The following is a 57,671-nucleotide window of genomic DNA, read 5'->3' as shown; positions in this document are numbered from 1 at the left end:
CGGACGCAGGGCCGCGATCAGGTTGAGCTCGCCGACGCGTCCGTCCGGAAGGAGGGCCGCCGGGTCGAGCCGCCGAGCGACCGCCCCGATCGCCTCCCGGGCGACGGGCTCGAGCGAGATGTCGTCGAGGCCGTCGCGCACGAGCCCCGCCCCTCGGGCCAGCTCGGCCAGAAGGTCGGCGGGAACGGGCCGGCTCTCGCCGTCGGCGCAGAGGTACGCCGCACGCCGAGCGACGACGCGCAGATTCCGCGTCGTGAGATCCAGCGCCCCGCGCACTCGCTCATGGCGGTCGAGTTCGGTCCGCTGGCGGCGCAGGAACGGCGAGATGCGGGCGACCTCGCGACCGGATTCGAGCGACCCGCTCCACGCGTCGACGTAGGTCTGCAGCGAACGGGCACGCTCGAGACCGCGCTCCGCCCGAGCCCGGTCGCCCTTGCGCAGGGCCCGAACGATCGTGTCCATGGCCGCGTCCATCGCGTCGAACAGCTCGTCGGCGTCGCGCAGCTCGGTGCGACGCAGAGTGCGCGGGATGAGCGCGGTCACGATCAGCGCCGCGACACCCCCGACCGCGCCGTCGACCAGGCGGAGGAACGGGACGCCCGAGACCAGGACGAGGGCGATGAGCGACTGCACCACCGCGGCGAGCGCGAACCCCGGCTGCGGCGAGAGGAAGCGCGCGACCACGAGCGTGACCGTCATCGCGAGAGCGATCTGCCACCATCCCGCGCCCGCCACGATCAGCACGACCTCGGCGATCAGGATGCCGACCAGCATGCCCATGACCGTCTCGGCCACCCGCCACGGACGTGCGTCGCGAACGAGGCCCAGGCTCGACACCGTCACGGTCGCCGCCAGCAGCGGCACCGGATGCCCGAGGACGACGTGGGCGAACGCGAAGGCGGCCGTGGCGGCGACGACGATCTGGGCGATCGCGGGGAGCGACTCGCGGACGCGGACGAAGCGACGACCCAGCGTCGTGCGCCAGCGCGAACGGGCGACGACGACCCCGACGGTCGTCGAGGAGTCGTCGGTGCTCATTCCGCGGCGCGGCGGCGCCCGAGGCGCGGCAAGCGGGGAACCGAGGCGGTGGCCCCGGCGTCGGCCGGCACGACCGTCTCGGCTGCGGCGGCGAGCGGGCCGTCAGCGGTGTCGACGACGAGGGGCTCGCCCTCGGGGGCGGTGCGCTTGACGAGGGCGAGGGCGATGGGGCCCTCCTCGTGGTGCACGGCGACCGAGGTGATGGCGCCGATCACGGTGTCGCCCGCGCGGACGACGTCTCCGCGAGAGGGGAGGACGTTGTCGCTGCCGTCGAGCTGCAACGCCACGACGCGACGCGGCGGGTGACCGAGGTTGTGCACCTTGGCGACCGTCTCCTGGCCGCGGTAGCAGCCCTTCGACAGGTGCACCGCCGTGCGGAGCCAGTCCATCTCGTGCGGGAGGAGCCGCTCGTCGGCGTCGACGGACACCCGAGGACGCCACGCGGCCACGCGCAGCGCCTCGACGGCGTCGAGACCGGCCAGAGCCGTCTGCCCCGCCGCGGCGGACGCGATCACGCGCTCGTACTCCGCGGCATCCACGATCGCTTCGGCCCAGTCGCGGTCGGCACCCGGGTGCGGGTCGACACGGGCGTACGCCCAGCCGCCGGGAGAGACGTCGGGCCACGGATCGACCCAGACCGGTGCGACGGTCGTGAGGGCGCTGACGGCCTCGCGCGTGCCACCGAGGACGAACAGCTCGTCCGAACGATCCGTCACCACGACGCGCAGGCGGAACCGCATGCGCGTGAGCCAGGTCGCGAGGGCCTCGGCGTCGGAGGCGTCGACGAGGAGCCACGTGATCTCGCCGTCGTCGACCACCGAGGCGGCGTGCTCGACACGCCCCTGCGGGTCGAGGATGAGGAACTCGGTCGAGACCCCGGGCGCCAGGTGCGTGAGCGCCTGCGACGACAGGGAATCGAGCCAGCTACGGCGATCCTCGCCCGAGACCGTGATGACACGGCGGTCACCGAGCGGGGCGAGGGCGGATCCGGATGCCAAGCGGCGCTGCTCCGCGACGGGAGCACCGACGTGGCGGAGGCCCCGGTCGTCGACGACCGCACCGGGGACGTCCGAGAACGAGGTCATGCTCACTCCGCCCGAGCCAGTCGAGCCGAGGCGTGCGAGCCGAGCTCGCGACCGAGGGCGGCGATGTCCCAGGCCCACAGCAGGTGGTTGTCGACGAGACCATAGAGGCGGGTGGCCGCGGTGTAGGACTTCGCTCCGGCCGTGCGGACGACCGCATCCGTCGCCAGATCGATGCGCGGGCCCTTCACCTGCCCGACGTAAAGCTCCAGGATGCCGTCTGCGTGCGCCAGGCTCACCTCGATGTCGAAGCCGCCGTCGGCGTTGCGGAGCGCTTCGACGTCGTCGGCCGTCCGGGTCACCGGGGCCGCGGTCGCCGGGAGCAGTCCCGGACCGGCATCGGCGTCGCCGACCGGCCGTGCGAGGCGCCAGTAGCCGATCTCGGAGACGAGCGGTCGTCGCTCTTCTCCCTCGAGGAGCCACGCGTCGGCGGAGTAGTTCAGGAACGCACCGCCATCGTGGCTGAAGCTCACCCGGTGGGCGAACTCACCCGAGAAGGATCGGCCGTCGACCTCGTAGTCGATGACGCCGGTACCCTCCCAGACGCCGACCAACCACGAGAGCGGAACGAGGTCGGCCGGAAGATCGGTCGGGATCTCGATCACGACGCGCTCAGCGCTGGCCGCGGTAGAGGTTCCAGATGACCGTCCCGGACACGAAGGCGATCGCCAGCGAGGCGAGGCCGAGAAGTCCCACGAAGAACGCTTCGAGCGCGAAAAGGTCCATAGCTCGATCCTAGCCCGACACCAGCGCGGCGAGACCGAACCCCGCAGTGATGATGCCGAGCACCACCATGGCGCCGACGCTGCTCAGCGCCATGCGCTGGATGAAGGCCTGCGATCGGCCGTACCAGAGCTGCACGGCGAAGGCCACGATGATGCAGCCGCCCAGGGCCACGGTGATCCACTGCGCGCGCCAGGGCTCGGGTGCGAACAAACCGATGAGCACACCCGCGACCGCGGCGAGCACCCACACGGCGACGACGCCGCCGAAGGTGCGGCGCGGCGCGAGGTCGGGCGTGGACATGCCCCCATCATCACCCACGACGCCCCCGACGCGCACGCGCAGCGCCGGTGTCGAGGGGCTGCGCCCGTCACCCTAAGATGATCGGGTGCGCGGCACGCCGCACGGGAGGTCCTCTTGGCACAGCTTCTGGTACTCAGCTCCGCCCCGGGCGGCGGCGCGGCCCTGCCTGCGCTCGAACTGCTGAGCCACCGCGTCCGACAGATCCCCGCCGAGGCCGCGCAGCTGGTGAACGCCCCCAGCGCCGACGTCATCTTCGTCGACGCGCGCTTCGACCTGGTCGGCGCGAAGTCGCTCAGCAAGATCCTGACGACCACCGGCGTCGAGGCGCCGCTCGTGCTGATCGTCACCGAGGGCGGACTCACCGCGGTCTCCACCGACTGGGGCATCGACGACGTCGTTCTGGTCGGCGCGGGTCCCGCCGAGATCGACGCGCGCATCCGACTCGCGATGGGCCGTCGCGCCGCCGATCAGGTCTCCACGCGCATTCAGACCTCGGGCATCACGATCGACGAGTCGTCCTACTCGGCGAAGGTGCACGGCAAGCCCCTCGACCTCACCTACAAGGAGTTCCAGCTCCTGCACTTCTTCGCCACGCACCCCTCGCGCGTCTTCACGCGCGAGCAGCTGCTGAGCGAGGTCTGGGGCTACGACTACTTCGGCGGCACGCGCACGGTCGACGTGCACGTGCGACGCCTGCGCGCGAAGCTCGGCGATCTCGAGCAGCTCATCGGCACGGTGCGCAACGTCGGCTACCGGTTCAACGTCTACGAAGACGACGCCCCCGCCGCGGCATCCCCCTCCGCATAAAGCCACACGCACCGCGTGTTCACTCACGTGTCACCGACCCCTGCAATGATGTGGGGATGATGGAACACGACTCGCTGGATGCCGGTCTCGGCGACGCCGACGACGACGACTTCGACGAGGCCGTAGAGGCCGAAGACGACCAGCTTCCCGACCACCGCTACCTCGACCGCGAGATCAGCTGGCTGTCGTTCAATCAGCGCGTGCTCGAACTCGCCGAAGACCCCACGGTCCCCGTGCTCGAGCGCGCGAACTTCCTCGCGATCTTCGCCAGCAACCTCGACGAGTTCTTCATGGTGCGCGTCGCCGGCCTCAAGCGCCGTATCGTCACGGGCCTGGCCGTCCCGACCAACGTCGGTCGCGCCCCGCTCGACGTGCTCGCCGACATCTCGGCCGAGGCGCACCGCCTGCAGCTCCGCCACGCCGCCGCCTGGACCGAGAAGGTGCGCCCCGCTCTCGCCGACGCCGGTATCGAGGTCGTCACGTGGGACTCGCTCGACGAGCCCACCGCCGAGCGGCTCACCGAGTACTTCCAGCGCAACGTCTTCCCGGTGCTCATGCCGCTGGCCGTCGACCCCGCGCACCCGTTCCCGTACATCTCGGGCCTGTCGCTGAACCTCGCGATCCGCATCCGCAACGCCCGCACGGGCCGTCAGGAGTTCGCGCGCCTCAAGGTGCCCCCCATGCTCCCCCGCTTCGTCGAGATCGGCGGAGACGGGCCCGGCGTGCGCTACCTGCCGCTCGAGGAGCTCATCTCGAACCACCTCGGCGACCTGTTCCCCGGGATGGAGGTCCTCGATCACCACGCGTTCCGCCTGACGCGAAACGAGGACATGACGATCGAAGAGGACGAGACCGAGAACCTCATCCAGGCGCTCGAGGCCGAGCTCCTGCGTCGCCGCTTCGGCCCGCCCATCCGCCTCGAGATCACCGAGGACATGGACGACGTGACCCGCTCGCTGCTGCTGAGCGAGCTCGACATCACCGAGCAGGAGGTCTACCGGCTGCCCGGCGCCCTCGATCTGCGCGGCCTGTTCGACCTCTCGCGCATCGACCGGCCCGATCTGCGCTACCCGCCGCATGTGCCCAAGACGGCTCTGGCCTTCCAGCCGCCCGAGCAGAACGGCCGCGCCGACCTGTTCGGCGCGATCCGCAAGGGCGACGTGCTCGTGCACCACCCCTACGAGTCGTTCGCGACGAGCGTGCAGGCCTTCCTCGAGCAGGCCGCCCGCGACCCGCACGTGCTCGCGATCAAGCAGACGCTGTACCGGACCTCGGGCGACAGCCCCATCGTGCAGGCGCTCATCGACGCGGCCGAGGCCGGCAAGCAGGTGCTCGCGCTCGTCGAGGTGAAGGCCCGCTTCGACGAGGCCAACAACATCGTCTGGGCGCGCAAGCTCGAGAAGGCGGGCGTCCACGTCGTCTACGGTCTCGTCGGCCTCAAGACCCACTGCAAGCTCGCTCTCGTCATCCGCGAAGAAGAGGGGCGCCTGCGCCACTACAGCCACGTCGGCACGGGCAACTACAACCCCAAGACAAGCCGTATCTACGAGGACTTCGGCCTGTTCACCGTCGACGACCAGGTCGGTCGCGACCTCACCCGTCTGTTCAACGAGCTGAGCGGGTACGCGATCGAGAAGAAGTTCAAGCGTCTGCTCGTCGCACCCCTGCACCTGCGCCGAGGGCTCCTGCGCCACATCGACAAGGAGCGCCGCAACGCTCTCGAGGGCAAGCCCTCGGGGGTGCGGATCAAGGTCAACTCGATGGTCGACGAAGAGATCATCGATGCCCTGTACCGCGCGAGCCAGGCGGGCGTGCCCGTCGAGGTGTGGGTGCGCGGCATCTGCTCGATCAAGCCCGGCGTCCCCGGGATGAGCGAGAACATCACGGTGCGCTCCATCCTCGGCCGCTACCTCGAGCACTCCCGCATCTTCACGTTCGAGAACGACGGCGACCCGCAGGTGTTCATCGGCAGCGCCGACATGATGCACCGCAACCTCGACCGCCGCGTCGAGGCCCTGGTCCGCGTGGTCGACCCCGTGCAGGTGCAGGAGCTGACGACCCTGTTCACCCTCGCGATGGACGACGGGACGAGCTCATGGCACCTGGGGTCCGAGGGCGAGTGGACGCGGCACAGCGTCGACGATGCCGGGGCGCCCCTCATCGACCTGCAGGAGCACACGATGGCTCTCGTCCAGCGCAAGCGTCGGGCCCGGACGGCGCGGTGACGAAGACCGAGATCGAGACCGCTGTCTACGCGGCCGGCGGTGTGGTGTGGCGGCAGGTCGAGGGGAAGCTCCGCATCCTGCTCATCCACCGCACGAAGTACCGGGATCTGACCCTCCCGAAGGGCAAGGTCGACCCCGGCGAGACGCTCGCCGAGACCGCGGTGCGCGAGATCCGTGAGGAGACCGGCATCCGCGTCTCGCTGGGGGTGCCCGTCGGGGTCTCTCGATACCGGATGCCGAGTTCACGCACCAAGATCGTGCACTACTGGGCGGCCGAGGCGACCGATGCCGCCGTGCGCAGCTCGACGTTCGTGCCGAACAAAGAGGTCGCGGCGATCGAGTGGGTGAGCCTGAAGAAGGCCCGCAAGAACCTCAGCTACCCCGTCGACATCGAGATCCTCGACGAGTTCACGCGGATCGTCGAAGAGGGGGCTCTGCCCACCTTCCCGATCGTCGTGCTGCGCCACGGCAAGGCGCGGGCCCGCGAGGGGTGGGAGGGCTCCGACAGCGCCCGCCCCCTGACCCCGCGCGGGCGCCGCCAGGCCGAGGCGATCGTCGGTCCCCTCCTCGCCTTCGGTGTGCGTCGGGTCTACTCGAGCCCCGCCGAGCGCTGTGTCCGCACCGCCACTCCCCTCGCCCAGGCGCTCGGCCAGCGCGTCCACCTGACCGAGGCCGTCAGCCAGGACGCGTGGGAAGAGGGCCGCGCCGACGCCCGGTCGCTCATCGGCGAACGGGTGCGCGCGCGCAAGCCGGTCGTCGTGTCGAGCCACCGACCCGTCCTGCCCGACATCCTGCACGAGCTCGCGCTCGCGACCGGAACCATGGGCGGCTCGTACCTCGGGAGCGCTTCGGCGCTGGAGCCCGCGGCGTTCTCGGTCGTGCACATCCCCGTCGAGCACCCCGGCGCCGGCATCGTGGCCATCGAGACGCACGAACCGAAGGTGTGACGCTCCCCACCGGCATCCGACTCGCCTGGCGCGAGGTCCCTGCTGGTGCCAGGCGTCGCGACGTGTCGCGGGCGCTCCTGGCCGAGCTCCTGCCGGGCGCGCGGTTCCGTTCGCGATGCCCCGCGTGCGGCGGAGACCATGGCCGCATCCACGTGGAGGGGGCGGATGCCGCGGTCTCGGTGTCGTACGTCGAGGGGTGGGCCGTCGCGGTGGCAGCGCAGGGTCTCGAGCGCGTCGGTCTGGATGCGGTGCCCACCGATGCGGGGGGTCTGGAGCGGGTGCTTCCACGACCCGCGCCCCCAGGACCGGACGATCTCGAGTCGCCTGCTCCGGAAGCGTGGGCGGATGCCGGCGGGTCGAGCGCCGCGCCCGCCCGGACGTGGGCGCGCGTCGAGGCCGTCCTGAAAGCCGACGGACGCGGGCTGACCGTCGATGCTCGACGGGTCGACGTCCAGGGGAACGGGGGCACGTGGGTGGCTCGAATCCTCTCGTCCGCCCCGCGCGGACGGCCCCGCGCGAACGAGGGTGACCCGGCAGAGGGCCTCCCGCGCGAATGGCGCGGGTGGGACCTCGATGGTCCGGCGAACGTCGTGCTCGCCGTGGCGGTGGAGAGCGCCTCGGGCCTCTGAGCCTGACGACGACGCGAGCCGGCCGTCAGGGTCGCACGGGCAATGCCACGTCGTCGATCCACCGCGACAGCACCGCCGCGGCATCGGGTCCCCCGGCGCGCTCGACCGCGGCGCGGAAATCATCCGTGGTGACGAGGGCATGGCGGTGGTCCGCCGTCCACGACCGCAGGAGATCGAAGAACGCCTCGTCGCCGAGCGTGCGCCGCAGCGCGTGCAGCGTGAGGGCCCCGCGCTTGTAGACCCGGTCGTCGAACATGTCATCGGGCCCGGGATCGACCAGCAGGAGGTCGCGCGGCTTCGCGGCGAGTCGCGCGTAGTAGTCCGCGACGCACGACTCGACGGAGGCCCCTCCCGAGGTCTCCGACCACAGCCACTCGGCGTAACAGGCGAAGCCCTCGTTGAGCCAGATGTCGCTCCACCGGGCGATGCCCACGCTGTTGCCGAACCACTGGTGGGCCAGCTCGTGCGCCACCAGACGCTGCGCGGCGGGAACGAGGTGGTTCATCCCGAACACGGCGAGCCCCTGCGCCTCGAGGGGGATCTCGAGCTCGTCGGCGGTCACCACGAGGGTGCACGCTTCTTGGGGGTACGGCCCGAAGAAGCGGTCGAAGGCCCGCAGCATGTCGGGCACCGTCGCGAAGGCGCGATCGACCGCGGCGGTCAGGGCGGGAGGGGCGGTGACCGTGACGGCGGGCACCGGGGCGTCACCGGTGCCCTCGAGCTGACGCGTGCGGTACCGACCGACGTGCACGGCCGCCAGGTACGTCGCCGTGGGGACGTCGGAGACGAACGTCGTCGTCGTCCGACCACCCCGCCGCGTGCTCGACCCCGCGACGCCGGTGGCGGCGGCGGCGTAGCCGTCGTCGACCGTGATCTCGAGGCGCATGCGCGCCCTGTTGTCGGGGCGGTCGTTGCACGGGAACCACGTCGGGGCGCCGATGGGCTGCCCCGCGACGAGAGCGCCGTCGGTCAGCTCCTCCCAGCCCACGGTTCCCCACCGCGACCGGCGGGGAGCGGGCGCACCCGCGTAGGTCACCTCGACCTCGAAGCGGTCCCCGGCGGCGAGAGCGTGCGGGGGCGTCACACGCAGAGTCCGCGGCCCCGCCGAGAATCGCGCGACCGCCCCGTCGACGCGCACGCGCGACGTTCGGAGGCCGACGAGATCGAGAGCGAACGACGACACGGCCTCGCGCGCGACCGCGACGATCGTGGCGACGCCGTCGAGGCGGTTCGTGCGGACGCGATAGCCGATCGCGAGGTCGTACGACTCGACGTCGTACGAGAGGTCGCCGCTCTGCGGGGCGTAGGGGTCGGCCACGCTCACGTCGTCGACTGGTACGCGCGCACCTTCACCGCGCGCCACGGACCGATGGGGTTGCCGCTCCACCGCGAACCGACCGGGACGGTCTCACCGCGCATGACGAGCGAGGCGGGCCCCACGGTCGCGTGCGCGCCGAGGGTGGAGGCGGGGAGGACGACGCTGTGCGGACCGAGGGTCGACCCCGGCTCCAGCTCGACGGTATCCATACTCATGATTCGATCATGGAACAGGTGCGTCTGAACGACGCATCCGCGGTTGACGGTTGACGCGTCGCCCAACGTGACCAGGTCGGGTTCGGGCAGCCAGTAGCTGTCGCACCACACGCCGCGACCGATCTTCGCGCCGAGGCTGCGCAGCCAGACGGCGAGCGCCGGGGTTCCCGCCGCCGCGCGCGCGAACCACGGGGCCGCAACCATCTCGGTGAAGGTGTCCGACACTTCGGTGCGCCAGACGAAGCTCGACCACAGCGGCTGCTCGCCCGCGCGGATCACGCCGACGATGGCCCACTTCGCCGCGGTCGAGACCCCCGCGGCGACAGCCCCCGCCGCGAGCAGCACGACGCCCGACAACAGCAGCGTCCACACCGGACCGAGCGCGTCCCAGAGCGCGGCGAGAGCGAAGATCACGCCGAGGCCGATCGCGCAGGTGACGACGACCGGCACGAAGCGGCACAGCTCCCACAGCGTCCGCGCGAGACGCAGGCTCGCGGTCGGTCGATAGGTGCGCGACTCGTCACCTTCGGCCGAGAGCCGGCGAAGGCGCACCGCGGGCGAGCCCAACCAGGACGATCCCGCCTTGGCCTTCATCGGCGCCGCGGACAGCACGGCGACCAGCCCGTCCCGCGGAACGCGGTGGCCGGGCGCGGCCATTCCGGAGTTGCCGAGGAAGGCGCGCTTGCCGATCCGTACGGGCCCGATGCGCATCCACCCCGCGCGCAGTTCGTACGACGCGACCATCGTGTCGTCGGCGAGGAACGCCCCGTCTTCGATGCGCGTCATCGACGGGATCAGAAGAACCGTCGAGGCCTCGACGCCGTGTCCGACGCGCGCACCCAGCAGGCGCAGCCACACGGGCGTGAACAGCGAGGAGTAGAGGGGGAAGAGCACCGTGCGGGCGGCATCCAGGAGTCTTTCGATCGTCCACGCCTGCCACGCCACGCGGCTGCGCACCGGGTGGGTGCCCTCGGTGAGGCCGATCGACATCACGCGCACGAGAAGCACCACGGATGCCGCGAACACCAGGCCCGCGACGGCGACACCCGGGACGAGCCAGGCGTAGGCGCCCGCGGCCGCGTGGCCGAGATCGCCCGCCCCGCGGATCCCCTGCGCCACGACGAGACCACCCACGGTGAAGGAGGCGAGCGGGAGAAGAGCGAGCACAACCGCCGATGCCGCGTAGGCCCACAGCCAGCGGGTGGGCGCCGGCGGCCGCTGCGTCGGCCACCCCTTCGCCGTCCCGCCCACGCGGACGGCGGGCGATCCCGCCCACGACTGGTCCGCCTTGACGCGTCCGAAGACGGCCGAGCCCGGCGCGATCTCGGCACGGCGACCGATGCGGGTGCCGGGTGCGAGCGTCGAGCGAGCGCCGACCGTGGCCTCGGCGCCGATGCGCACCTCGCCGATGCGAACGAGGTCACCGTCGATCCAGTACCCGGTCAGGTCGACCTCGGGCTCGATCGAGGCCCCGTCGCCGACGACGAGCATCCCCGTGACGGGAGGCAACGCGTGCAGGTCGACGTTCCGACCGATCCGCGCGCCCAGCGCCCGGGCGTAGTACGACACCCAGGGGGCTCCGGCCAGACCCACGGCATCCACCTGATCGGCGATCTGCTCGGCGAGCCAGAGCCGGATGTGCACCCACCCGCCCCGCGGATAGTCGCCGGGGCGCACGCCCGAGAGAAGAAGTCGAGCGGATGCCACGGCGATCGCCATGCGCCCGAACGGCGTCGCGAAGACGAGGAGACCGACGACGAGAGCCGGCCAGGGCACCGACGGCAGCACGTCGAATCCGGGGACGAGCCGAAGGAGCGCCGAGGCCGTGAGCAGGTACAGCAGCCACCGCACACCTGAGAGGATGAACAGCGGAGCGCCGAGGAGGGTCTGCGCCCACTGGGTGGTGCGCGGCGTCGGTTCGGCGCGGTGGAAGGCGGCGGGCGTCTCGTCGGAGAGCTGCGGCCCGAGCGCCTTGGCCATGGCCCCGAGGCGCGGAACGTCGTAGATGTCGGCGACTGAGAACTCCGGCACCCGTGCCCGGATGCGCGAGACGAGCTGCGCGGCGGCGAGCGACCCCCCACCGAGATCGAAGAAGTCGGCCTTGCGCTCGGTGACGGGGATGCCCAGAACGGCCTGCCACTGCTCGGCCAACCAGGCCTCGTCGACCGAGAAGTCCGTCGCGGCGGGGGCTTCCAGTCCGGGCAGGGGCCACGGGAGGGCCGCGCGGTCGACCTTGCCCGAGGTGCGGACCGGCAGGGAGTCCACCACGCCGAGGAGGGGGATGGTCGCGGCCGGGAGGCGTTCCGCGAGAGCCGCACGGGCAGCCCCGCGATCGAGCTCGGCTCCGACCTCCATCACGAGATAGCCGACGAGGACCGGCACCCCCGCTTCGGTGGTCCGCACCGCCACGGTCGCCGCGCTCACGTCCGGAAGATCCTGCAGCGCCGATTCGACCTCACCGAGCTCGATCCGGCGGCCGCCCACCTTGACCTGATCGTCCGCGCGCCCCTGGAACACCAGCCCCTCGCGCTCGAAGCGCACGAGGTCCCCCGAGCGATACGCCCGCTCCCACCCGAGGGTCGGCATCGGTGCGTACTTCTCGGCGTCCTTCGCGGGATCGAGATACCGGGCGAGGCCGACACCGCCGATGATCAGCTCGCCCACCGCGCCCTCGGGGACGGGGAGTCCCTCGGCATCCACCACCGCGAGGGCCCACCCGTCGAGGGGCAGGCCGATGCGCACGGGCAGAGAGCCGTCGAGCGGAGCCGCGCACGCCACGACGGTGGCCTCGGTCGGACCGTAGGTGTTCCACACCTCGCGCCCCTCGGCCACGAGGCGAGCGGCGAGCTCGGGCGGACACGCCTCTCCGCCGAAGATCAGCAGGCGCACGTTCTCGATCGAGTCGGCCGGCCACATCGCGGCGAGGGTCGGAACGGTCGAGACGACCGTGATCCCCTGCCGCAGCAACCACGGGGCCAGGTCCTCCCCCGAGCGCACGAGAGAACGAGGAGCCGGCACGAGGCACGCCCCGTGTCCCCAGGCGAGCCACATCTCCTCGCACGAGGCGTCGAACGCGACCGACAGTCCGGCCAGCACGCGGTCGCCGGGGCCGAGCGGCTCGCCCTGCAGGAAGATCCGCCCCTCCGCCTCGACGAACGCCGCCGCCGAACGGTGAGACACCGCCACGCCCTTCGGGACGCCCGTGGATCCCGAGGTGAATATGATCCACGCATCGTCGTCGATCGCGGGCGGGGCGATGATGGGGACGGCGCTCGTGCTGGGGTGCGGCGCCGCTCCGTCGTAGAGACGGACGAGATCACCCTCGGCCGCGACGAATTCCCCCTCCCCCGCGACGATGCCGCGCACCCCGGCTTCGCCGAACACCAGGCGCGCGCGCTCGTCGGGGTCATCGGCATCCACCGGCACGTAAGCGGCGCCCGCCGCCATGACCGCGAGGATCGAGACGTACAGCTCCTTCGACCCGGACGGCATGCGCACGCCCACCCGGTCGCCCCGGCGCACCCCCGCCTCGTGCAGGGCCGCCGCCGTCCGCCTCACCCGCGCGAGCAGTTCGCGGTAGCTGAGGGCTCCGGATCCGTCGTCGATCGCGGAGGCCTCCGGATGCCGAGACGCGACGTCTGTGAGGATGTCGATGAGGGTGCGCGCGGGAGCCGCGGCCCCCGTCCGGTCGAGCGGGGCCTGAGCTTGGGAAGCGGAGGTCGTCACGGGGATGAACAGTACAACCCCCGGGAAAACACCCCGGAACGGCCGCCCCGGTTCACCTTCCGTTCACCCGTGCAACGCAGTCTGTTAGCAGTCGCTGTTTACCGTTCACGACGAACCCTGCACCGGGTTCCTGTTCCCGACATGCGAAGGATTCACACCGTGAAGCTCTCCCGACTCGCCCAGCTGGGCACCGTGGCCGCCGTGGCCTCCCTGACCCTCGCCGGCTGCGCCGGCCCCTCGGGCTCCGGCGACGCCGCGGGCTCGACCCCCTCGTCGACCTCGTCCGACGTCGCGTTCACCGTCGACCCGAACCTCTCGGGCACGATCACCGCGGGTGGCTCGAGCGCCCAGGCCAACGCGCAGGCCGCGTGGACCAGCGCGTACAACGCCCAGGCCAAGGGCGTCACGATCAACTACGACAAGTCGCAGGGCTCCGGCGGTGGCGTCACCAACTTCCTCAGCGGCGCGTACGACTTCGCCGGCTCCGACTCGCCGCTGAACGCGGACCAGACGGCCCAGTCCAAGGCCCTCTGCACCGAGGGTGGCGTCAACATCCCTGTCTACCTCGACGGCGTGGCCATCATCTTCAACATCCCCGGCGTCACGAGCCTGAAGCTCTCGGGCGAGACGATCGCGAAGATCTTCGCTCTGCAGATCACCGACTGGTCCGACCCGGCCATCACCAAGGACAACGGCACGGCCCTCGCCGCCGGCGCCATCACCACCGTCGCGCGTTCCGACGGCTCGGGCACCACGCAGAACTTCACCAACTACCTCGCCGCGACGCAGTCGTCGGTCTGGACCTCGCCCGCGGGCAAGGACTGGCCCATCGAGGGCAACGTGTCGAAGCAGAAGGGTGGCTCGGGCGTCGTCGAGGCCGTCAAGGCCGGCACCGGAACCATCGGCTACGCCGACCACTCCGCCATCGGCAGCCTGAACGCCGCGTCGATCATCCAGGACGGCACCGCCATCGCGTACAGCCCCGAGGCCGTCACCGCGACCTTCGCGGCCGCCGCGGTCGACGCCAGCAACGGTGTCGCCGGTGACCTGTCGAAGAAGTTCGACTACTCGAAGCTCACCGCTGAGACGTACCCGATCCCGCTCGTGTCGTACGCCGTCACCTGCACCACGTTCAAGGACGCCAAGCAGTCCGAGCTCGTCAAGTCGTACCTCGGCTTCGTGACCAGCACGCTCGGCCAGCAGGTCGCGGCCAAGAACGCCGGCTCCGCGCCGCTGCCCGACTCGGTGCTCTCGGCTGCTGCCGAGACGCTCGCGTCGATCAAGTAAACATCTCTTCGGACTCGGCCCGGCCCGCACCTCGTGTGCGGACCGGGCCGGGCTGATCGGAGCGGTCGACCAGCTCGAACGCTCCGCTGAGCCAGCATCCTCAGAGAACACCCGACCGAGGAGAACCATGACCCGTGCCGAGCGTGAGGTCCCCCGTGACTGACACCGTCGCTGACACAGAGACCGCCCCGTCCTCCCCTCCCCCGCCTCGGACGTCGATCGTCGGCAAGCGCCGCGTCGGCGATTCGGTCTTCCTGGGGCTGTCGACCACGGCCGCCGTGTCGATCATGATCATCCTCGCCGGGGTGGCGATCTTCCTGATCATCCGCGGCATCCCCGCGATCACCGGCAACTGGACCGAGGGCGACCTCGCGGGCTACCAGAACGGCAGCTGGACCAACTTCTGGGAGTACGTCGGTCCGCTGCTGTTCGGCAGCATCTGGGCCGCGCTCATCGCCATGGTCATCGGCACGCCGGTCGCCATCGGCATCGCGCTGTTCATCTCGCACTACGCCCCGCGTCGGATCGCCGGCTTCCTCGGCTACATCGTCGACCTGCTGGCCGCGGTCCCCTCGATCGTCTTCGGCCTGTGGGGCATCATCGTCATGCGCCCGCTACTCGTGCCGGTCGGTGAGTTCCTCAACCAGTACCTCGGCTGGATCCCGCTCTTCCAGGGCCCGGTCTCGACCACGGGTTCGACGATGTTCACCGGTGGTGTCGTCCTCGCCGTGATGATCCTCCCGATCGTCACCTCGATCACGCGCGAGATCTTCCTGCAGACCCCGCGCCTGCACGAAGAGGCCGCCCTCGCGCTGGGCGCCACGCGCTGGGAGATGATCCGCCTCGCGGTCTTCCCCTACGCCCGCAGCGGCATGGTCTCGGCCACGCTCCTCGGTCTCGGCCGCGCGCTCGGAGAGACGATGGCCATCGCGCTGATCGTCTCGCCCAGCCTGATCTATTCGGTGCTGCTGCTCACCGACGGATACAACTCGCAGACCATCGCGGCCAACATCGCGCTGAACTTCCCGATCGCCACCGACCTCCAGCGCTCGGCGCTGATCGGTACCGGCCTCATGCTGTTCGTCGTCTCTCTCGCGGTGAACATGCTCGCCCGCTACATCATCGGGGCGACGGGCCCCGGTGCGAAGGGTCGCAAGAAGGGCAAGCGCTCATGACCGTCACGGCCCCCTCGTCCTCGTCTCCCCTGGCCCTCACCAGCGGCCAGCTGCCCCGCTTCATCGAGCCCGCGCTCCTGGTCGGCGTGGCCGTCGTGGTCGCGATCATCCAGCTCCTGCTGGGCGGCTTCGCCCTCGCGACGTGGCTGATCCTCTCGGCGGTGCTGTACCTGATCGCCATCGGGGTCGGGTCCTCGATCGTCGAGAATCGCCGCAAGGCGGTGGACCGCGTCGTCCGCGGCCTGGTGACCGTCGCGTTCCTCCTCGCGGTCGCACCCCTCATCTCGACCCTGTGGACCGTGGTCTCCAAGGGCCTCGCGGTGGTCAACTGGAACTTCGTCACGCAGGTGGGCGGCACCGCCTTCAACCCCGACACCCTCGAGGTCGTCGCGACGGCGGGTGCCTGGCAGGCCATCACGGGCACGCTCATCATCACGGGTATCGCCGCCCTCATCTCGGTGCCGATCGGCGTCCTCGCCGCGGTCTACCTGGTCGAGTACGCGCAGCCGAACAACCCGCTGCGTCGCGCGATCACCTTCCTCGTCGACGTGATGACCGGCATCCCCTCGATCGTCGCCGGTCTGTTCGCGTTCTCGCTGTTCAGCCTGGTCGTCGGTCCGAAGGCGTTCAGCGGGTTCTCGGCATCCATCGCCCTCTGCGTGCTGATGATCCCGATCGTCATCCGCTCCACCGAAGAGATGCTGCGCCTCGTCCCGGCCGACTTGCGCGAGGCGTCCCTCGCGCTGGGCGTGCCGCGGTCGGCGACGATCATCAAGGTCGTGCTGCGTACCGCCGCATCGGGCATCATCACCGGTGTCGTGCTGGCCGTGGCCCGCGTCGTCGGTGAGACCGCGCCGATCTTCATCGCGGCGAGCTTCACCGACAACTTCAACGCCAACCCGTTCGAAGGCCCGATGCAGACCCTCCCCGTGATGGCCTACACCGCGTACAGCTTCCCCGGTCAGGACATCGATGCGTCTCAGGCGAACGCCTGGGGTGCGGCCTTCCTGCTCGTCGTCCTCGTCGTCATCTTCAACCTGATCGCCCGTATCGTGGCGGCGGTGTTCGCGCCCAAGGCGCGCTGAGCCCAGAAAGGCACTCACTCGTGTCCAAGAGCATCGAGGTCCAAGACCTCAACGTCTACTACAGCGACTTCCTCGCGGTCGAGGGCGTCTCGATCGACATCGAGCCCCGCTCGGTCACCGCCTTCATCGGCCCTTCGGGCTGCGGCAAGTCCACGTTCCTGCGCACGCTGAACCGCATGCACGAGGTCATCCCCGGCGGTCGCGTCGAGGGCCGCGTGCTCATCGACGGCGACGACCTCTACGGTCCGGGCGTCGACCCCGTGCTCGTGCGTCGCCACGTCGGCATGGTCTTCCAGCGCCCCAACCCGTTCCCGACGATGTCGATCCGCGAGAACGTGCTGGCCGGCGCGAAGCTCAACGACAAGCGGATGCCGAAGAGCGACGCCGACGCCCTGGTCGAGAAGTCGCTGCGGGGCGCCAACCTCTGGAACGAGGTCAAGGACCGTCTCGACAAGCCCGGCGGCGGCCTCTCGGGCGGCCAGCAGCAGCGTCTGTGCATCGCGCGCGCCATCGCCGTCTCGCCCGACGTGCTGTTGATGGACGAGCCGTGCTCGGCCCTCGACCCGATCTCGACCTTCGCGATCGAAGAGCTGATCGGCGAGCTGAAGAGCGAGTACACGATCGTCATCGTGACGCACAACATGCAGCAGGCCTCGCGTGTGAGCGACAAGACGGCGTTCTTCAACATCGCCGGCACCGGCAAGCCCGGAAAGCTCATCGAGTACAACGACACCGCGTCGATCTTCACCGCACCCAGCGTCCAGGCGACCGAAGACTACGTCTCGGGCCGTTTCGGATAAGCAGTCCCGTGCGAAGGCCCCGCTCCGGCGGGGCCTTCGTCGTTCCCCGGCCGCTCAGTCGCGGGGGCTGAGCAGGTAGGCGTTCAGTTCATCGGTGAAGGCGCGGTCCACCGGCACCTCGATCCCGTCGACGGATCGGATCGGGGCGGCGAGCCGCACGCTCGACAGCAGCCAGGCGGCATCCGCGGTGGCGAGGTCTTTCGCCGGCACCGTCTCGTACGCCGTGGTGAAGCCGCGACCCTCGAGGTACGCGAACAGACTGAGCTGCGTCGTCCCGTGCAGGATGCCGGCCTGCGGCTCGGGCGTCACGAAGCGGTCGCCGACACGCAGGACGACGGATGCCGTGGGCGCCTCGAGCAGGTAGCCGTCGCTCGTGACGAACACGGCGTCGTCGGCCCCGCGACGTTTCGCCTCGCGGATGGCGGCCATGTTGACGGCGTACGAGAGCGTCTTGGCCCCGAGCAGGAGCCAGGGAGCGCGCGCGGGGACGTCGAGGGCGTAGCCGCGATCGAGGGTGGCGACAGCGACCCCTGTCGTTCGTCCGCTCGTGTTGTCGGGGGCGTCGGCGAGCGTGATCCACGCCGTCGGCGCGGGGCCGTGCTCGACGCCGCGGCTGAGCAGCAGCTTCATGACGTTCTCACCCGCCCCCGCCTCGCGCGCCACGCGCTCGATCGCGACGCGCCACTGGGCGAGGTTCGGCGCGGGGAGGTCGCAGAGCGCCGCGGAATGCGCGAGGCGCGCGAGGTGCGGCCCGACCTCTTGCGGATGGCCGTCGACGACGCCGAGGCTCTCGAACACGCCGTCTCCGCGCTGAGCACTGAGCTCACCCACCCCGAGGGCGGGACCGTGTGGGTCGATCTCGTGCAGCGTGTCACGGTAGTCGGCGCCTTCGTCATCGGGTGCCGCAGGGTCGATCACGAGAGCGAAGCGCCAAGCCATGAGCCGAGCCTACGCCGCACCGCCGACACGCCCGGGTCTTGTCAACCGGGCTGTTCGAGGGAATGTCCGCGGGCGGGGCTTGTTACACTTTCCTAGCCGGGCCGCAGTAACCCCGGGCTCCATCTTCTGCCGCTATGAGCGGCCATGCGCCGAGAGGCGTTCTGCGGTCCGGCACTTATCTTTTCCGCTCAGGTCAGCGCGTCACGGCGCCAGAGAGCGGCCGACGCCGACAGATCCTCCGCGTACGTGGCGAGCCGCAGAGCGCGCGTGGTGAGGGCAGATGCCCGCTCCGACTCGGTGTTCTCGTAGTCGTCGGCGAGGTGCGTGGACCCTGCCGCCTGCACACGGCAGAACGCCGCGGCGCGATCGAGGGCCACGGCGAAGTCCCCTTCGAAGAGCCCGCGCAGGATGGTGTCGATCAGCTGCACCAGCTCTTCGGGGCCCGCCGGCGCGGGAGCCCCGGCCACCACGGCATCAACCGTCGCCATCTCCACTCGACCGCGCTCGTAGAACAGGGCGGCTGTGGGGGCGTCGTCGTGGATCATCAGCTGCAGAAGATAGAGGCGCCACAGCGCGCCGGGAAGGGAGCGAGCGGGCGAGCGCGACCACAGCTCGGCGATGTCGTCGATGCCGTGATCGTCGGTGAACGCCACGAGCCGCTCGACCACGTCGATGCTCGGGTCGGCGCGGACGCGCGACAAGAGCGCCTGCGCCGTGCTGTGCGCGACCCGCGACACCTCGGCCGGGTCCTCCGCCGAGAACAGACGGTCGAACAGCTCTGCGGGACGCCGAACCGGCTTGTGGAATTCGCGGGGGGAATCGCTCATGCATCCAGGCTAGAGCGTCCCCCTCGCGGAGCGGGCCGCACGAGAGGTACCCGCTGGCGACGGCACCGGAACGGGCAGTCTGGAGGTGATCAGGCCGTGGCGACGGCGAGCACGGGGGCCGAGCTCGGCGTGCCGTCGGGAGAACCACCCGCGGGTTCGACCGTCACGGCGATGACGTCACCGCTGTGCATCTCACCCGAGAGCTGAGCAGTGGCGTTGCCATCGGCATCCGGCTCGAAGATCCCGGCCGGGATCGCGATCTGGTTCTCACCGCGAACGAACCACAGCTCGTAGGTCTTGCCGTCGGGCAGCGCCGGCATGCCGTCGGCGACGAGCACGCTCTTTCCGCTCGAGGGCGACCAGTGCGCCGTCGCGACCGTTCCGTCGGGCATGGTGGCCGAGGCCGACTGCGCGTCGGGTGCATCTTCGATCTGCTGGAGGGCGACGACCGCGGCAGGCGGAGCGAACAACTGGCTGACGGTGACGGCGCCGAAGCCGAGCACGAGGACGGCAGCGAACGATGCGGCCAGTGCGAACCAGCGACGGGCACCCCATCCGGATCCCGGAGACGCGCCGACCGTGACGGCCTCGCGCTCGGGCTCGGTGACAGCGGGGCCGGCCGCGGCGAAGTCCTCGACGTCGTTGACGGATTCGACGGCGGAAGCGGATGCCGCTGACTCCTGCGGGAGGTCGGAGATGCGCGCGAACAGCGAAGCCCGCACGGACGGCGGAGGCTCGACGGGCTCGACGGAGTCGCCGATCGCGGCCACCGCGTCGACGGCATGGCGCACGTGGTGGTCCCAGTTCGGGTTACCCGCGAGAGCCTCCTGGTACGCGCGCTCATCAGCCTCGGAGAGCGCGTTGAGCGCGTGTCCGACGGCGAGGTCGGCGAAATCCCTCTCGTTCACTTGTCCACCCCCATCTCCATTCTCAAGCGCGACAATCCGTCGCGCATTCGTGTCTTGACCGTACCGAGCGGCGCCCCGACGAGGGTCGCGATCTCACTTTGGCTGTACCCGCCGAAATAAGCGAGCGTGAGCGCTTCTTTCTGCGCCTCGGGGAGCGTCGCCAGTGCATCGACGACGCGCCGCCCTTCCATTTTCAGTTCGACCTTCTCGGACACGGCGTCGTATGCGACGTCCATATCCCGGAAGCCCGCGCGCACATCTCGATCGACGCTCGACTGCGAGGACCGCACGCGGTCCACCGCTCGACGGTGCGCGATCGTGAGAACCCACGATCTTCCCTGACCTCTGTTCGGAGTGAAGCGCCCAGCGGATTGCCAGATCTCGAGGAAGACCTCCTGAAGCACTTCCTCGCTCTGCGAGCGGTCCACGAGCACACGGAGGATCAGACCGAAGGCGCGGGCCGACAGGGAGTCGTACAACTCGGCGAAAGCGGCGCGGTCGCCGGCGGCGACGCGCTGCAAGAGGACACCCACGTGGTCGGCGTTCTCCGTCCCGTCGTCGGGAAGGTCGAAACCGTCGATCACCATGACCCCATCATTGCCTACGCCCCGCGCAACCTCGCGCGCGTATATGCGCGTGGCGAGACAGCTCGGGGCAAACCGTTATCTCGAGCCTCCGCGGCCTTCCGGGCGTCACCGGGTTCGATCAAAAAACATTCTGAAGAATATTTATTCCCGCTTGACCAGGGATTTAAAGCCCTCCGAATGCCGGCGACCGGTCGAATCCGCAACATTTCGCAATCCGATCCCGAGGGGGTCCCGAAGACCCTGTGTAAGCCGCTCCACGGCGAACCGCCCCTCGCACCGGGGTGTCCCTGACGGGTCGCAGACGCGATCCGGATGATTTCGGAGGAATGTCATGCTCACCAACAAGAAGCCCGTTGTCGCTGGTCTCGCCCTCGTTCTGGGCTCGGCCTTCGCTCTCACCGCATGTTCGGGTGGCACCACCTCGGGTGGCTCGACCACCGACGAGAGCGCAATGCCCTCGATGTCGGCCTCGCCGTCGATGTCGTCCAGCGCGATGGACCCGGCCGCCAACCTCGTCGGCCCCGGTTGCGCCGACTACGCCGCCGCCGTTCCCTCGGGCTCCGGCTCGGTCGCCGGCATGGCTGCTGACCCGGTGGCCACCGCCGCGTCGAACAACCCGCTGCTGAAGACGCTCACCGCGTCCGTCAGCGGCCAGCTGAACCCCGACGTCAACCTGGTCGACACGCTGAACGGTTCGGAGTTCACGGTCTTCGCCCCGGTCGACGACGCGTTCGCCAAGATCCCGGCCGCCACCATCGACGGCCTCAAGACCGACTCGGCCACCCTGACCAAGATCCTCACGTACCACGTGGTCCCCGGCCAGATCGCCCCCGACGCGATCGACGGCACGCACACCACGGTCGAGGGCCAGGACGTCACCGTCTCGGGCTCGGGCGACTCCATCAAGGTGAACGACGCCAACGTGATCTGCGGTGGCGTCCAGACCGCCAACGCCACGGTGTACCTCATCGACTCGGTGCTGATGCCCCCGGCCATGTAATTCACGGACGCGCGAGTCTTCGCGTTTCCGAGCGGTCGATGATCGACCGATCCTGACGGCGAGCGCCGGACCCCAGGCGAGGGGGTCCGGCGCTCGCTTTCGTTCGTCAGGAACCGACCGTGCGGATGATCTCGTCCTGCACGAGCCGGGCGGCGACAGGGCCGGCGTTCATGAACCACGGGTCGAAGTCCACGGTCGTCGCCTTCTGCCCGGCGACGGCGGAGAGGGTCTGCCAGAGCGGTGCCTGCTCGATGAACGAGACGCCCTCCCCCGTCCCGCCGTAGAACACGCGATCCGCGTCGGCGAGGTCGATCTGCTCGGCGCTGATCTCCTGCGACGTCTCGTCGAACCGCTGCGACTCCGGGCGTCCGAGACCGAGATCTTCCGCGATGCCTCCCGCGAAAGACGGCAGTCCCATGATGCGCGTGCGGTCGCCCGTCGACTGCAGGAACGATACGGCCGGCTCCCCCGCCGGGTGGGTCTGCGAGAAAGCGGCGCTCTGCGCCTGAAGATCGTCGAGGATGCCGCGGGCATCGCCCTCGTCACCCAGGGCGTCGGCGATGAGGAGGAAGTCGCTCTTCCAATTCACCCCGTTGCCCTTCGTCACCACGGTGGGCGCGATGGCCGCGAGGGCGTCGTAGAGCTGGGCACCCCGGGTCGAGTTGATCAGGATCAGATCGGGCGCGGCTTGAGCGATCGCCTCGAGGTCGGGCTCGGTCCGCTGACCGATGTCCGACATGGCGTCCAGCGCCGGCACCCGGTCGGGGAACGCGTCGAGCAGATACCGGGGCACCAGTCCGCTGTTCTCGGCGCGGGTCGCCGCCACCGGCACCTGCCCCAGAGACAGGAGCGCGTCGAGCTGCCCCGTGGAGACGACCGCGATGCGCTTCGGCTCGGACGGAATCTCGGTCGTGCCGGCGAAGTGCGTCACCTCGCGGGGGAAGACGCCGTCGGCTTGCGCGGAGCCCATGCCGGGCTCGAGGTCGCGCGAGACGGTCCACTCCCCGGTCGAGCCGGCCTCGGCATCCACCGCCGAAGGGCCCGCGGCGGGGCCGGCGCATCCGGCGAGGGCGAGCACGGCTGCAGCGAGGCCGACGCCGACGAGTCGTCGAGGACGGAATCGGGCACGAGAGGACGGGAAACGAAAGTCGATCACCGGGTTAGGTTATCCTTACCTATGTGATCGTCGTCCAGCCGCCCACCGTCCCGGGCGTGGCGGAACGGGATTCGAGTCGACGGTCGTCGCGACGACGCGCGGTCATGTTCTTCCTGGTCGTGAGCGGCATCCTCGTCGGACTCGTCCTCGCGAGTCTCGCCGTGGGATCTCGCGCCCTCAGCCCCCTCGATGTCGTGTCGGCCCTCTTCTCGGATCGACAGGATGCCGCCGGCGTCATCGTCCATCAGCTCCGCCTACCGCGCACCCTCACCGCGATCTTCGCCGGGGCCTGTCTCGGCGTGGCCGGCGTACTGATGCGGGCGGCGACCCGGAACCCGCTCGCCGACCCGGGCCTGCTCGGGGTGAACGCGGGCGCCGCCCTCGGCGTCGTCGTCGCCATCGGGTTCTTCGGGGTCGCGACGGCGAGCGGATACGTCTGGTTCGCCTTCGCGGGCGCGGCGGGGGCGTCGCTGCTGGTGCACACCGCCGTCCGCGGCGAGCGGCGCGACGACACCATCGGTCTCGTCCTGGCCGGGGTGGCGCTCAGCGCGTGTCTCGGCGCCGTCGTCCGCATCATCACGCTGGCCGATGACGACACCTTCGAATCGTTCCGCTTCTGGGCGGTCGGTTCGTTCGAGCGCCGCGACCCGGACGTCGCGCTCCAGCTCCTGCCCTTCGCCGTCGTGGGCCTCCTGCTCGCCGTCGTCGTGGCGCGGGGCCTCGATCAGCTGCAGCTCGGCGCCGACCTGGCGCGGGCGCTCGGGGTCTCTCCCCCGCTGGTCATGATCGGCTCGGGCGTCGCCATCACCCTGCTCTGCGCCGCCGCAACCGCGGCAGCGGGACCCCTGGCCTTCATCGGGCTGCTCGTGGCTCACGCCGTTCGCGGCGCGGTGGGCGGGTCCGTCCGGACGTCGCTCCCCCTGGCCGCCGCGGCCGGGGCAGCGCTGACGCTCGCGAGCGACGTCCTCGGTCGAGTCATCGCCCCTCCGGGCGAGGTGGAGGCGGGGATCGTCGCCGCTTTCCTCGGGGCCCCGCTGCTGCTGTGGCTCATCCTCCGGAAGAAGCGGATGCCGTGACCACGGCAACCCTCCTCCGCACTCCCGCGCGCTCGCGACGGCGCCGCCGATACGCGCTGGTCCTGGTCGGCACGCTCGTCGTCGCGGCGATCGCCGCGGTGGTCGGGCTCACGACGGGTTCCTTCCAGGCGTCCCTCGGGCAGGTGGCATCCGCGCTGACCGGAGAGGGTGACGGCCGGACGAGCGTCGTGGTCGTGGGCCTGCGCGTCCCGCGCATTCTGGCCGCTCTCGCCATCGGCGCCGCCCTCGGCATGGCCGGGGCCGTGTTCCAGACGCTCGCCCGCAACCCGCTCGCGAGCCCCGACATCGTCGGATTCAGCGCCGGGTCGGCCACCGGCGCCCTCGTCGGGCTCACTCTTCTCGCGCCGGCCGCCTCTCCCGCCGCCGGGGCATGGATCGGCGGTCTGCTGACCGTCGTGGTCGTCATGGCCATCGCCCGCAGCGTGGGCGTCTCGCGAGAGCGGACGATCCTCGCCGGGATCGCGCTCTCGACCCTGCTGTCGGCGGTCAACGATTACCTCTTGACCAGGGCCCCGCTCGAGATCGCCCGCAACGCGACGCAGTGGCTTCACGGGAGCCTGGCGGCGACATCTCTCGACGATGTGGCGCTGCTGCTCGCGTCGATCGGCATCCTGTCACTCGTATTGATCGTCGTGTACCGCGACTTCCGCGCTCTCGAGCTCGGCGACGACACCGCTGTCGCCCTCGGGGTGCGCACCGGGCGAGTACGCCTCGTGCTGATCGTCGTCGCCGCGATTCTCACCGGGACCGCGACCGCGGTCGCCGGTCCCATCGGTTTCATCGCCCTCGCCGCACCGCAACTCGCCCGACGCACCATGGGCACCAGCGGGATCCCCCTGGTCGGCTCCGCGGTCACGGGCGCAGCCGTGCTCCTCGTCGCCGACGTCACAGCCCAGCGCGCCCTGGCACCGTTGCAGATTCCGGTCGGCCTGCTCACCGCCGTCGTCGGGGGCGCCTACCTGTTCTGGATCGTGTCGCGACGACGCCGATGAGCACGAGCGCCCCCGTGAGGCCGGTAGGCTGGACGGCGAGGGCCTCTAGCTCAGTCGGTAGAGCATCGGACTTTTAATCCGCGGGTCGTGGGTTCGAGCCCCACGGGGCCCACCCATCCCGCCACGCTCCGTGCGCGTCCGTCGCCGTGGGGCCCCGCCGCGACGGACGGAACCCCACGGGTCTGATTCAGACCTGACGCGGACGACGCCGCAGACCCACCAGGACCGTACCGGCCGCGATCAGCGCGAAGGCACTGACGCCGAGACCCCAGGGCAGCTCTGCGCCCGTCCGCGCGAGGGATCCGGCCGGGACCACCTCGATGCCGATCCGGCTGAGGGTCGACGCGTCCGCACGCGCGATGACCAGCGTGTGAGCTCCCGTCGCGAAGTCGGCGGGGACCGTCACACGGAACGTCACTGCACCGCGGGAGTCCGCGGCGGGGATGCCCGTGATCGTCAGCGGCTGGCTGTTCAGCACCGCGCTGATCTGCTCGCCGGCCGAGAGCCCGGTGACCGAGACGGTGAACGACCCGCCCTGCTCGACGCGCGACGCGCTCGTTTTCGCCGTCGGCCCCGCAGAGGCGCTCTGCGACGCCGAGGGCTGGCCGGAGGCCGAAGGCTGGCCCGACGACGAGCCGCTCGGCGAGGGCGAAGCCGACGGGTCGGGCGACGCGGTCGGGTCCGACGAGGTCGGGTCGGGAGACGGCTCCGGCGACGGGGTGACCTCGGTCGCCAGCGTCCCCTTCGTGAAGAGCGTGCCAACCTCCGTGGCATCCAGCGCCCGGCTATAGACCCGCACCTCATCGAGGTCGCCGCCATAGAAACTGTCCTGCCCGTATTGCGACTTGGCCAGCAGACCGCCGATGCCACCGGTCGCCTCGAGGTCGGAGGCGTCGAAGATCGTGGCGATCTCAGCGACCTTGGCCCCGTTGACGTACGTGGTGAGCGTGTTCTTGCCCGTGAGCACGAGGGTGACCTGCGCCCAGGTGTCCTTGGGCAGAGCGGCCGCGCCGGACTTGTTCTCGGTGAAGCCCGACTTGATCGCGGCGGCGACGCCTCCGCAGTCGGCACTGGTGAACAGGTAGTTCGACGTGCTCGAACCGAGCGACAGGGGCCACTCGCAGGGAGCGGCACCGTCCCACTTCATCCACGTCGACACGGTGAGATCCCGCGTGCCGTCGGGCACCACGTCTCCCGCGATCGTCGCGAACGCCGCGTTCGAGCCGGCCCGACCGCCCGGGAACGACAGAGCGGAGTCGCCGTCCGCCGTCCGCGCGCCGGTCGCGATGGTCGCGCCCGTCCCGCGGATCGTGGCGTCGTGCCCGTGCCCGGAGACATCGGTCACGCGGGAGCCGTCGGTCGTGGCATCCAGTCCGTCGAAGCTGTAGCGCAGCAGCAGATCGGCCTCGGCCCTCACCACGGTCAGGGCCAGCGTCGCGGTGCCGCCGTCGGAGGTCTTCGCCGTGATGGTCGAGGTACCCGCCGACACTGCCATCACCCGGCCGGAGCCGTCGACCGTCGCCACCGCGGGGGCGCTCGAGGTCCAGGTGACCTTCTGGTCGGCGTTCGCGGGCGCCACCGATGCGGTGAGCGAGGTGGTCGCCCCGACGACGAGAGCACGCGAGTCGTAGCCGATGGACACCGAGGTGGATGCCACCGAGCCGCCCACCGCGGTGACGGTGGCGATCGCGGGGGCGAGGGAGCCGTCGTTCAGTGCGCCGCGGATCTGCACGCTGTCGCCCGGGGCCTTCAGGGCCGAGAGGTCCTGCTGCTCCCAGGTGACGCCGACCTGGATCGCTCCGGCCGACCGGTTCGCCGTGACCGCCTCGGGGAGGGAGACCGAGGAGGTGCCCGGGGCCACCTCGAACGACAGGGGCGCGACGGAGGTCACGAGCTGCTCGGGGTTGTACTTCGCGAGCAGGCGATCGCGCTCCTCACGGGTGATGCCGAAGGCGACACCGTGGCGCGGGGAGGGCGGCAGCGAGTACTTCGCCGGGACCTTCCAGTCGACCTTGCCCTCTTCGAGCGACTCTGTGTAGAGCGGGATGTACCCGCCGCCGCCGTACCAGTCGACGAGCACGTAGTTGCGATCGCCGTTGATGTCGCCGGGGTTGGAACGGAAAGCCGAAGGACCCTCGGTCTCGGGCAGGCCCGCGTTCGCCGAGAGGCAGGTGTCGAACTTGGTCCACTCCCCCGAGGTCGACGGAGCGCGCAGGTCGGTGCCCTTCTCAGCCACGATGTCGGGGCGGCAGGCGGTCTGCTCGGTGCCCTTCGTGAACCGGTAGTAGGTGCCGTCGCGCTCCATGATCGTCGTGTCGATCAGGCCCGCGTTCGTCTTGCGCAGCCCCTCGATGTCGCCTGACTTGATGTACGGGACGGCCGGGGTGAAGTTCACGAAGTCACGCGTCGTGGCCATGAGGATCTGCGGGCCGTTGCCATCTTCCTGGGTGTGCGCGTCATCGAGGAACAGACGCGACGACCAGTACACGACATAGGCGTCGATCGTCGGGTCGTAGTGGGCTTCGGGCGCCCACGTCATGCCGGCGCTCGGCGGCGAGACCTCGATGTGGCGCTGCTCGCCCCAGTTCACGAGGTCGGTCGACTCCCAGATCTCGAGGAAGCGGCTGCCGTTGTCGGTCGGGAAGCCCTTGCGCGCGGCCGACAGATCGGTGGCGATGAGGAAGAAGCGGTCACCCTCCTTCGATCGCAGCACGAACGGGTCGCGAAGACCCATGTCGCCCTTCGTCGACTCGAGGACGGGGTTGGCGTTGTTCAGCGTGCGCCAGTTGAGCGCGTCGTTGCCCTCCGAGACGGCGAAACGGATCTTCTCGCCGTCGATGGAGTTGTCGCGGAAGTAGACGAACATGTACGCCTCGTCGTCGTCGCGCGTGTGCTCGGGGGCACGGAGCACCGTGACCGGCAGCTGCACGGTCTTGGTGGCCGCCCCCAGACGCAGAGTGGCCGTGAGGGTCACCGCCGTGTCGGCGGAGCCGCGCGTGACGCTGCCCTTCGTGACCACGTTCGGCGAGACGCCCGCGTCAGTGTCGCTGATGACCGCCGGGTTCGACGAGCTCCACGAGATCGCGACGTCGGCGGCCTGCGCCGACGCGAAGGTCTGCTTCAGGTCGGCGCCGGTGCCGGGGAGGGTGATCGAGCCGCGCACGTCGCTGGAGAGCCCGGCCTGTCCGGGCAACGCCTCGGCGACCTGACGCACGGCCTCGTCCTGCTCCGTGGCGGACAGCGCGCGCACGGTCACCGGGATGGGCGACGCCACGCGGGTCTGTCCTCCGAGGGTGAAGGTCGGTGTGAGCTGGACGGTCGTGTCGCCGGCACTGGCCGAGGGGCGGGTGACGGTGCCGTCCGCCGCCACGACGGCCGCGTTGCTCGTCGCCCACAAGACGGACGAGCCGGCTGCGGTGCTTGTCGGCAGCTGCAGGTTGCGGTCGACGCCGGAGGTGTCGCCGAGCGAGACCGAATCGGATGCCAGAACGGCGCGGTAGCCGTCGGCACCGACCGAGCGGATGTCGTCGGCGCTCAAGGCGCTGTTCCAGATGCGCACATCGTCGATCGCTCCGACGTAGAACGGGTCGTCCCAGAAGGAACGGCCGAGGTATCCGCCCACACCGTTCTGGCCGAGGGCGGCGTCGATGGTCTGCGTGATGCCGGACGAGTCGGCGTTCGCGCCGTCGAGCTGCCCGTTGACGTAGTAGCTGATCCGCTGCCCGGGCTGGAAGACGAGCGTGACGTTGGCCCACTGCCCCACGGGCAGGGCCGATCCCCCGTTGCCGACGCGACGCTCTCCGGATCCGTCCGACACTGCCCCATAGGTGCCGTTGCAGCTGGTCGAGGCGAGGAGGTTCTTCACCGTCGAGCGGCCGAGACCGAAGGCGAGCTGGCACTGGCCGTTGCCCGCACCCTCCCACTTGGTCCACAGGCTGACGGTCACGGCTGTGTCGGTCGACGACACGATGTCGTTCGGCAGCGACACGTATGAGGCGACCGCGTCGGCGTCGTTGCGGCCACCGGAGAGGCGGATGGCCTTGTCGTTCGCCGACCCGGTGACGCCGGGGACGAGCGTGATGCCGCCGTTACCGACGACACCGTCGGTGCGCGGCGAACGCACTCCCGTGTCCGGGATCGCCGCACCGGCATCGAGGGTGCCGCTCAGGGTGTCGAAGGTGTAATGCAAGCCGGGTTCGGGCACGCCCGCGGCTGAGGCCGCGGGGATGGTGACGAACGTCGAAGCGGCGACCGCGGCGACAGCGGTAGCGGCGAGAAGACGGGGGACGCGCATGGGGCAGGACGCTCCGTTTCGGTACGGGGACGGGCGGGTGTTGCGGCGCTCGTTCACCGAAAACGAAAGATCAGCGACCATGCTGTCTTCCGGGTCGGCGCCATGTTAGCGCTCACACTCAAGGGGACGGTATAGGCGCTCACTTTCGCAGTCAAGCAACGATCAGGTCACGACGTGAAGGTTCACATTTGTGTTGCGCTCGCTCCCGCGCATTGTCTAGTGTCGGTCGCGACCGAGGCCGGAATCCGCATTTCCGGCTCGGACCGCCACGACGACGTGCGGTCCCGGTCGCCTCGACGGCGGCCCGAACGTGACACCTCGCCGTCCGCCCGAAAGGCTCACCCGCATGCGTTCACGCCGTCCCGCCGCTTTCGCCCTCGCCGCTGCCCTCGTGGGAGGAGGGCTCGTGACCGGTATCGCTCCCGCCCAGGCCGCGGCCCCCACCGCCGCTCTGCTCTACGACTTCGACGGCCTCGCCACCGGGCCCGTGAGCGCGGGTGCGCAGATCCCGGATGCCGTGGGCACCCACGCCGGAACCGTGCGCGGTGCCGGCGCGAGCGTCGTGTCGGGCCCTCGCGGCGGATCCGATCACGCCCTGTCGCTGCCGGGAGGCACGTCGAGCTCGGGAGCGGCGTTCGTTGAGATCGCGCCGGGACTCACCGACACCGCCACCGGCGACGTGACCATCTCGGCCTGGATCAAGTGGTCCGGGGGCCAGGAGTGCTCCTGGGCGTACAGCCTCGGCAGCTCGAACGAGCGGTACCTGTTCGCCACTCCGCGCTGCGGCGGGAACCTGATCGGCGCCGTCAAGTCCGGCTCCGAACAGCGAGCGACGGGAAAGGGGCCCGCCTCATCGACTCGGTGGAGCCACGTCTCCGTGGCGCTGCAGTCGGGTCAGCGCGTCACCACCTACGTCGACGGGGAAGCCGTGGCATCCACCGCGACGACCGCGACCGGGGCCGCCACCGTCGGAACCTCCGTCTTCTCCGGCCTCATCGGTAAGTCGCTCTACCCCGGAGACCCGTTCTTCGCCGGGGCCATCGACGACGTCCGCGTGGACCGCGCCGCGCTCAGCACCGATCAGATCCGAGCGATCGCGGCCCCCTCGGCCGACGCGATCGCACGCGGCGACGTCGCCGCCATCGACCTCGGCGACACTTCCGCCGTCTCCGGCGACCTCGCGCTCACGCGCACCGGCTCGAGCGGCTCCGCGATCTCGTGGACCTCGAGCAACCCGGCCGTCGTCTCGGCCGACGGCCGGGTCACGCGACCCGCCCCCGGCTCGGCCGACGCCACCGTTACCCTGACTCCCACGGCGACCTTCGCGGGCGCGACGGCGACCGGGACGCCTCTGCGCGTGACCGTGCGGGCGGATTCCGCCGAAGACCTCTCGGCCCGACTGAGCGCCTCGCTCGTCGTCCCGCCGGTCGTGGCATCCGGTACCGCTCTGCCGTCTCCCGCGGGGGCGAACCTGCGGTGGAGCGGGGACGCCGTCCACAACGGCGCGCTGGTGAACCCGGGGGCGGGCGACCGCACCGCGACGATCACCGCCTCAGCCACCTGGGGGGCGACCACCTTCTCGAAGACCTTCACGGTGACGGTGCTCGATCCCGTCACGGCACAGAGCCTCGTCGCCTACACCCGGACGCCCACGAGCGACCGCGACGCGAACCAGGACACCGTCGCGCGCAGCATCCACTTCGCCGTCGGCTCGACGCCGGACCAGGCGCAGCCGCTGCAGAACAACTACGGCGTCGTGTTCGCCTCCGGAGAGCACCTCGGCGTCGACAACGTCGACCAGCGCGGCATCGCCGCCCCCTCGCCGTTCTTCTTCTCCGACGGCCGCCTCGGATTCATCACCACGCGCGTGCTCATGTCGGGCACCCCGGATGACACGGCCCGTTCGGGGGCGACCGTCTTCCGCGCCGCGGACGACGAAGGCGCGCAGTTCGAAGAGCTGGGCACCATCGACCTCGGCACGACCGCCGGTGTCACCGCGCCCCACGTCGTATGGGACTCCGGGCAGAAGCGCTACCTCGTCTCGTGGGCCGATGACAACGGCGCGGCGCACCACACCAGCGTCAGCGACCTCGCCCGGACCGAGCTGGTCGCCGATACCTTCAACCCCGAGAACGACGGCCGCCGCTCCCGCATCGTGGTCGACGGCAACCGCGGCGACGTCGTCGACGGCCCGATCAGCACGGTCGACTCCCCCTCGCTGGCCGCGTTCGGCGGACGCGTCGCCAACGCCGAGCCCGGCGGCTCCCTCCCGGTGACCGGGGCGCTCGCCGCAGCGCTCTCGCAGCGGTACAACCGCGTCGTCAACACCACCGCCACCGTGGCACCCGTGACGGTCGAGGCCGGCAAGACCGACGCGATCGGCGACGCGCGCGTCGACCTGTCGTACTCCGACGGATCGACGGCGACGCTCCCGGTCGACTGGAAGGCTGAAGACCTCGCCGCTGTCGGTGAGGCGAAGAGCGGCGCCTTCACGGTGACGGGCACGGTCCGCCAGAAGGACTACAGCGTCCCGTTCGCCGCGAACCGGGCCGACCCCACGATCTACCGCTACGAGCGCAACGGCAAGACGCAGTACCTGTTCATCGCCACCGACGACACGAACAACAACAACATCGCCTCCGCTCACCTTCCGATCCGTGTCGCCGACACGTTCGACGGACTGTCCGACGCGGCGGGCGGCGCCCAGCGCGAGGTCGACCTGCTCAACCGCTTCACGAAGCGCGACACGACGACCGACGGACGCACGATCGCCGGATGCTACTGGGCTCCCGAGATCCACGAGATCGGCGGCAAGTTGTCGATCCTGTTCTCGCCGTGCTTCAACTCGGGCAACTCCCAGTCCAACGACGGCGCGGACTGGCGAACGGTGCAGTCGCACATCATGCAGCTGCGCGACGGCGGCGACCCCGCCAACCCCGCCGACTGGTCGAAGCCCGCTGCCGTGCTGGAGGCCGACGGCGCCCCCCTGGGTCGCGCCGGCTACAGCAACATCAGCCTCGACATGACCTACTTCGAGGCGAACGGCCAGGCGTACTACACCTGGTCGCAGCGCTACACCTCGCCCGGCTTCGGCGACCCGCTCACCTGGATCGCCAAGGTCGACCCCCAGGACCCCACCCGCATCGTGGGCGAGGCCACGCCGGTCATCTCGCCCGCGCTGTCGTGGGAGCTCCGCCTGGCGGAGGGCTCGTTCGCGATGGAACGCGACGGCAAGATCTACCTGATCTACTCGAGCGACGGTGTCAGCCCCCGCTACGTCGTCGGAGGCGTCTGGGCCGATCTCGACAGCGACCTGATGGACATCGACAGCTGGCACAAGTACAACACCCCGCTGATGAAGAGCGTCCCCATGCCCGCCGACGTCACGGACTACCTGACCTACCCGCAGGGTCCCGGCCACGGAGCCGTGACGACCGACGAAGACGGCAACGAGCTGTACGTCTACCACACGTGGGGTGACGGGGTGAGCGGCAACGGTCGCGACACCCGCATCGGCCGCATCCACTGGGCAGCCGGCGATCGTCCCGTGCTCGACATGAGCCGCGACGAGCAGGTGCTGCCGGCCCTGCGCACGGTCACCATGACCGTCACGGTGACCCCCGCAGGCGGAACGACGCCGACGCCGGAGCCGACCTCGCCCACCGCGCAGCCGACCCCGGGTCCGACCCCCGGCGCGACATCCTCACCCCAGACGACCGCGACCGCCACGGCGAGCGCGAACCGCATCGCACAGGGCGGGTCCTTCACCGTCAGCGTCACCGGACTCTCCGCTGGAGAACAGGTCTCGGCGGTTCTGCGCAGCACCCCGCTCACCATCACCGGCATCCCGGCCGCCGACGCTTCGGGAACGGTGACCTTCCGGGTCGCGGTCCCCGCCGACTTCGCCGTCGGAGCACACACCCTCACCATCAGCCGGGCCGACGGCTCCCCCCTCGCTCCTCTCGCCATCGAGGTGGTCGCGGCCGGCTCCCTGGCCGCGACGGGAGGTGCGGTGTCGTTCACCGCGGCGCTGCTCGCCACCGGCGCGCTCCTCGCCGGAGCCGCCGTCCTCATCGGCCGCCGACGCCGCACCCACGTCTGAACACCTGGACACGGAACCTCTCATGACACGCACACGCACCCTCGTCGCCCTGGGCGTCGTCAGCGTCCTAGCCGCCACGGCGGCCGGGACCCCGGCTGTCGCCGCGCCCGTCCGGGAGGCCGCCGTGTCCGCGGCGGCTCCCCAGCCGGTGGCCTCCTTCGACTTCGACGCACCCCCGGTCGACGGCACATTCGTGTCGGGGAACGCCCGGGCCGCGGTCCGTGGGACGGCCGATCTCGTCGCCGGACGCGAGGGGCACGGCACCGCGGCGCGACTGTCGTCGGCATTCTGGCTCGACGTGCGCAACGCCGACGGCGGTGCCGTACTCGCGGGCGATCACGAGGTCACGATCTCGTACGACAGCATGCCCGCCGCATCGGACAACGTGGGGTGGACGGTCTTCGCGGCCGCGGACGCGGCGACCCCGACGTTCGGGAACGAGCGCTATCTCGGCATCCTCGACCGCACCGGCGGGCTCACGGTCGAGCGGTATCGCAACAGCGGCGGGCGGGACACCACCGGCAATCTCACCCACGACGGCCGCGCGGGATGGAAGCACGTCGACCTCGTCCTGTCCGGCGAGACCGCGCGACTCTACGTCGACCAGAAGCTCCTCGACGCCGCGCTCAGCGGACCCGCGCTCGACGAGATCCTCGGCACGAACGGCGGAGTGCTCCAGGTGGGCAAGGCCAACTGGGGCGGCGGCGAATACTTCTCGGGGCTGATCGACGACCTCACCATCTACGACAGTGCCCTCACGCCCGACCAACTCGGGGTCGTCGGCGCCGTGGCCGACGACCGCGCGGCTCTCGGCGTCCCCTCCGTCGTCCTCGGCGATCTGCCCGCCGAGGTGCGCGGACAGGCGGTTTCGTGGTCGGCCACCGGCCCGGGAGCGGCCCGCGTCCGGCCCGACGGTTCGGTCGACACCGACGGCCTCGGCGCCGACGGGGTCGCGGTGAGCCTGCGCGCGCAGGTCGCCGGCGCCGCCGAGTCGTTCACCTGGGATGTCACACTGCGGGCTCCCGGCGGCGAGATCGCCACCTACGTCAAGACGGTCACGACCGTCGGCGGCGTGAAGGACGATCCGCTCGCCTACGCGGACGACCGTCGCGCCGATTCGCTCTACGTCGCCTCGCGCGCCGCGGGCGACGAGCGGTGGCAGCCGCTCAATCGCGGCCAGGCCATCCTGTCGGTCCTCTGGGACGACACCCAGGCGGCGAAGCCGTGGGCGCAGATGGGTTCGCCGAGCCTCTTCCGCGATGCGGACGGGCATCTCGGCGTCGTCGCGTCGCAGAACGACTCCACGAGCCGCATCTACGTCTGGCGTTCGACCGACGACCGCACATTCACCGATCAGCAGGTGATCGACCTGGGGTCCGGGATCGTGTCGACGCCTCGCATCGTCGCCCTCCCCGGAGGCGGGTATCAGGTGCTGTGGACCGACCTCTCCTCCGGCGAGGGCCGCGCGGCGGCGCTTTCGGGTCTCGACTCCTCGGCGACCGTCTCGACCCCGACACGCGCCGACGCACGCACGCCCCGCCTCGCCGGTCAGGGGCTGCCCTCCTGGGCGAGCGAGGTGTCCGAGACCGCGGTGACGCCCGACCAGTTCGGCTCCTTCGTCGACGCGTACGTCGACCTGCAGAACACCGGGGTGGATGCCGTCTCTGCCCGCGTCGAGAGCGGCGCCGACGCCGCGGCGGTGCGCGCAGCGCTCCCCCGCACCGCGACGCTGCGCTACAACGACGGCAGCACCAAGAGCCTCCCCGTGCAGTGGAATGCCCAGCAGGCGGCCGACGCGGCCGCGAAGGGCCCGGGCACGTACGAGATCCAGGGTGTCGTGCAGCAGCACGCGCAACGCATGGTCTCGGACGCGCGCGCCGACCCGCACGTGTTCTACAACGACGACGACGGCTACTACTACTTGACCGGGTCGCACTACGGCGAGGCGAGCGACGGTCGTATCGACGAGTCGAGCAGCTACCGCAAGATCGGCCTGAAGCGCGCGACGACCCTCGACGGTCTCACCACGGCCCCCGAGCAGATCGTGATCGACCCCGACAACGGCACCGTCGGACGCGAGGGGCAGTACCCGAACACCTTCTTCGGGTGGGGCGGGTTCATCTGGGCGCAGGAGTTCCACAAGATCAACGGCCGCTGGTGGATCGTGGCCGGAATGAACCGCGGCTTCGCGCAGACCGGCGGCTGGTGCGATAACACCGTCCTCATCCCGTATACCGGGGACGCGGCATCCATCGCCGCCGGCGGCTTCTTCGACGAGAAGAACTGGGGCGAGCCGGTGGTGCTCGAGGGCGCCGCCTTCGACGTGTCGTACTTCGAGCGCGTGGAGAACGGCCGCACCCAGGGCTACTGGATCATGCCCAACGGCGGTCGAATCCTCGTGGGCAAGGCCCGCGGTGGCGAGGGTGTCGTTCCCCTGCTGGACGGGTCGCTGTCGACCATCTACGGCACGAGCCAGGTGTGGGAGCACGGCAAGCAGGCACCGACGCCGTCCGACACGAACGAGGGTCGGGATCAGGCCGTCGTCGAGGCACCGTACATGATCTCCCACGGCGGACGCATCTACGTCACCTACTCTGGGGGGACGGTCGACAAGTACTACGACCTGGGCCTGCTGACGGCCGATGCGAACGCGACGCTGACCGATCCCGCGAGCTGGAAGCAAACGGCGTTCCCGGTGCTCGATACGAACGACACCTTGCAGGGCCGGCTCGGCGCGGACGAGAAGTCCGCCGTCACGCGGACCGCGGGAACCGGCCACAACTCCTTCATCGAGGACGCCGAGGGCAACCTCCTGCTGGCGTACCACGCACGGCCGTACCCCGACCCGCACACGGCGACCGACCCGAACGGGGCCGGCGGCCTCCTCGACCCCGACCGCAACACGTGGTTCCAGTCGGTGAACGTGCGCGCGGACGGGCGACTCGACCTGACGCTGACGAAGGAACAGGAGGTCGCACCCGCCTCTCGCACCATCACCGCCCGGATCACTATCGCCGGGGCAGGCACCTCCACCCCGGGACCCACGACGACTCCCGACCCGAAGCCGACGGGAACCGCGCCGGCGAGCCCGTCGCCGAGCGCCGAGCCGACGTCCGACGCCCCGCCTCCCTCCACCCCGGATGCCGCATCGAAGCGCGCCGCCTCACTCTCCGCCACGCAGGTCGAGCGGGGCGGAGAGGTTCGGGTGAACGTCACGGGACTTCTCGCCGGGGAGACGGTGAGGACCGAGCTCCACAGCGAGCCGGTGCGCATCACGGGAATCCCCGAGGCGGATGCGGAGGGGCGCGCGGCCTTCGATGTGCGCATCCCGTCGACGTTGCCCACCGGTCGGCACGAGATCGTGCTGTGGGCCGCCGACGGCACCGAGTTCGCACGCCTGCCGATCACCGTCTCGGCCCAGGGCACTCTCGCGGCGACCGGAACTCAGGCACCCTTGGGAGCTGCTCTTCTGGGGGCGATGTTCATGGTCGCCGGCGCCGCGATGTGGGTGCGGCGCCGTCCGCTCCGCGGCGAGCGCCACTGAGGCGAAGCGACGGGCGCCGTGCGAGCCGAATCGGCTGCACGGCGCCCGTCGCTCTGCCTCACATGCCGTCGGCGATCATCGCCCAGATGATCTGGACGTGCCGGTCGGCGTTGAGGTCGGACATCTCGTTGTCGTAGTTCAGGCCGTAGGGCCAGATGTGCGAACCGCCGCAGTTCAGCACGGCACCGGCGCCGTCGAACTCGGCGAGCTTGGCGTTGGCGTTCGCTCCGGTCCACCGCCCGTTCTGGCACATCGCGTACCAGGCGTTGGCCGTGCCGTTGCCCACGGTGTGCGAGATCTCGTGAAGCGCGGTGCGCTCCTGCATGAAGCCGCGGTTGTCGCCGAATCGGATGGTCCCGTCGATGCTCGCCTCGGCGGTGGGCACCCCGGGGACGTAGTAGACGTTGAGGTGCCGGTCGAAGTCGCTGAACTCGTTGTAGCGCGAGACCGCGGCATCCATGGCGGCTCGGATGCGGTCGTACGCGTCGGCCTGGTCGGCCGTCGGGTTCGCCTCGGTGTAGAGGGTGTAGGTCATCCGACCCGCGGCCTCCGCCGGGGTCGACGTCACCGTCAGCGGGGCGACGACCGCGGCCAGAGCGACCGCGGCGACCACGACGCGCTGCAGGAGGGCACGAGGACGGGGGGATACGTGCTGCATGGTCATTCTCCTTTGAATGGTCCGCGGCATCGGCGCCGCGTCCTGAGACAGTAAACGCATCTTGCAGGCGTGTGAAAGGAGCTGGAGAGCCTTCTCATCCGTTTCTCATCTAGGGGCTCCCGCCTGCAGTCGAATAGTCGGTCGATCAGGTAACTCTTTTGAAACGGGCCTTGTCCTACGAAAACTGTGAGCGTTAACATTTAATTCAGGCGACGAAGACGTCGCTGCGCAATGACGCTCCTCTCGGAGGTCCGGCCCCCTTTCGTGAAAGGCCTTGAGGCCTTCCGCCGCACGCCCGGCTTCCTCGTTCTGCGACGCCGCAGGAAGGAACAGCATGTCCCGTATCCGAAAGTCGGTCGCGCTCGGTGCCGTGGCCCTCATGGTCGCCAGCGGGGCGGTGGCGCTTACGGTGCCCGCCGCCGCAGCGGCGGCCACCGGGCTCGACGGCTCCAAAGTCCTCGACCTCACGTTCGACGATTCGATCGCCGACAGCGGTCCGAACAACAACCGGACTTCCATGATCCAAGGAACGGCGGAGTACACCGCGGGGATCGATGGGCGGGCGCTGAAGCTCTCCGGAGACGATGCGCTCGGTTTGGGGACGTCCCCGTCCTTGCAGCCCGAGAACCTCACCGCATCGTTCTGGTTCAAGCCCGACGGCAGCATGGGCAACGGAGAGCAGGTGTTCACCTGGAACAAGCGAGAGTGGTTCTCCGATGGGTGGTACCTGACCTCCGAAGGTCCCAACACCCCGCTCGCACTCTCGGTGGGTCCGGGGAACAATCAGCCCTACAAGGTCGCGGTCACCGGCGCCCGCGACATGTTCTTCCCGAGTGACGCGTGGACCCACGTCACCGTTACCTACGACAAGGCCACCAAAGCCGTGTCGTTCTACCGCAACGGCGAGAAGCAGACCTCGACCGTCATCAACCCGGTGGGCCCGAACGCCTCGGGCGTGCTCGGCACCACCGATGTCGAGAAGACGATCGGCTTCAACGGAGTCGTCCACAACGGCGCGTACACCCGCGGCGCCCTCGACGACTTCACGCTCTACGACGCCGTCGCCACCACGACGGACGTCGTCGCCGTGCAGAAGCAGAACGACCCGACCTTCGACCCCTCGACCGTCGCGCAGAAGGGTCTCGACTCCGTATCGGTCCCCACCAACGCCACCACCGACTTCGGCGTGCCGACCTCGACGGCGAACGGGTCCGAACTTTCCTGGACCTCCTCGAACACCGGCACCATCTCCGTTCACGGCGGTCAGGCCACGGTCGCGCGCCCGCAGGGTGCCGACGCGACCGTCACCCTGACGGCCAGCGCAACCTACGGCGGTAGCGCCACGAAGACCAAGACGTTCACGGTCACCGTGCCGGCGGACGGCTCGGTCGCGTCGCTGTACGTCGGCGACACCGACCTCAACGAGGTGCTCGTCGGAGACCCCTACCTGCAGAACAGCCACACCAAGATGGTCGACTGGCTGCTCACCCTCGACCCGAAGCGCTTCCTCTACTCCTTCGACCAGCTCTCAGGCATCCCGACGACCGCCCAGCCCTACGGCGGATGGGAGCGCACCACGGGTGCGCGCTTCCAGGGTCACTTCTTCGGACACTTCCTCTCCGCGCTGTCGCAGGCGTACGCCACGGAGACGGATGCCACGCGCAAGGCGCAGCTTCTGGAGAAGCTGACGACGGCCGTCGACGGTCTGAAGGCCGCTCAGGACGCCTACGCGCAGAAGGACCCCGACAACGCCGGTTACGTCTCCCCCTTCCCGGTGTCGTACCTGCCCGGCGGTCGCGACGGCCTCATCGTGCCGTTCTACAACCTGCACAAGGTGCTGGCCGGACTCCTCAAAGCGCACCAGTACGCGCCCGAAGCGGTCGGCGACAAGGCGCTCACCGTTGCCAAGGGCTTCGGAACGTGGCTGAACACGTGGGGCTCGCGCCAGGCCAACCCCGGTGAACTGCTCAACACCGAGTACGGAGGCATGAACGAGGCGCTGTACGACCTGTACAGCATCACGATGGACGAGAACCACAAGAAGGCCGCCCAGTACTTCGACGAGACGGCTCTTCTCCGCCAACTCGCCGCGGGTCAAGACGTTCTCGCCGGCAAGCACGCGAACACCACGATCCCGAAGCTGATCGGCGCGCTCAAGCGGTACACGGTCCTCACCGACAACCCCACGCTGTACGCCCGCCTCAGCGACGCCGAGAAGGCCGACCTCGGGATGTACCGTCAGGCCGCAGACAACTTCTGGGCCACGGTGGTCAAGGACCACTCGTACGTGGGCGGCGGCAACAGCTACTCCGAGCACTTCCAGGAGCCCGGTACGCTGTACGACTTCGCCACGAACGGCAACACCAGCGGGTACGGCGAGAACTCGACCGTCGAGGGCTGCAACGAGTACAACATGCTCAAGCTCACGCGGGCGCTGTTCCGGGTGAACCCCGACGTGAAGTATGCGGACTACTACGAGAACACCTACATCAACACGATCCTGGCCTCGCAGAACCCCGACACCGGCATGATGACGTACTTCCAGCCGCAGACCGCCGGCTACGCCAAGGTCTTCGGCAAGAAGGAGGACGAGTTCTGGTGCGACCACGGCACCGCGACCGAGAGCTTCACGAAGCTCGGTGACTCGATCTACTTCCACAAGGGCACCTCGGTGTGGGTGAACATGTTCCGCTCGTCGGAGCTCAGCTCGCCCGAGCAGAACCTGAAGCTCACGCAGACGGCGGACATCCCCAACACCGACGTGGCGGAGTTCTCGGTCGCCGCGCTCGATGGCACCGCCCTGGTCGACGGGACGACGCTGCGCCTGCGCGTGCCGAGCTGGTCGCCGAACGCGACGCTGACGGTGAACGGCAAGGCCTTCGACGGGAAGAGCGAGAACGGGTACCTCGTGGTTCCGGTGTCGGCCGGCGACACGCTCGCTTACACCCTCCCCGCCTCCGTCACGGTCGACTCCGACGCCGGGAACCCGAACTGGGTCGCGTTCCGGTACGGTCCGGTCGTGTTGTCGACGGCGCTCAGCTCGACGAATGTCGACGCCTCGTACGAGGCCGGCATCCTGGTGCAGATGAGCGTGGCCGACAAGTCGGTCAGCAACAACGTGCTGGTGTCCCACGTCGATGACTTCAAGAAGAACATCACCGCCAACCTGGTGCGTCTGGACAACGGTCTCGACAACAACAAGCGGTCGGTGATGCGGTTCGGTCTGAAGAACGTCGACAGTGCCTCGGCGGCCCTGACTTTCGAGCCGTACTACAGCATGTACAACGTCCGTTACGGCCTGTACATGAACCTCATCGAGCCCGACTCCGACGCTGCCCAGGCGATGATCCGTAAGGACAAGGAGCAGCTCCGCATCGACGAGACCACGACCGACTCCCTGGTCTCGTTCGACAACAACAACAGCGAGGCGGGGAAGAGCTACAAGACCAACCTTTCGCAGGTCGGCGTGTGGCGGGGCATGAGCTACCGCGACGCGCAGATGAACCCTGCGGCGTTCTTCCAGTACGACCTGGAAGTCGAATCGTCGGCACCGAAGAACTACCTCGGTGTGCGCTATTACGGCGGCGACAACGGGAGGACCTTCGACGTCTACGTCAACGACCAGAAGCTCAAGAGCGAAAGGATCACCAACGCCTCCGGCGCCGACCAGTGGTACGTGCAGTACGACGAGATCCCCGCATCGTTCCTGGCCGACACTGAAGCGAAGGACCGCTACAAGAAGGACGCCAACGGGCAGTACGTCCTGGATACGGCGGGCAAGAAGATCCCCGTCGTCACGGTGCGCTTCCAGAGCAACGGTACGAGCTACGTCGGTGGGGTCTACGGCGTCTTCACGGCCACGCAGACGTCCTTCGGTACGACCTCGGCGCTGAGCAAGCTCTCCTTCCAGGGCGGGACGCTCTCGCCCGCGTTCGACGGGGCGACCACCTCGTACACCCTGAGCGTTCCGAAGGGCCGCACGGAGGTCTCTTTCGACGCCGACCCGGCCGTTCCCAGCGGACTGATCCTCGCGAACGGCATCCTGATCGACGACACGCAGGAGCGCACGGTGACAATCGGCGACGGGAGCCCGGCGCTGACCCTCGAGGCGTACGCGCAGGACCACCGGACGAAGACGACCTATACGGTGACCGTCGTCCGCACGGATGCGCCGAGCCCAGAACCCACCGGAACGGCGAGCCCTGAACCCACCAGCACTGTCAGCCCGCAGCCGACCGGCACGACAGGCCCCGGCCCGTCGGCGACCGGCTCGCCGACGGGCGGCACTTCCGCCCCGCGCTCGGCGACGTCGTCGGTCAGCGCTGTTGAGCGTGGTGGCGTCGTGCGCGTGAGCGTCAGCGGTCTCGCCGCCAGCGAGCAGGTCGCAGCAGAGCTGCGCAGCGACCCGATCCGCATCACGGGAATCCCCACCGCGGACGCGAACGGACACGTGAGCTTCGACGTGCGCATTCCGGCGACGTTGCCGACCGGTCAGCACCACATCGTGGTGTGGGCCGCCGACGGCACGCAGATCGCGCAGTTGCCCGTCACTGTCTCTGCGAAGGGCACTCTTGCCGCGACCGGAGCACAGGCTCCGTTCGGCGTCGCCCTGCTCGGAGCAGCGCTGCTGGTTGCCGGTGCGGCCGGCTGGGCGATGCGTCGCCCGCGGACCCGCGCGAGCTGATCGCTCGCGAGAGGCGGCGGCTCATGTTAGGAGTCGTCGCCTCTCACGACGTCAGCGAGGCCTCAATCCAGCAACTCCACCCCGAACCCCGCCACCACGTCGCGCACTTCGCCGAGGTAGCGCTGCGCCTGCTCGGTGAGGGGGATGGCGGTGCGGCCGATCCAGCCGATCTCGATCCGCTCGTCGACGTCGAGGGGGACGGCGACGATCTCGGGGTCGAGGTCGTCGCTGATGATGCCCGTCGAGATCGTGTACCCGTCGAGACCGATCATGAGGTTGAAGATCGTCGCGCGGTCGGAGACCCGGATCTCCTGCTTGCTCGAGAGGGTCGAGAGGATCTCTTCGGCGAAGTAGAACGAGTTGTTCGCGCCCTGATCGAAGGTGAGACGCGGGAGGTCCGCCAGGTCGTCGAGGGTCGCGCGCTCGCGCGTGGCGAGCGGATTGCGTCGCGAGACGAAGATGTGCGGCTCGGCACGGAAGAGCGGGTGGAAGGCGAGGCCCGAGTCCCGCAGCAGCTTGTCGAGGACGTTCCGATTGAAGTCGTTGCGGAACAGGATGCCGAGCTCGCTGCGCAACGTCCGGACGTCTTCGATGATGTCGAAGGTGCGGGTCTCGCGCAGAGAGAACTCGTACTCAGCGGCATCCGTCGCCTTCACCATCCGCACGAACGCGTCGACGACGAACGAGTAGTGCTGAGCGGAGACGCCGAGGAGGCGCCTCGAGGGCGGACGCCCCAGGTAACGCTGCTCGAGTAACTCCGCCTGCTCGACCACCTGGCGGGCGTAGCCGAGGAACTCCACTCCATCGACGGTGAGGGTCACCCCGCGCGCCGAACGGGTGAGCAGGTCGCGACCGACGCGCGTCTCGAGATCGCGCATCGCGGCCGACATCGTGGGCTGCGCGACGTAGAGCAGGTCGGCCGCAGCGCTGATGGACCCCTCGGCGGCCACCTCGATGAAGTACTGCATCTGCTGCAGCGTGATGCCGCTCGCCCGCTTCGCCATAGGTCGAGGCTATACCTCGGCATAGCGGGACGGAATTACCCGATGACCCGCCCGAAGGCGCACGATGAGGACACGATCACCGCACGGCCCACCCCGGCCCTACCCGATTGGCTCGACATGACGAACGACATCACGTTCCGCATCTCCACCACGCGCTTCGACGAGGACTACGCGCCCTCGGCCAGCTCGCGGATCACCACGAACTTCGCCAACCTCGCCCGGGGCGAGCACCGCCAGCAGAACCTGCGGAACGCCCTCGCGATGATCGATCGCCGTATGAACGAGCTCGTCGGCGACGACGCGGACCGCTACCGCGTCGAGCTGGACATCGTCTCGGCCGAGCTCCGTTTCGACGACGACGCCGGCGACGACCGCGAGTTCCCCCTGCTCGAGGTGCTCGACATCCACGTCGTCGACACGGTCACCGGCGAGCGCCACCAGGGCATCGTCGGCAACAACTTCTCGTCCTACCTGCGCGACTACGACTTCAGCGTGCTGCTGCCGGCGGCCAACGGCGAGGGCAAGCCGTTCACGCTGCCCGAGGGTTTCGGCATCCTGCACGGCAAGCTCTTCGAGCACTTCCTCGATTCCGAGGCGTACCGCGAGCGCTACACGCAGTCCCCGGTCGTGTGCATCAGCGTGTCGACGAGCCGCGAGTACCACCGCACCGGTGTCGAGCACCCCGTACTCGGCTTCGAGTACGAGCAGGACAGCTTCAGCCTCACCGACGAGTACTTCGGCAAGATGGGCCTGCAGGTGCGGTACTTCATGCCGCAGGGCAGCGTCGCACCGCTGGCGTTCTACTTCCGCGGCGATCTTCTGGCCGACTACACCGATCTCCAGCTGGCCGGCACGGTGGCCACGATGGAGACCTTCCAGAAGATCTACCGTCCCGAGATCTACAACGCCCACGAGCCGGCGGGCGAGGTCTACCGTCCCACCCTCGCGCACGACGACTTCACCCGCACGAACATCGCGTACGACCGCGAAGAGCGCAGCCGCCTCGGCATTACCCAGGGTCGCTACACCGAGGAGCACTTCGTGAAGCCCCACCGCGCCGTGCTCGACGCGTGGCTCGTCGCCGACGCCCTCCCGACCCGATGACCTCCCCGGAGACCCGCCCCGTGAACACCCTCCTCCCCACCTCGATCGTCGGAAGCCTTCCCAAGCCCGCGTGGCTCGCCAAGCCCGAGGTGCTCTGGTCGCCCTGGGAGCTCGAGGGCGACACCCTCGTCGAAGGCAAGCACGACGCCCTGCGCAGCGCCGCCACGGAGCAGGAACGCCGTGGCCTCGACATCGTCAGCGACGGCGAGCAGACCCGCCAGCACTTCGTGACGACTTTCATCGAGCACCTCGAGGGTGTCGACTTCGAGAATCGCGAGACCGTCCGCATCCGCGACCGCTACGACGCGAGCGTTCCGACCGTGGTGGGTGCGGTGAGCCGTCGCCAGCCGGTTTTCGTCCAGGATGCCGCGTTCCTCCGCCGGCAGACGGATCGCCCGATCAAGTGGGCCCTGCCCGGGCCGATGACGATGATCGATACGCTCGCCGATCACCACTACCGCAGCCGCGAGAAGCTGGCGTGGGAGTTCGCGACCATCCTCAACCAGGAGGCCCGCGAGCTCGAAGCGGCAGGGGTCGACATCATCCAGTTCGACGAGCCCGCGTTCAACGTCTTCTTCGACGAGATGAAGGACTGGGGAGTTGCGACCCTCGAGCGCGCCGCCGAGGGGCTGCGCGCCGAGACCGTCGTCCACATCTGTTACGGCTACGGCATCAAGGCGAACACCGATTGGAAGGCCACCCTGGGCGCCGAGTGGCGTCAGTACGAGGAGTCGTTCCCCCTGCTGCAGCGCTCGAGCATCGACACCGTGTCGCTCGAGAGCCACAACTCGCACGTGCCCATCGACCTCATCGAGCTCATCCGCGGCAAGAACGTCATGCTCGGCGCGATCGACGTCGCCAGTCACGAGGTGGAGACTCCCGAAGAGGTGGCCGACACCCTGCGGCGGGCTCTGCAGTTCGTGGATGCCGACAAGCTCATCGCGAGCTCGAACTGCGGAATGGCCCCTCTGCCGCGCCAGGTGGCGTTCGAGAAGCTGAGCGCGCTGTCGGCGGGTGCCGGCATCCTGCGCGAAGAGCTCTCGCGCGTTCCCGCCTGAGCTCCGCTGCGGTCCGTGGCAGAGTCGACGGTGTCCCCCTTCACCGCCGAGGAGAACCATGCCCATCGCCGCCGATGACCCCCGCCTGACGTCCGCGTTCACGCCGTCCTCCACCCGCTACGACGACGTGCCGTTCCTGCGCGCCGGGGCGAGCGGCATCCCTCTCCCCCGCATCTCACTCGGGCTGTGGCAGAACTTCGGCAGCGGCCGCACCCTCGATTCGCAGCGCGAGATCCTGCGTCACGCCGTCGACCGGGGCGTGGTGCACATCGACCTGGCCAACAACTACGGCCCGCCCTACGGTGCCGCCGAGACGACGTTCGGCACGGTCCTCGACAGCGATCTGCGCGCGTACCGCGACGAGTTGTTCCTCTCGACCAAGGCCGGCTACGACATGTGGCCGGGCCCCTACGGCGACGGCGGGTCGCGCAAGTACCTCGTTCGCTCTCTCGAGCAGAGCCTCACCCGCATGCGCACCGACTACGTCGACGTCTTCTATTCGCACCGGGTCGACCCCGAGACGCCGATCGAAGAGACGGTCACCGCGCTCGCCGACATCGTGCGCAGCGGCAAGGCGCTGTACGTGGGCATCTCGAACTACCCGGCCGAGCTCACCCGCCGCGCGCACGAGCTGCTCGCCGCCGAGGGCATCCGCCTGTTCATCCACCAGCCGCGCTATTCGCTGTTCGACCGCACGCCCGAGTCGGAGCTGTTCCCGACGCTGCGCGAGCTCTCGGTCGGAAGCGCGGTCTTCTCGCCGCTCTCGCAGGGGCTGCTGACCGCCAAGTACCTCGACGGCACGGTGCCCGCCGACTCGCGCGCGGCCGACAGCCGCTTCCTCGACGAATCGGCGCTCACCGACGACTACCTGGAGCGCATCCGCGGTATCGACGGGGTCGCTCGCGAAGCCGGACTCTCGATCCCGCAGCTGGCCGTGGCCTGGGTGCTGCGCGACCCGGTCGTCACGACCGCGATCATCGGCGCCTCGCGCCCGAGCCAGATCGACGACGCGGTCGAGGCGAGCAAGGCCACGCTGAGCGACGACGTGATCGCCGCGCTCGAGCCGTTCGCCGCCCCCTCGGGCGGGTCGTTGCGCTGACCGACGCACACCGCGGGCGTCGGCGCAAGCGGCGCGGCATCCGCCCTCCGATCGTGTGAGGTGAGATTCCACACGGGAATCGAGGAGGCGCTATGGGTGTCGCACGTTGGATCGGAACCGGAGCGGTCGCACTCGCGGGAGCGGTGCTCGCGCGGACGGCGATCGGCCGCGCGGCCGCCGCCGGAACGGTCGCCTACCGGGTCTGGAAGGACCCGAAGGTGCAGAAGATCCGCCGCAAGGTGCAGGCGAAAGTCCTCAAACAGCGCTCGCCGCGCTGAGGGGTCCCGGGCCCGGGTCGCGATCGTCGACCCGGGTCTCACGTGTGCCCCGGCTCCGTCCCCAGGGGCAGGGGCGAGACGGGCTTGGTGACCCCGAACGCGAAGGTCGTGTCGATCGACGACAGCGAGGGGATCGCTCGCAGGTGCTCGCGCAGGAGCCGTTCGTACTCCTCGAAGCTCGGCGTGACGATCCGCACGAGGTAGTCCCAGTCGCCGGCGAGCAGGTGCGCCTCGACGATGTGCGGAATGGCGCGCAACCGCTCTTCGACGGCGTCCACGGTGCTTCCCTCGTGCGAGGCCAGCCGCAATCGCACGAAAGCCGTGATGGTGAGGTCCACGGCTTTCGCCGAGACGACGGCGCGGTAGCCCTCGATGACCCCGGCCTGCTCGAGGTGGCGCACACGCCGCAGACACGGCGATGGAGAGAGGCCGACGCGATCGGCGAGTTCCTGGTTCGAGAGGCGTCCGTCCTGCTGCAACTCGCGCAGGATGAGACGGTCGATGCGGTCGAGGTCCACCATGTAGCAGATTCTGCCAAAAATTAGACCGATCGAGCAATCATCGCAATCGCCTGCGGCGCCGTCCTTTCTACGCTCGCAGGGTGACGACGTTCGCTCTCTCCCTGCCTCGCGCCGTTCCACGCCGCACCCTGGTCGGCGTCGCCGCCCTGACCGCCGTCGTCATGCTGTGGTCGTCGTTCGCCCTCTCCACGCGCGCCCTCGAGGGGGCCGGACTCACCATGGCGGATGCCGCGATCGTGCGCTTCGCCGTGCCCGCGGTGGTCCTGAGCCCGTGGATCCCCCGCACGCTGCGCACCCTCCGTACCGAGCGCCCGACGGTTCTGGCTCTCGTACTGCTGGCGGGGCTGCCGCACTTCCTGTTGTTCGCCTGGGGCGCGCACCTCACCTCCGCGGCTCTCACCGGGTTGCTCGTGCCGGGAACCGTCCCTGTTTTCGTCACCCTCCTGCTGTTCCTGTGCGTCCGCCGGACGGTGTCGCGACGGCGCGTACTCGCCCTCGCCGCGATAGTGGCGGGGGTGGCGGCCAGCGCCCTGTTCACCGGCGGACCGACCGGGGCCGGCGGCATCGCCGTTCTGCTGGCGGCCGGCCTCGTCTGGGCCGCGTACACCCTCGGCGTCGCCCGCACGCGCCTCGATCCCGTCGGCGTGATCGTGATCGTCTCGACCACGTCCGTGGCATCCGCTCTTCTGCTCGCGGTCACGGGGGTGCTCCCGTCCGCATTGCTCGCCGGCACCGCCGATCTGGCGACGGTGGGAAGCTATGCCCTCGTGCAGGGGGTCGGGACGGGCCTGCTCTCGACCGCGTGCTACGTCGTCGCGGTCAAGAACCTCGGCAGCAGCCTGCCCGCCGCAGCCGGGGCCCTGAGCCCGGTCCTCACCGCCGTCGTCGCCGTCCCCCTCCTGGGAGAGTCGCTCGGCCTCGGCCTCGGGGTCGCACTGGCCCTCATCGTCACCGGGGTCGCCGTCTTCGCCCTGTCACCCGCGACGCCGAGCGGGCAGAGCACTCCGCGCTGACGGCATCCGTTCCGTCCTCCGCTCCGAAGAGAGGGGGAGGCTCGTCGCGCACGCGCGAGGAGCGGAGATGAGGGATGCCATGACGACCGACACCGCGGCCCGTACCGACGAGGCCACCACGGTCCGCCGACCGCACGCCTGGATCTGGGCAGCCCTGGCCGGCATCGTCTCGGCCGCCGCCCTGCTGGCTGTCGCGGAGGCGCTCGCGGCGCTCGTCGCTCGATCGGCGAGCCCCATCCTCGCCGTCGGTTCGTTCATCGTCGACATCGTCCCGCGCCCCCTGAAAGAGCTCGCGATCACGCTGTTCGGCGAGAGCGACAAGATCGCCCTGCTCGCGGGTGTGGGTCTCGGCGCTGCCGTCGCCGCCGCCGTCGCGGGCGTGCTCGAGTACCGCTTCCGCTTCGTCGGCGTCGTCCTCCTCGGAATCGGCGGCATCCTCGCCACGGCGGCGATCATCACGCGCGCCGGGGCCGGCGCTCTCGCGTGGCTGCCCCCCGTCGTCGGCACGGTCGCGGGCATTTTCGTGTTGCTGCTGGCGATCGTGCGTCTGCGACGCTGGGTCTCGGCCGCCGTTGCGCAGAACGCCCAGGCCTCCGGCACCGATCGACGTCACTTCCTGCTGTTCACCGGCCTCACCGCGGTCGGCGCGGTCGTCGTTGGTGTCGGTGCTCGCGTCCTGAACGCCGCAACCTCGTCTGTCGCCGCCGCACGCGATGCGCTGCGGATCCCGGCCGCCCGCTCCACCGTGACCGTTCCCGAGGGCGCGAACTGGGAGATCGACGGGCTCACCCCGATCGTCACCCCCAACGGCGACTTCTACCGCGTCGACACCGCACTGACCGTCCCCAACGTCGACCCCACCACCTGGCGCCTCTCCATCGAGGGCATGGTCGACAACCCCGTGGAGCTGAGCTTCGACGACCTCGTCAACATGGGGCTCGACGAATACGGCGTGACCCTCACCTGCGTCTCCAACGAGGTCGGTGGCGGCCTCGTCGGCAACGCCATCTGGACCGGCGTCCCCATCCGCGACGTGCTGCGCATGGCCGGCGTGCAGGGAGACGCCGACATGGTGCTCTCGGAGAGCGTCGACGGGTACACGGCATCCACTCCCCTCTCGTCGCTCACCGACGACAACCTCGACGCGATCTTCGCGGTCAAGATGAACGGCGAACCGTTGCCCTTCGAGCACGGATTCCCCGTGCGCATGGTCGTCCCCGGTCTTTACGGCTACGTCTCGGCCACGAAGTGGGTCACCAAGCTGACCGTCACGCGGTTCGACAAGGACGAGGCGTACTGGACCCCGCGCGGATACTCGGCCGAAGCGCCGATCAAGATGTCGTCGCGCGTCGACACGCCCAAGATCGGCTCGCCCGTCGCCGCGGGCGCCGTGGTCGTCGCCGGCATGGCGTGGGCCCAGCCCGTCGGCGTGCAGAAGGTCGAAGTCAGCATCGACAACGGCGAATGGCAGGAGACGCAGCTCTCCACCCCCATCAACGACCAGTCATGGGTGCAGTGGAAGTTCGACTGGACCGCCGAGGCCGGGACGCACTACATCGCGGTCCGCGCGACCGACAAGCAGGGCAACCTGCAGATCCAGGATGCGGCTCCGATCGCCCCGAACGGCTCGAGCGGGTGGCAGCGGACGCTCGTCACCGTCTCGTCATAAGCCCGGCAGGGCAATGTCAATCGCTGTTCCCGGGCGCGTCGCGAGGGGCATGATCGCACTATGCCTTCAGCAAGCATTGCGACCCGAGCCGGTGCTTCCGCATGACCACGGTCCCCAATGAGCCCCCTATGTCCCCCGCCCCTCCCGGCGTCGACCCCGACCATCCGTTGACGAGCATCCGACGCTCCATTCCGCGCGACTGGGACGAGCAGGTCGACCTCTTCGCGATCGTCAAGCTCGACAGCGGCGGGTTCGTCCGCGGGTGGAACCTCGGAGCGGAACGCATCAAGGGGTACAGCGAGGACGAGATCCTCGGCTCGCACTTCTCGCGCTTCTACCGCGAAGAGGACCGACGGCGCGGCAAGCCCGACCAGCTGCTCGCTGCCGCCCAACGCGACGGCCACGTCGAAGACACCGGCTGGCGCGTGCGCAGCGACGGCTCGGAGTTCTGGGCGCGGGTGACGATCTCGGCCATCCGCACCGACCAGGGTCAGGTCCTCGGTTTCGTCAAGATCGTGCGCGATCTGACGACCGAGAAGCAGGAAGCGGATGAGCGCCAGTCCCTGCAGCGCACCTTCGCGCACGACCTTCTCTCGCCGGTCACGGCTCTCCGTGGCTACCTCGACCTGATCGGCGAGGAGTTGCCCCCTGATCACCGCCTCCTGCGCCTCGCCGGCGAGGCGAGCGACCACATCGTCGCCATGGCCCAGGCCCTCATGGCCGACGTCAATACCGCCGCCGAGCGGGGACGGCGGCGCGCGAGCCTCGACCTCATCGCCCGCGGAGCCGTCTCACTCGTCCTGCCGGGCGATGCGCCCGGCCGCGTCGTGTTCGGTCAGATGGATGCCGTTCCCATCTGGGGCGATGTGCTCGGACTCCGACGCGCGATCGCCAACGTGCTCGAGAACGCCGCGAAGTACTCCGACGACCTCATCGAGGTCGACGTCTTCGAAACCGACGAGGGGGCCGTGGTGCGCGTGCGCGATCGAGGTCGTGGCATCCATCCCGACGATCTCGCCTCGATCACGCAGGAAGGCAACCGAGGTCGGCTCGCGGATGCCGGCGACGGGGGACGTGGGATCGGGCTCGCGAGCGTGCAGCGCATCGTGGGTGCACACGGCGGAACGGTGCGCATCAGGAGCGCACCGGGTGAGGGGACGAGCGTCTCCCTCACGATCCCCCGCGCCGACGACGAGGTTGATCCGGTTCGGATCGACTGAACCCGGTCTCGCCTCAGGAGCCCGAGGTCGAGAGCTCCGCGCCCGCAGCCTCGATCTCGGACAGGGCCGCCGCGCTGGAGTCGGGATGCACACCCGCGACCAGGTCGGTGAGAACGCGCACGCGGCGTCCCGCGCCGATCGCATCGAGGGCGGACGCGCGCACGCAGTAGTCGGTCGCGATGCCCACCACGTCGATGTCCCGGATGCCGTGGACCTCGAGCAGCTGCGCCGCGGTCTCGCCCGCATCGGTGACGCCCTCGAACAGCGAGTAGGCGGGCTTGCCCTGCCCCTTCTTGAGGTGGTGCGTCACCCGCGAGGTGTCGAAGACCTCGTCGTACTCGGCGCCGAAGGTGCCGCCCACGCAGTGCACCGGCCACGTATCGACGAAGTCGGGGCTGTCCGAGAAGTGGCCGCCGTTGTCGTCGTCGCCGTGATGCCAGTCCCGCGACGCGACGATGAGCGCGTACTCATCGTCGTGCACGGCGAGGTACCGCGAGATGCGTTCGGCGACCGCGTCACCGCCCTCGACGCCCAAGGCGCCGTGCTCGGTGAAGTCGTTCTGGACATCGACGATGAACAGGGCGCGCGTCATGCGTCGAGCCTACGCTCCGCGGCATCCGTCCGCCCGAGCTTCGAGGGCCACCAGATGCGCCGGCCGAGGTCGTACGCCAGAGCGGGCACCAGCAACGAGCGCACCACGAAGGTGTCGAGCAGCACACCGAAGGCCACGATGAAGGCGATCTGCGCGAGGAAGAGGATCGGGATGACCCCGAGAGCCGCGAACGTCGCCGCCAGCACGAGCCCCGCCGAGGTGATCACTCCGCCCGTGGCGACGAGGCCACGCAAAATCCCGGCACGCGTACCGTGCGCGAGGGACTCCTCCCGCACCCTCGACATCAGGAAGATGTTGTAATCCACACCCAGCGCGACGAGGAAGACGAAGCCATACAACGGCACCGCCGGATCCGCGCCCGGGAAGCCCAGGATGCCGTCGAACACCAGGGCACTGACGCCCAGCGCCGCCCCGAACGACACGATGACGGTCCCGATGAGGATGAGGGGGGCCACGATCGAGCGCAGCAGAGCCATGAGGATCAGCAGGATGACGGCGAGAACGATCGGGATGATGAGCGTGCGATCACGGATCGAGGTGTCGATCGAGTCGATGTCGGTGGCGGTGACACCGCCCACCAGGGCGGTGCCCTCGCCGAGCTCGGTGGTGAGATCGGCGCGGAGCTGACGGACGGTCTCGTCCGCCGCCGGTGAATCGGCCGTATCCGCCAGGGTCGCGGCCAGCAGGACGTCGCCGTCCGCGACGGTCGGGGCGGGCGCGGGCGTCCCGGGCGCACCGAACGCCGTCGTCTGGAGAGCGCCGTCGGATACGCTCACCGGCGACTGCCCACCGGGGGCGTCGGCGCTGAGCACCGCGACCGCGTCGACTCCCGACGCGCTCTGAAGGACGGTCGCCGCCCGAGCGGCGTCCTGTTCGGGGACGAGAACGTACGCCGGGCTGCCCGAGCCGCCCGGGAAGTGCTCGGCGAGGGCGGCTTGACCGTCGCGCGCCTCGGACGCCCCCAGAACGAGGTCGCTCGCGGGCACGCCGTCGGCGCGCAGCTGGGTGACACCGACGCACGCGGCGAGGAGGACGAGCGTGCACACGATCCACACCGGCCGGGCCCGGCGGGCGACGAAGCGCGCCTGGCGCGACCAGAACCCCTTCGCTGGCTGCGTGAGGTCGGCCGGCAGGGCCGACTGACCGGGCTTCGGCAGGAACGGCCAGAACGCCGCCCGGCCGACCAACGCCAGGAGAGCGGGAAGGAAGGTCAGCGCCGACAGAACGGCGAAGGCGATCCCGATGGACGCGATGGGCCCGAGGGCACGGTTGGTCGCCAGATCGGACAGCAACAGGCAGAGGAGCCCGGCGATCACGGTGCCACCCGAAGCCAGGATGGGCTCGAACGCTCCCTTCCACGCCCGGACCGTGGCATCCCACCGCGGACGACCCTCGCCGAGGGCCTCGCGGAAGCGTGCGACGTACAGGAGGGCGTAGTCGGTGGCCGCGCCGATGACGAGGATGAACAGGATCCCCTGGACCTGACCGTTGAGGACCACGATGCCGGCGAAAGCGAGCCACCACACGGTCAGCAGGGCCACGCAGAGGGCGAAGACCGAGGTCAGCAGCACCAGGATCGGCAGCAGCGGTGAGCGGTACACGATGACGAGGATGACGAAGACGGCCACCAGCGCGACGATCAGCAGAAGGCCGTCGATGCCGAGGAAGCCCTTCACGAGATCGGCGGTGAACCCGGCCGGGCCCGTGACCCACGCCTCGACGCCCGCCGGGACCTCGGCGGACACCTTCTCGCGCACCTGCTCGACGACGTCGCGCACTTCACCGGAGCTGTCGATGGGTACGAAGATCTGCGCGGCCTGACCGTCCTCCGAGACCACGGGAGGCGACGCGTCACCCGAGACGCCGTCGACGGCGGCGAGGTCCGTCGCGAGGGTCTGCAGTGCGGTCACGTGTGCATCGCTGAGCGCGGAGCCGTCAGCGGTCGAGGCGACGACGATCGCGGGGATCGTGTCACTCCCGGTGAAGTCGGTCAGGCGCTCACTCACTCGCGTCGCGTCGGCCGACTGCGGCAGGAAAGAGGACTGATCGTTCGTCGCGACCTGGTCGACCTTGCCGAAGAAGGGACCGCCGATCGAGCCGCCCACCACCCAGAGCAGAACGAGCAGGCTGGGGATGCCGACCCTCAGCCACCGCGAGACGCGCGGGGCGTTCGTCGATCGGCGGGTGCGTCCGCGAGAGGAGCGGCGAGTGGAAGCAGGCGAAGCGGACATATAGCTAGCTTATCTAGCAATACGTGCGTCGCGCCAGTCCGTCACCCGCGCGCGAAGAGCACCACGATCGACACGACGAACGCCACCGCACCCAGAGTCAGCACCCCGGCCGCCAGCAGGGAGACGAAGCGCACCAGCGGAGAAGAGCGCGTCAGCCGCATGCGATCGACGCGGCCCCGGCGGTAGAAGATGTCGGCCATGTCGGCCGCCCCGATCTTCGCGTCGTCGTGGGCCGAGAGCGGAGCCTCATTCACTCCCCCGTCGGCATCGAACCACCGCACGACGCGGCCCCCGTCGACATGCTCGACCACGGCGCGAGTCGGCAACCACGTGCCATCGGCCAGAAGCAGGAAGACCGCGACGAAGGCGAGCAGAAGACCGCCACCCAGACCCACCCACGTGAAGATCTCGATGACGGCATCGAGGGCGTTCGACACGGGGGCTCCAGCAGGGTTCGACGGGCGGAGGACAGCCGTCACGCGGACGCGGAACAAGGCGGGTTCAGCCTATCGGGCGAGGTCGGGCCGAACCTCTCGAGCCACCGTCCCGAGGGCCTCGAACCGTCGGGTCGCGCGCAACGCGATGACCAACGGCACCGCCGCCACGACACCGAACGAGATGTCGATGAGCTGCCAGCCGAGCGGGAGACCGCGGATCGCCCCCGCGATGAGCGCCAGCGGAATGATTCCCGCGCACGCGACGAGCCCCCACTGGAGGACGAACACGTTGCGAACCGGATCGCGCCACGGGCCGATGAAGGCGACGGCGATCAGCAGATGGGCGAACGCCAACCAGTCGGTGCCGTAGGCGATGAACGGGAACGCCGCGGCCGTGGCATCCAGTCCCTCCCCCACCCGATCCACCCAGCCGACCGCCTCCGGAGCGAAGGCCGCGACCCCGAGCCCGCGCAGGATCTGGCGACCGAGGGCGAGCTCTTCGCGCAGCGGGAAGGCGGTCAGGCCGCTGACGGCGAGTCCCGCGATGACGATCGCGAGGCAGACCCGGATGCGACGGATGAGAGCGGTTCGTTCGTTCATGGCCCCCCGTTCGATGCCGGCCCCTGGGGCGAGCGTACGACCGAGCGCGTGCGCGACGCGGCGAAATGCTCCACCGACGAAGAAAGGCCCCCACCCGGTGGAAGCGGGTGAGGGCCTTCGGAGCCGCCTAAGGGAATCGAACCCTTGACCTATTCATTACGAGTGAATCGCTCTGCCGTCTGAGCTAAGGCGGCATGTGCGCGCTGGAGCGTGCACGATCATCGATCTTACATGCTCTAGCGCGTGCTCAGGTACGCGCTCAGTAGTCGCCGGCGGCGGTGCGGTCCGCGAGGATGTCACGACTCGACGACAACCCCAGACGCGTGGCGCCCGCGGCGATCATCTCTTCGGCGGCCGCGCGCGTGCGCACTCCCCCGGATGCCTTGACCTCGGCGCGGTCGCCGACCGTGCGCTTCATCAGCTCGACCGCGTGGACGCTCGCGCCACCGGCGGGGTGGAAACCGGTCGACGTCTTGACGAAATCGGCGCCCGCGTTCACCGCCGCCTCACAGACGGCGACGATGGCCTTGTCGCTCAGCGCGGCGGATTCGATGATGACCTTGAGGACGGTCGGCGCGGGGGCCGCGGCCCGGACAGCGCGGATCTCGGACTCGACGATGTCGTAGCGACCCTCGATCGCGGCGCCCACATCGATGACCATGTCGATCTCGTCGGCACCCTGCGCGACCGACAGAGCGGCCTCGGCGGCCTTGACCTCGGCGTGGTGCTTGCCGCTCGGGAAGCCGCACACCACGGCGAGCTTGAGACCCTCCGGCAGCTGCACCGGCAGGAACGAGGGCGAGATGCACACGCTGTAGGTGCCGAGCTCGGCGCCTTCGGCGATGAGGCGCTCGACGTCGGCGCGGGTGGCCTCGGGCTTGAGTAGCGTGTGGTCGATGTAGGTCGCCAGGTCGGCGATGGGCGCGGTCATGGGGGTCTCCTCGGGGTATGACGTCTTCAGCCTAGGCGCGCGGGCGGCAGGGAGCGGGGCGCTACTCGCAGCGCAGCCCCTCGGCGGGCACGGTGCCGTCGACCAGGTAGTCGTCGACGGCCGAGTTCACGCAGTCGTTGCCCTTGTTGTAGGCGAGGTGCCCCTCGCCCACGTAGGTCACGAGCACACCCTGCGAGAGTTGACCGGCGAGAGCCTGCGCCTCGGTGTACGGGGTCGCCGGGTCTCCCGTCGTGCCGAGCACCACGATGGGCGGCGAGCCGGGGGCGGTGATCGCCTGGCGCGTGCCCGTCGGTGGGGCGGGCCACGCGGCGCACGCGTCGGGGCCCAGCCAGTAGGGGGCGACCACCGGGGCCTTCTGCTGCAGCTCTTTCTCGATCTGCGGGTTGTCCTCGTCACCCTCGTCGGGATAGTCGACGCAGTTGTACGCCCGCAACGCCTGCATCGTGTTGTCTTGGTACTGACCGCCGACACGACCGTTGTAGAAGTCCGCGAGTTGGAAGGCGACGGAGGCATCGCCGTTCTGCGCCCCGGTGAGAGCCATGCGCAGGTAGGGCCAGTTCTGGTCGCTGTACAGTGCCGCCACGATCGAGGTCACGAGGGTGTCCGCGCCGAGCCGCCTCCCGTCGGGGCCGGTCAGCGGGCGGGCGTCGACGCGTTCCAGCAGCGACGAGAGATCGTTCATCGCGTCGTCGACGGAACCGGTGAACGGACAGTCCGAGCTTTCGAGGCAGTCAGCCATGAAAGCGCGCAGGGCGTTCTCGAACCCGACCGCCTGGGCGATACCGCTCGCGCTGCTCGGCAGGCTGGGGTCGATTCCCCCGTCCAGGACCATTCGCCCGACACGATCGGGGAAGAGCCCCGCGTACGTCGTGCCGAGGAACGACCCGTACGAGAAGCCGAGGTAGTTCAGCTTCTTGTCCCCCAGGACGCCACGCAGCAGGTCCATGTCGCGCGCGGCGTTCTCGGTGGAGACGTAGGGAAGGATGCCGTCACTGTTGGCCTGACACGCCTGCGCGAAGTCGGCCTGGCGCTTCTCGAGCGCGGCGTTCCACTCGTCGCTGCCGCGCGTACCCGGGGGGATGTCGTAGAGGAACGAATCCATGCCCGCCGCGTCGTAGCAGGTGACCGGTGCCGACTGGCCCACCCCGCGAGGGTCGAAGCCGATGATGTCGTACGTCTTCGTCAGCGTCTCGTCGGCCACGAGCGACAGGGAGTCGCGCACGGTGGACACACCGCTCACACCGGGACCCCCGGGGTTCGTCAGCAGAGAGCCCAGCGGCTGGCCCGACGTCGCCCGATGCCGGATCACCGACAGCGTGAGGTCGCCGGCCGACGGATCGGCGTAGTCGCGGGGCGCGGTGACCGTCGTGCAATCGAAACCGGCCGAGCCGCAGTCGGTCCAGGTGAGCGTCTGCCCGTAGTAGGGCAGGAGCGACGCGTCGATGCCCTCGGTCTGCGGTGCCAGTGACGGCCCGACCGCGGGAGCCAGGGGAGGGATCTGGGCGTACAGACAGCCCGACAGGGCGAGGGCGAGACCCGCGACGCCCGCGATGACGGCGGCGAGACGACGGCGGACGCTCACGGAGCGGATCCGTTGGCGACGGTGATCATAAGACTCTCCAGGGCCAGCAGCGGGGCGGCGTTCTGCTCGAGGTTGCGGCGGGTGACCGAGATGCGGTCGAGGACTCCCAGCGTGCGCGCGGGAGACCACTCCCCGGCGAGGG

43 protein-coding genes and 2 tRNA genes (2 of these 45 cut by a window edge) are annotated in these 57,671 nt (G+C 69.8%); 22 read left to right on the top strand and 23 right to left on the bottom strand.

From position 1 onward, the window contains the following. The 4 genes from AB6V31_RS09690 to AB6V31_RS09675 all read right to left on the bottom strand — a co-directional run. Window positions 1-1,038, bottom strand: partial view of an aromatic acid exporter family protein gene (locus AB6V31_RS09690; protein ID WP_176786384.1) — the 5' portion only. It extends 72 nt beyond the left edge of the window; the window shows 1,038 of its 1,110 coding nt (coding positions 1-1,038); it begins with the start codon at window positions 1,036-1,038; the stop codon falls past the left edge of the window. Beyond that, window positions 1,035-2,123, bottom strand: a complete 1,089-nt coding sequence (locus tag AB6V31_RS09685) for a folate-binding protein YgfZ (protein ID WP_369365307.1) — start codon at window positions 2,121-2,123, stop codon at window positions 1,035-1,037. Before AB6V31_RS09685 ends, AB6V31_RS09690 begins: the two co-directional genes overlap by 4 nt. Before the next feature lie 2 nt (window positions 2,124-2,125). Beyond that, entirely contained in the window at window positions 2,126-2,725 is a 600-nt protein-coding gene (locus tag AB6V31_RS09680; protein ID WP_056229283.1) for an FABP family protein, read from the bottom strand. A 130-nt stretch (window positions 2,726-2,855) separates the two neighbouring features. Continuing rightward, window positions 2,856-3,146: a hypothetical protein gene (locus AB6V31_RS09675; RefSeq protein WP_056229286.1), complete on the bottom strand. Its 291-nt coding sequence runs from the start codon at window positions 3,144-3,146 to the stop codon at window positions 2,856-2,858. A 114-nt stretch (window positions 3,147-3,260) separates the two neighbouring features. Between AB6V31_RS09675 and AB6V31_RS09670 the strand changes: the two genes are divergently transcribed. The 4 genes from AB6V31_RS09670 (at window position 3,261) to AB6V31_RS09655 (ending at window position 7,754) form a co-directional block, all read left to right on the top strand. Then, window positions 3,261-3,953 (top strand): winged helix-turn-helix domain-containing protein, encoded by a 693-nt coding sequence (locus AB6V31_RS09670; RefSeq protein WP_056229289.1) that lies wholly within the window; start codon window positions 3,261-3,263, stop codon window positions 3,951-3,953. 56 nt (window positions 3,954-4,009) lie between these two features. Beyond that, entirely contained in the window at window positions 4,010-6,178 is a 2,169-nt protein-coding gene (locus tag AB6V31_RS09665) for an RNA degradosome polyphosphate kinase (RefSeq protein WP_074696623.1), read from the top strand. Continuing rightward, window positions 6,175-7,125, top strand: coding sequence for an NUDIX domain-containing protein (locus tag AB6V31_RS09660; RefSeq protein ID WP_235556980.1), 951 nt, complete (start codon window positions 6,175-6,177; stop codon window positions 7,123-7,125). The genes AB6V31_RS09665 and AB6V31_RS09660 overlap by 4 nt, the downstream gene beginning before the upstream one ends. Window positions 7,126-7,187: 62 nt before the next feature. Continuing rightward, complete coding sequence (locus AB6V31_RS09655) at window positions 7,188-7,754, top strand: hypothetical protein (protein ID WP_369365305.1); 567 nt, start codon at window positions 7,188-7,190, stop codon at window positions 7,752-7,754. 25 nt (window positions 7,755-7,779) lie between these two features. Here the strand turns inward: AB6V31_RS09655 and AB6V31_RS09650 are convergent, their stop codons facing one another. Continuing rightward, on the bottom strand, window positions 7,780-9,078 hold the full coding sequence (locus AB6V31_RS09650; protein ID WP_369365303.1) for a M1 family metallopeptidase: 1,299 nt from the start codon (window positions 9,076-9,078) through the stop codon (window positions 7,780-7,782). Next, window positions 9,075-13,013, bottom strand: coding sequence for a Pls/PosA family non-ribosomal peptide synthetase (locus AB6V31_RS09645; RefSeq protein WP_369365301.1), 3,939 nt, complete (start codon window positions 13,011-13,013; stop codon window positions 9,075-9,077). The genes AB6V31_RS09650 and AB6V31_RS09645 overlap by 4 nt, the downstream gene beginning before the upstream one ends. 159 nt (window positions 13,014-13,172) lie before the next feature. On the opposite strand from AB6V31_RS09645, the gene AB6V31_RS09640 reads away from it, so the two are divergent. The 4 genes from AB6V31_RS09640 to pstB all read left to right on the top strand — a co-directional run bounded on the left by AB6V31_RS09640 (window position 13,173) and on the right by pstB (window position 17,360). Further along, window positions 13,173-14,300, top strand: a complete 1,128-nt coding sequence (locus AB6V31_RS09640; RefSeq protein ID WP_074696617.1) for an extracellular solute-binding protein — start codon at window positions 13,173-13,175, stop codon at window positions 14,298-14,300. 155 nt (window positions 14,301-14,455) lie between these two features. Then, window positions 14,456-15,475, top strand: coding sequence for a phosphate ABC transporter permease subunit PstC (gene pstC / locus AB6V31_RS09635; RefSeq protein WP_074696616.1), 1,020 nt, complete (start codon window positions 14,456-14,458; stop codon window positions 15,473-15,475). Continuing rightward, window positions 15,472-16,560 carry a phosphate ABC transporter permease PstA gene (gene pstA, locus AB6V31_RS09630; protein WP_369365300.1) on the top strand — a complete coding sequence of 363 codons (1,089 nt, stop codon included), beginning with the start codon at window positions 15,472-15,474 and terminating at the stop codon, window positions 16,558-16,560. The genes pstC and pstA overlap by 4 nt, the downstream gene beginning before the upstream one ends. Window positions 16,561-16,580: 20 nt before the next feature. Next, window positions 16,581-17,360, top strand: a complete 780-nt coding sequence (gene pstB / locus AB6V31_RS09625; protein WP_056229315.1) for a phosphate ABC transporter ATP-binding protein PstB — start codon at window positions 16,581-16,583, stop codon at window positions 17,358-17,360. 54 nt (window positions 17,361-17,414) lie between these two features. Here the strand turns inward: pstB and AB6V31_RS09620 are convergent, their stop codons facing one another. The 4 genes from AB6V31_RS09620 to sigK form a co-directional block, all read right to left on the bottom strand. Further along, a complete protein-coding gene (locus AB6V31_RS09620) occupies window positions 17,415-18,299 on the bottom strand; it encodes an aminodeoxychorismate lyase (protein ID WP_369365299.1) in 885 nt (294 codons plus the stop codon). A 188-nt stretch (window positions 18,300-18,487) separates the two neighbouring features. Beyond that, window positions 18,488-19,126 carry a DNA-directed RNA polymerase subunit beta gene (locus AB6V31_RS09615; RefSeq protein ID WP_369365297.1) on the bottom strand — a complete coding sequence of 213 codons (639 nt, stop codon included), beginning with the start codon at window positions 19,124-19,126 and terminating at the stop codon, window positions 18,488-18,490. An 89-nt stretch (window positions 19,127-19,215) separates the two neighbouring features. Then, entirely contained in the window at window positions 19,216-20,034 is an 819-nt protein-coding gene (locus AB6V31_RS09610) for an anti-sigma factor (RefSeq protein WP_369365296.1), read from the bottom strand. Continuing rightward, complete coding sequence (gene sigK, locus AB6V31_RS09605) at window positions 20,031-20,621, bottom strand: ECF RNA polymerase sigma factor SigK (protein ID WP_056229327.1); 591 nt, start codon at window positions 20,619-20,621, stop codon at window positions 20,031-20,033. Before sigK ends, AB6V31_RS09610 begins: the two co-directional genes overlap by 4 nt. Before the next feature lie 331 nt (window positions 20,622-20,952). Between sigK and AB6V31_RS09600 the strand changes: the two genes are divergently transcribed. Then, a complete protein-coding gene (locus AB6V31_RS09600; protein WP_074696610.1) occupies window positions 20,953-21,621 on the top strand; it encodes a fasciclin domain-containing protein in 669 nt (222 codons plus the stop codon). A gap of 106 nt (window positions 21,622-21,727) precedes the next feature. On the opposite strand, the gene AB6V31_RS09595 is transcribed toward AB6V31_RS09600, so the two are convergent. Next, complete coding sequence (locus tag AB6V31_RS09595; protein ID WP_369365293.1) at window positions 21,728-22,777, bottom strand: iron-siderophore ABC transporter substrate-binding protein; 1,050 nt, start codon at window positions 22,775-22,777, stop codon at window positions 21,728-21,730. A 23-nt stretch (window positions 22,778-22,800) separates the two neighbouring features. Here AB6V31_RS09595 and AB6V31_RS09590 point away from each other — a divergent pair, with 23 nt between their 5' ends. The 3 genes from AB6V31_RS09590 (at window position 22,801) to AB6V31_RS09580 (ending at window position 24,978) form a co-directional block, all read left to right on the top strand. After that, window positions 22,801-23,853, top strand: coding sequence for a FecCD family ABC transporter permease (locus AB6V31_RS09590; RefSeq protein ID WP_369365291.1), 1,053 nt, complete (start codon window positions 22,801-22,803; stop codon window positions 23,851-23,853). Further along, window positions 23,850-24,866, top strand: coding sequence for a FecCD family ABC transporter permease (locus AB6V31_RS09585; protein WP_369365289.1), 1,017 nt, complete (start codon window positions 23,850-23,852; stop codon window positions 24,864-24,866). The genes AB6V31_RS09590 and AB6V31_RS09585 overlap by 4 nt, the downstream gene beginning before the upstream one ends. A 39-nt stretch (window positions 24,867-24,905) precedes the next feature. After that, a tRNA-Lys gene (locus tag AB6V31_RS09580) sits at window positions 24,906-24,978 on the top strand. Between the two features lie 75 nt (window positions 24,979-25,053). Here the strand turns inward: AB6V31_RS09580 and AB6V31_RS09575 are convergent. Next, window positions 25,054-29,160 (bottom strand): LamG-like jellyroll fold domain-containing protein, encoded by a 4,107-nt coding sequence (locus AB6V31_RS09575; protein ID WP_369365288.1) that lies wholly within the window; start codon window positions 29,158-29,160, stop codon window positions 25,054-25,056. 346 nt (window positions 29,161-29,506) lie between these two features. Here AB6V31_RS09575 and AB6V31_RS09570 point away from each other — a divergent pair, with 346 nt between their 5' ends. Next, window positions 29,507-33,262, top strand: coding sequence for a family 43 glycosylhydrolase (locus tag AB6V31_RS09570; RefSeq protein ID WP_369365285.1), 3,756 nt, complete (start codon window positions 29,507-29,509; stop codon window positions 33,260-33,262). Between the two features lie 22 nt (window positions 33,263-33,284). Beyond that, complete coding sequence (locus AB6V31_RS09565; protein ID WP_369365283.1) at window positions 33,285-36,806, top strand: family 43 glycosylhydrolase; 3,522 nt, start codon at window positions 33,285-33,287, stop codon at window positions 36,804-36,806. Window positions 36,807-36,864: 58 nt separating this feature from the next. On the opposite strand, the gene AB6V31_RS09560 is transcribed toward AB6V31_RS09565, so the two are convergent. Further along, window positions 36,865-37,464 carry a hypothetical protein gene (locus AB6V31_RS09560; RefSeq protein ID WP_369365281.1) on the bottom strand — a complete coding sequence of 200 codons (600 nt, stop codon included), beginning with the start codon at window positions 37,462-37,464 and terminating at the stop codon, window positions 36,865-36,867. A gap of 334 nt (window positions 37,465-37,798) precedes the next feature. Between AB6V31_RS09560 and AB6V31_RS09555 the strand changes: the two genes are divergently transcribed. Beyond that, window positions 37,799-42,148, top strand: coding sequence for a beta-L-arabinofuranosidase domain-containing protein (locus AB6V31_RS09555; protein WP_369365280.1), 4,350 nt, complete (start codon window positions 37,799-37,801; stop codon window positions 42,146-42,148). Window positions 42,149-42,210: 62 nt separating this feature from the next. Here the strand turns inward: AB6V31_RS09555 and AB6V31_RS09550 are convergent, their stop codons facing one another. After that, a complete protein-coding gene (locus tag AB6V31_RS09550) occupies window positions 42,211-43,152 on the bottom strand; it encodes a LysR family transcriptional regulator (protein WP_056229404.1) in 942 nt (313 codons plus the stop codon). Window positions 43,153-43,269: 117 nt separating this feature from the next. Here AB6V31_RS09550 and AB6V31_RS09545 point away from each other — a divergent pair, with 117 nt between their 5' ends. The 4 genes from AB6V31_RS09545 to AB6V31_RS09530 all read left to right on the top strand — a co-directional run bounded on the left by AB6V31_RS09545 (window position 43,270) and on the right by AB6V31_RS09530 (window position 46,691). Further along, complete coding sequence (locus AB6V31_RS09545) at window positions 43,270-44,256, top strand: putative oxygenase MesX (RefSeq protein ID WP_369365706.1); 987 nt, start codon at window positions 43,270-43,272, stop codon at window positions 44,254-44,256. Window positions 44,257-44,276: 20 nt separating this feature from the next. Next, a complete protein-coding gene (locus AB6V31_RS09540) occupies window positions 44,277-45,314 on the top strand; it encodes a methionine synthase (protein ID WP_369365279.1) in 1,038 nt (345 codons plus the stop codon). 58 nt (window positions 45,315-45,372) lie between these two features. After that, complete coding sequence (locus AB6V31_RS09535; RefSeq protein WP_056229406.1) at window positions 45,373-46,413, top strand: aldo/keto reductase; 1,041 nt, start codon at window positions 45,373-45,375, stop codon at window positions 46,411-46,413. A gap of 92 nt (window positions 46,414-46,505) precedes the next feature. Beyond that, window positions 46,506-46,691 carry a hypothetical protein gene (locus AB6V31_RS09530; RefSeq protein ID WP_056229409.1) on the top strand — a complete coding sequence of 62 codons (186 nt, stop codon included), beginning with the start codon at window positions 46,506-46,508 and terminating at the stop codon, window positions 46,689-46,691. A gap of 38 nt (window positions 46,692-46,729) precedes the next feature. Here the strand turns inward: AB6V31_RS09530 and AB6V31_RS09525 are convergent, their stop codons facing one another. Then, window positions 46,730-47,212, bottom strand: coding sequence for an Lrp/AsnC family transcriptional regulator (locus tag AB6V31_RS09525; protein ID WP_369365277.1), 483 nt, complete (start codon window positions 47,210-47,212; stop codon window positions 46,730-46,732). A gap of 80 nt (window positions 47,213-47,292) precedes the next feature. Here AB6V31_RS09525 and AB6V31_RS09520 point away from each other — a divergent pair, with 80 nt between their 5' ends. From AB6V31_RS09520 to AB6V31_RS09510, 3 genes are all read left to right on the top strand, one after another. Continuing rightward, the gene (locus tag AB6V31_RS09520; RefSeq protein WP_369365275.1) at window positions 47,293-48,225 is read left to right on the top strand and encodes an EamA family transporter; all 933 of its coding nucleotides are present in this window, start codon (window positions 47,293-47,295) and stop codon (window positions 48,223-48,225) included. A gap of 79 nt (window positions 48,226-48,304) precedes the next feature. Beyond that, window positions 48,305-49,894, top strand: coding sequence for a molybdopterin-dependent oxidoreductase (locus AB6V31_RS09515; protein WP_369365273.1), 1,590 nt, complete (start codon window positions 48,305-48,307; stop codon window positions 49,892-49,894). A gap of 128 nt (window positions 49,895-50,022) precedes the next feature. Further along, complete coding sequence (locus tag AB6V31_RS09510; RefSeq protein ID WP_268104438.1) at window positions 50,023-51,114, top strand: PAS domain-containing sensor histidine kinase; 1,092 nt, start codon at window positions 50,023-50,025, stop codon at window positions 51,112-51,114. A 13-nt stretch (window positions 51,115-51,127) separates the two neighbouring features. Here the strand turns inward: AB6V31_RS09510 and AB6V31_RS09505 are convergent, their stop codons facing one another. The 8 genes from AB6V31_RS09505 to AB6V31_RS09470 all read right to left on the bottom strand — a co-directional run. Continuing rightward, on the bottom strand, window positions 51,128-51,706 hold the full coding sequence (locus AB6V31_RS09505) for an isochorismatase family protein (protein WP_369365272.1): 579 nt from the start codon (window positions 51,704-51,706) through the stop codon (window positions 51,128-51,130). Further along, window positions 51,703-53,958: an efflux RND transporter permease subunit gene (locus AB6V31_RS09500; RefSeq protein WP_369365271.1), complete on the bottom strand. Its 2,256-nt coding sequence runs from the start codon at window positions 53,956-53,958 to the stop codon at window positions 51,703-51,705. The genes AB6V31_RS09505 and AB6V31_RS09500 overlap by 4 nt, the downstream gene beginning before the upstream one ends. A gap of 41 nt (window positions 53,959-53,999) precedes the next feature. Then, complete coding sequence (locus AB6V31_RS09495; protein WP_056229424.1) at window positions 54,000-54,395, bottom strand: hypothetical protein; 396 nt, start codon at window positions 54,393-54,395, stop codon at window positions 54,000-54,002. 69 nt (window positions 54,396-54,464) lie between these two features. Beyond that, window positions 54,465-54,995, bottom strand: coding sequence for a hypothetical protein (locus tag AB6V31_RS09490; protein ID WP_369365269.1), 531 nt, complete (start codon window positions 54,993-54,995; stop codon window positions 54,465-54,467). A 121-nt stretch (window positions 54,996-55,116) separates the two neighbouring features. Beyond that, window positions 55,117-55,189, bottom strand: a tRNA-Thr gene (locus AB6V31_RS09485). Between the two features lie 65 nt (window positions 55,190-55,254). Next, window positions 55,255-55,926 (bottom strand): deoxyribose-phosphate aldolase, encoded by a 672-nt coding sequence (gene deoC, locus AB6V31_RS09480; RefSeq protein WP_268104442.1) that lies wholly within the window; start codon window positions 55,924-55,926, stop codon window positions 55,255-55,257. A gap of 61 nt (window positions 55,927-55,987) precedes the next feature. Further along, window positions 55,988-57,529 (bottom strand): alpha/beta hydrolase, encoded by a 1,542-nt coding sequence (locus tag AB6V31_RS09475; RefSeq protein ID WP_256335599.1) that lies wholly within the window; start codon window positions 57,527-57,529, stop codon window positions 55,988-55,990. After that, window positions 57,526-57,671: the end of a DNA polymerase III subunit delta' gene (locus AB6V31_RS09470; RefSeq protein WP_369365268.1), read on the bottom strand. It continues 1,033 nt past the right edge of the window; only the last 146 of its 1,179 coding nucleotides appear in the window; its start codon lies beyond the right edge, outside the window; it ends in the stop codon at window positions 57,526-57,528. The genes AB6V31_RS09475 and AB6V31_RS09470 overlap by 4 nt, the downstream gene beginning before the upstream one ends.

Source organism: Microbacterium sp. 16-032 (genome assembly GCF_041079455.1).
GTDB classification, from domain to species: domain Bacteria; phylum Actinomycetota; class Actinomycetes; order Actinomycetales; family Microbacteriaceae; genus Microbacterium; species Microbacterium testaceum_A.
Note: the sequence above shows the minus strand (reverse complement) of the source record. Positions and strands in the feature narration are given on the sequence as shown.

What these genes read in the sequence shown, in the direction of transcription:
- AB6V31_RS09685 (WP_369365307.1), bottom strand. Translation starts at nt 2,123, where the DNA reads ATGACCTCGTTCTCGGACGTCCCCGGTGCGGTCGTCGACGACCGGGGC.
- AB6V31_RS09675 (WP_056229286.1), bottom strand. Translation starts at nt 3,146, where the DNA reads ATGTCCACGCCCGACCTCGCGCCGCGCCGCACCTTCGGCGGCGTCGTC.
- AB6V31_RS09665 (WP_074696623.1), top strand. Translation starts at nt 4,010, where the DNA reads ATGATGGAACACGACTCGCTGGATGCCGGTCTCGGCGACGCCGACGAC.
- pstA (WP_369365300.1), top strand. Translation starts at nt 15,472, where the DNA reads ATGACCGTCACGGCCCCCTCGTCCTCGTCTCCCCTGGCCCTCACCAGC.
- AB6V31_RS09620 (WP_369365299.1), bottom strand. Translation starts at nt 18,299, where the DNA reads ATGGCTTGGCGCTTCGCTCTCGTGATCGACCCTGCGGCACCCGATGAC.
- AB6V31_RS09615 (WP_369365297.1), bottom strand. Translation starts at nt 19,126, where the DNA reads ATGAGCGATTCCCCCCGCGAATTCCACAAGCCGGTTCGGCGTCCCGCA.
- sigK (WP_056229327.1), bottom strand. Translation starts at nt 20,621, where the DNA reads ATGGTGATCGACGGTTTCGACCTTCCCGACGACGGGACGGAGAACGCC.
- AB6V31_RS09600 (WP_074696610.1), top strand. Translation starts at nt 20,953, where the DNA reads ATGCTCACCAACAAGAAGCCCGTTGTCGCTGGTCTCGCCCTCGTTCTG.
- AB6V31_RS09575 (WP_369365288.1), bottom strand. Translation starts at nt 29,160, where the DNA reads ATGCGCGTCCCCCGTCTTCTCGCCGCTACCGCTGTCGCCGCGGTCGCC.
- AB6V31_RS09570 (WP_369365285.1), top strand. Translation starts at nt 29,507, where the DNA reads ATGCGTTCACGCCGTCCCGCCGCTTTCGCCCTCGCCGCTGCCCTCGTG.
- AB6V31_RS09565 (WP_369365283.1), top strand. Translation starts at nt 33,285, where the DNA reads ATGACACGCACACGCACCCTCGTCGCCCTGGGCGTCGTCAGCGTCCTA.
- AB6V31_RS09560 (WP_369365281.1), bottom strand. Translation starts at nt 37,464, where the DNA reads ATGCAGCACGTATCCCCCCGTCCTCGTGCCCTCCTGCAGCGCGTCGTG.
- AB6V31_RS09555 (WP_369365280.1), top strand. Translation starts at nt 37,799, where the DNA reads ATGTCCCGTATCCGAAAGTCGGTCGCGCTCGGTGCCGTGGCCCTCATG.
- AB6V31_RS09550 (WP_056229404.1), bottom strand. Translation starts at nt 43,152, where the DNA reads ATGGCGAAGCGGGCGAGCGGCATCACGCTGCAGCAGATGCAGTACTTC.
- AB6V31_RS09545 (WP_369365706.1), top strand. Translation starts at nt 43,270, where the DNA reads ATGACGAACGACATCACGTTCCGCATCTCCACCACGCGCTTCGACGAG.
- AB6V31_RS09535 (WP_056229406.1), top strand. Translation starts at nt 45,373, where the DNA reads ATGCCCATCGCCGCCGATGACCCCCGCCTGACGTCCGCGTTCACGCCG.
- AB6V31_RS09530 (WP_056229409.1), top strand. Translation starts at nt 46,506, where the DNA reads ATGGGTGTCGCACGTTGGATCGGAACCGGAGCGGTCGCACTCGCGGGA.
- AB6V31_RS09525 (WP_369365277.1), bottom strand. Translation starts at nt 47,212, where the DNA reads ATGGTGGACCTCGACCGCATCGACCGTCTCATCCTGCGCGAGTTGCAG.
- AB6V31_RS09515 (WP_369365273.1), top strand. Translation starts at nt 48,305, where the DNA reads ATGACGACCGACACCGCGGCCCGTACCGACGAGGCCACCACGGTCCGC.
- AB6V31_RS09510 (WP_268104438.1), top strand. Translation starts at nt 50,023, where the DNA reads ATGTCCCCCGCCCCTCCCGGCGTCGACCCCGACCATCCGTTGACGAGC.
- AB6V31_RS09505 (WP_369365272.1), bottom strand. Translation starts at nt 51,706, where the DNA reads ATGACGCGCGCCCTGTTCATCGTCGATGTCCAGAACGACTTCACCGAG.
- AB6V31_RS09500 (WP_369365271.1), bottom strand. Translation starts at nt 53,958, where the DNA reads ATGTCCGCTTCGCCTGCTTCCACTCGCCGCTCCTCTCGCGGACGCACC.
- AB6V31_RS09490 (WP_369365269.1), bottom strand. Translation starts at nt 54,995, where the DNA reads ATGAACGAACGAACCGCTCTCATCCGTCGCATCCGGGTCTGCCTCGCG.
- deoC (WP_268104442.1), bottom strand. Translation starts at nt 55,926, where the DNA reads ATGACCGCGCCCATCGCCGACCTGGCGACCTACATCGACCACACGCTA.